The organism is Arthrobacter sp. NPDC058288, from assembly GCF_042880995.1.
In the GTDB taxonomy this organism is placed as follows: domain Bacteria; phylum Actinomycetota; class Actinomycetes; order Actinomycetales; family Micrococcaceae; genus Arthrobacter.
Window position 1 is genome coordinate 1 of the sequence record NZ_JBHVYH010000013.1, and the last position, 55787, is coordinate 55787.

Annotated in this window: 52 protein-coding genes and 2 pseudogenes (1 of these 54 running past the window's edge); 23 read left to right on the forward strand and 31 right to left on the reverse strand. The window is 66.4% G+C overall.

Going from position 1 to position 55787, the window contains the following annotated elements:
• A partial coding sequence (locus ACFVWT_RS21870) for a winged helix DNA-binding domain-containing protein (RefSeq protein ID WP_390251630.1) occupies positions 1–1278 on the reverse strand: 1278 nt, incomplete at its 3' end.
• A 115-nt stretch (positions 1279–1393) separates the two neighbouring features.
• The gene (locus ACFVWT_RS21875) at positions 1394–2206 is read right to left on the reverse strand and encodes a DeoR/GlpR family DNA-binding transcription regulator (protein ID WP_390251632.1); all 813 of its coding nucleotides are present in this window, start codon (positions 2204–2206) and stop codon (positions 1394–1396) included.
• A 90-nt stretch (positions 2207–2296) separates the two neighbouring features.
• On the opposite strand from ACFVWT_RS21875, the gene ACFVWT_RS21880 reads away from it, so the two are divergent.
• From ACFVWT_RS21880 to ACFVWT_RS21900, 5 genes and pseudogenes are all read left to right on the forward strand, one after another.
• On the forward strand, positions 2297–2944 hold the full coding sequence (locus ACFVWT_RS21880) for a bifunctional 4-hydroxy-2-oxoglutarate aldolase/2-dehydro-3-deoxy-phosphogluconate aldolase (protein WP_390251634.1): 648 nt from the start codon (positions 2297–2299) through the stop codon (positions 2942–2944).
• A 56-nt stretch (positions 2945–3000) separates the two neighbouring features.
• Positions 3001–4296, forward strand: coding sequence for an MFS transporter (locus ACFVWT_RS21885; RefSeq protein WP_390251636.1), 1296 nt, complete (start codon positions 3001–3003; stop codon positions 4294–4296).
• 45 nt (positions 4297–4341) lie between these two features.
• Positions 4342–4929 carry an AAA family ATPase gene (locus tag ACFVWT_RS21890; protein WP_390251638.1) on the forward strand — a complete coding sequence of 196 codons (588 nt, stop codon included), beginning with the start codon at positions 4342–4344 and terminating at the stop codon, positions 4927–4929.
• Positions 4930–5146: 217 nt separating this feature from the next.
• Positions 5147–5608 (forward strand): annotated as a pseudogene (locus tag ACFVWT_RS21895) (NADPH-dependent FMN reductase); the annotation flags it as partial.
• 103 nt (positions 5609–5711) lie between these two features.
• Complete coding sequence (locus ACFVWT_RS21900) at positions 5712–6317, forward strand: DUF1992 domain-containing protein (RefSeq protein WP_390251640.1); 606 nt, start codon at positions 5712–5714, stop codon at positions 6315–6317.
• A gap of 33 nt (positions 6318–6350) precedes the next feature.
• Here ACFVWT_RS21900 and ACFVWT_RS21905 read toward each other — a convergent pair whose 3' ends face one another.
• The 3 genes from ACFVWT_RS21905 to ACFVWT_RS21915 all read right to left on the reverse strand — a co-directional run bounded on the left by ACFVWT_RS21905 (position 6351) and on the right by ACFVWT_RS21915 (position 7545).
• Positions 6351–6992, reverse strand: coding sequence for an NADPH-dependent F420 reductase (locus tag ACFVWT_RS21905; RefSeq protein WP_390251642.1), 642 nt, complete (start codon positions 6990–6992; stop codon positions 6351–6353).
• Positions 6993–7062: 70 nt separating this feature from the next.
• Positions 7063–7377: a DUF6221 family protein gene (locus tag ACFVWT_RS21910; protein ID WP_390251644.1), complete on the reverse strand. Its 315-nt coding sequence runs from the start codon at positions 7375–7377 to the stop codon at positions 7063–7065.
• 6 nt (positions 7378–7383) lie between these two features.
• Entirely contained in the window at positions 7384–7545 is a 162-nt protein-coding gene (locus tag ACFVWT_RS21915) for a hypothetical protein (RefSeq protein WP_390251646.1), read from the reverse strand.
• A gap of 163 nt (positions 7546–7708) precedes the next feature.
• Between ACFVWT_RS21915 and ACFVWT_RS21920 the strand changes: the two genes are divergently transcribed.
• The gene (locus ACFVWT_RS21920; RefSeq protein WP_390251648.1) at positions 7709–8086 is read left to right on the forward strand and encodes a hypothetical protein; all 378 of its coding nucleotides are present in this window, start codon (positions 7709–7711) and stop codon (positions 8084–8086) included.
• A gap of 119 nt (positions 8087–8205) precedes the next feature.
• On the opposite strand, the gene ACFVWT_RS21925 is transcribed toward ACFVWT_RS21920, so the two are convergent.
• The 4 genes from ACFVWT_RS21925 to ACFVWT_RS21940 form a co-directional block, all read right to left on the reverse strand.
• Positions 8206–8490, reverse strand: coding sequence for a DUF1540 domain-containing protein (locus tag ACFVWT_RS21925; RefSeq protein WP_390251650.1), 285 nt, complete (start codon positions 8488–8490; stop codon positions 8206–8208).
• Between the two features lie 268 nt (positions 8491–8758).
• Positions 8759–10090, reverse strand: coding sequence for an ammonium transporter (locus ACFVWT_RS21930; RefSeq protein WP_390251652.1), 1332 nt, complete (start codon positions 10088–10090; stop codon positions 8759–8761).
• A gap of 369 nt (positions 10091–10459) precedes the next feature.
• Positions 10460–11863: a GntP family permease gene (locus tag ACFVWT_RS21935; RefSeq protein WP_390251654.1), complete on the reverse strand. Its 1404-nt coding sequence runs from the start codon at positions 11861–11863 to the stop codon at positions 10460–10462.
• Between the two features lie 57 nt (positions 11864–11920).
• Entirely contained in the window at positions 11921–12466 is a 546-nt protein-coding gene (locus tag ACFVWT_RS21940; protein ID WP_390251656.1) for a gluconokinase, read from the reverse strand.
• 191 nt (positions 12467–12657) lie between these two features.
• Here ACFVWT_RS21940 and ACFVWT_RS21945 point away from each other — a divergent pair, with 191 nt between their 5' ends.
• On the forward strand, positions 12658–13392 hold the full coding sequence (locus tag ACFVWT_RS21945; protein WP_390251658.1) for a FadR/GntR family transcriptional regulator: 735 nt from the start codon (positions 12658–12660) through the stop codon (positions 13390–13392).
• A gap of 1 nt (position 13393) precedes the next feature.
• On the opposite strand, the gene ACFVWT_RS21950 is transcribed toward ACFVWT_RS21945, so the two are convergent.
• The 7 genes from ACFVWT_RS21950 to ACFVWT_RS21980 all read right to left on the reverse strand — a co-directional run bounded on the left by ACFVWT_RS21950 (position 13394) and on the right by ACFVWT_RS21980 (position 22143).
• On the reverse strand, positions 13394–15559 hold the full coding sequence (locus ACFVWT_RS21950; RefSeq protein WP_390251660.1) for a transglycosylase domain-containing protein: 2166 nt from the start codon (positions 15557–15559) through the stop codon (positions 13394–13396).
• 94 nt (positions 15560–15653) lie between these two features.
• The gene (locus ACFVWT_RS21955; protein ID WP_390251662.1) at positions 15654–16475 is read right to left on the reverse strand and encodes an HpcH/HpaI aldolase/citrate lyase family protein; all 822 of its coding nucleotides are present in this window, start codon (positions 16473–16475) and stop codon (positions 15654–15656) included.
• Positions 16460–17245: a 2-oxo-hept-4-ene-1,7-dioate hydratase gene (gene hpaH, locus ACFVWT_RS21960; RefSeq protein ID WP_390251665.1), complete on the reverse strand. Its 786-nt coding sequence runs from the start codon at positions 17243–17245 to the stop codon at positions 16460–16462. Before hpaH ends, ACFVWT_RS21955 begins: the two co-directional genes overlap by 16 nt.
• Before the next feature lie 2 nt (positions 17246–17247).
• Positions 17248–18351 (reverse strand): 3,4-dihydroxyphenylacetate 2,3-dioxygenase, encoded by a 1104-nt coding sequence (gene hpaD / locus ACFVWT_RS21965; RefSeq protein ID WP_390251667.1) that lies wholly within the window; start codon positions 18349–18351, stop codon positions 17248–17250.
• Positions 18352–18400: 49 nt separating this feature from the next.
• Complete coding sequence (hpaE, locus tag ACFVWT_RS21970; RefSeq protein ID WP_390251669.1) at positions 18401–19912, reverse strand: 5-carboxymethyl-2-hydroxymuconate semialdehyde dehydrogenase; 1512 nt, start codon at positions 19910–19912, stop codon at positions 18401–18403.
• A gap of 9 nt (positions 19913–19921) precedes the next feature.
• Positions 19922–20614 carry a GntR family transcriptional regulator gene (locus tag ACFVWT_RS21975; RefSeq protein WP_390251672.1) on the reverse strand — a complete coding sequence of 231 codons (693 nt, stop codon included), beginning with the start codon at positions 20612–20614 and terminating at the stop codon, positions 19922–19924.
• The gene (locus ACFVWT_RS21980; RefSeq protein WP_390251674.1) at positions 20611–22143 is read right to left on the reverse strand and encodes a fumarylacetoacetate hydrolase family protein; all 1533 of its coding nucleotides are present in this window, start codon (positions 22141–22143) and stop codon (positions 20611–20613) included. Before ACFVWT_RS21980 ends, ACFVWT_RS21975 begins: the two co-directional genes overlap by 4 nt.
• 223 nt (positions 22144–22366) lie before the next feature.
• Here ACFVWT_RS21980 and ACFVWT_RS21985 point away from each other — a divergent pair, with 223 nt between their 5' ends.
• On the forward strand, positions 22367–24283 hold the full coding sequence (locus ACFVWT_RS21985; RefSeq protein WP_390251676.1) for an FAD-binding monooxygenase: 1917 nt from the start codon (positions 22367–22369) through the stop codon (positions 24281–24283).
• Between the two features lie 116 nt (positions 24284–24399).
• Here ACFVWT_RS21985 and ACFVWT_RS21990 read toward each other — a convergent pair whose 3' ends face one another.
• From ACFVWT_RS21990 to ACFVWT_RS22005, 4 genes are all read right to left on the reverse strand, one after another.
• The gene (locus tag ACFVWT_RS21990; protein ID WP_390251678.1) at positions 24400–25257 is read right to left on the reverse strand and encodes a prephenate dehydratase; all 858 of its coding nucleotides are present in this window, start codon (positions 25255–25257) and stop codon (positions 24400–24402) included.
• Positions 25258–25381: 124 nt separating this feature from the next.
• On the reverse strand, positions 25382–26098 hold the full coding sequence (locus tag ACFVWT_RS21995; protein WP_390251680.1) for a GntR family transcriptional regulator: 717 nt from the start codon (positions 26096–26098) through the stop codon (positions 25382–25384).
• A gap of 4 nt (positions 26099–26102) precedes the next feature.
• Complete coding sequence (locus tag ACFVWT_RS22000; protein ID WP_390251682.1) at positions 26103–26630, reverse strand: PTS glucose transporter subunit IIA; 528 nt, start codon at positions 26628–26630, stop codon at positions 26103–26105.
• Complete coding sequence (locus ACFVWT_RS22005) at positions 26627–26857, reverse strand: glucose PTS transporter subunit EIIB (RefSeq protein WP_011693340.1); 231 nt, start codon at positions 26855–26857, stop codon at positions 26627–26629. Before ACFVWT_RS22005 ends, ACFVWT_RS22000 begins: the two co-directional genes overlap by 4 nt.
• Before the next feature lie 185 nt (positions 26858–27042).
• On the opposite strand from ACFVWT_RS22005, the gene ACFVWT_RS22010 reads away from it, so the two are divergent.
• Genes ACFVWT_RS22010 through nagB form a run of 3 tightly spaced genes read left to right on the forward strand, consistent with a single transcriptional unit; the run spans position 27043 to position 30401 of the window.
• Positions 27043–28317, forward strand: coding sequence for a PTS transporter subunit EIIC (locus tag ACFVWT_RS22010; RefSeq protein ID WP_390251684.1), 1275 nt, complete (start codon positions 27043–27045; stop codon positions 28315–28317).
• Positions 28307–29611 carry an N-acetylglucosamine-6-phosphate deacetylase gene (locus ACFVWT_RS22015; RefSeq protein ID WP_390251686.1) on the forward strand — a complete coding sequence of 435 codons (1305 nt, stop codon included), beginning with the start codon at positions 28307–28309 and terminating at the stop codon, positions 29609–29611. The genes ACFVWT_RS22010 and ACFVWT_RS22015 overlap by 11 nt, the downstream gene beginning before the upstream one ends.
• Entirely contained in the window at positions 29592–30401 is an 810-nt protein-coding gene (nagB, locus tag ACFVWT_RS22020; RefSeq protein WP_390251688.1) for a glucosamine-6-phosphate deaminase, read from the forward strand. The genes ACFVWT_RS22015 and nagB overlap by 20 nt, the downstream gene beginning before the upstream one ends.
• 67 nt (positions 30402–30468) lie before the next feature.
• Here the strand turns inward: nagB and ACFVWT_RS22025 are convergent, their stop codons facing one another.
• Positions 30469–31878, reverse strand: a complete 1410-nt coding sequence (locus ACFVWT_RS22025) for an aldehyde dehydrogenase family protein (protein WP_390251690.1) — start codon at positions 31876–31878, stop codon at positions 30469–30471.
• Between the two features lie 321 nt (positions 31879–32199).
• On the opposite strand from ACFVWT_RS22025, the gene ACFVWT_RS22030 reads away from it, so the two are divergent.
• A complete protein-coding gene (locus ACFVWT_RS22030) occupies positions 32200–33675 on the forward strand; it encodes an APC family permease (RefSeq protein ID WP_390251692.1) in 1476 nt (491 codons plus the stop codon).
• A 45-nt stretch (positions 33676–33720) separates the two neighbouring features.
• On the opposite strand, the gene ACFVWT_RS22035 is transcribed toward ACFVWT_RS22030, so the two are convergent.
• Complete coding sequence (locus tag ACFVWT_RS22035) at positions 33721–34359, reverse strand: DUF305 domain-containing protein (RefSeq protein WP_390251694.1); 639 nt, start codon at positions 34357–34359, stop codon at positions 33721–33723.
• A gap of 129 nt (positions 34360–34488) precedes the next feature.
• Positions 34489–34959: a hypothetical protein gene (locus ACFVWT_RS22040; RefSeq protein ID WP_390251696.1), complete on the reverse strand. Its 471-nt coding sequence runs from the start codon at positions 34957–34959 to the stop codon at positions 34489–34491.
• 446 nt (positions 34960–35405) lie between these two features.
• On the opposite strand from ACFVWT_RS22040, the gene ACFVWT_RS22045 reads away from it, so the two are divergent.
• Positions 35406–37880 (forward strand): heavy metal translocating P-type ATPase, encoded by a 2475-nt coding sequence (locus ACFVWT_RS22045; RefSeq protein WP_390251698.1) that lies wholly within the window; start codon positions 35406–35408, stop codon positions 37878–37880.
• On the opposite strand, the gene ACFVWT_RS22050 is transcribed toward ACFVWT_RS22045, so the two are convergent.
• Positions 37877–38533 (reverse strand): AmiS/UreI family transporter, encoded by a 657-nt coding sequence (locus ACFVWT_RS22050; protein ID WP_390251700.1) that lies wholly within the window; start codon positions 38531–38533, stop codon positions 37877–37879. The genes ACFVWT_RS22045 and ACFVWT_RS22050 overlap by 4 nt on opposite strands.
• A 203-nt stretch (positions 38534–38736) precedes the next feature.
• Here ACFVWT_RS22050 and gdhA point away from each other — a divergent pair, with 203 nt between their 5' ends.
• Entirely contained in the window at positions 38737–40074 is a 1338-nt protein-coding gene (gene gdhA, locus ACFVWT_RS22055; protein ID WP_390251702.1) for an NADP-specific glutamate dehydrogenase, read from the forward strand.
• 7 nt (positions 40075–40081) lie between these two features.
• Here gdhA and ACFVWT_RS22060 read toward each other — a convergent pair whose 3' ends face one another.
• Together ACFVWT_RS22060 and ACFVWT_RS22065 are read right to left on the reverse strand one after the other, a co-directional pair.
• The gene (locus ACFVWT_RS22060) at positions 40082–41041 is read right to left on the reverse strand and encodes a helix-turn-helix domain-containing protein (protein WP_390251704.1); all 960 of its coding nucleotides are present in this window, start codon (positions 41039–41041) and stop codon (positions 40082–40084) included.
• A 128-nt stretch (positions 41042–41169) separates the two neighbouring features.
• Positions 41170–41766, reverse strand: a complete 597-nt coding sequence (locus ACFVWT_RS22065) for a TetR/AcrR family transcriptional regulator (RefSeq protein ID WP_390251706.1) — start codon at positions 41764–41766, stop codon at positions 41170–41172.
• 126 nt (positions 41767–41892) lie between these two features.
• Between ACFVWT_RS22065 and ACFVWT_RS22070 the strand changes: the two genes are divergently transcribed.
• Both ACFVWT_RS22070 and ACFVWT_RS22075 read left to right on the forward strand, forming a co-directional pair.
• Positions 41893–43818, forward strand: coding sequence for a primary-amine oxidase (locus tag ACFVWT_RS22070; protein ID WP_390251708.1), 1926 nt, complete (start codon positions 41893–41895; stop codon positions 43816–43818).
• Between the two features lie 9 nt (positions 43819–43827).
• A complete protein-coding gene (locus ACFVWT_RS22075) occupies positions 43828–44331 on the forward strand; it encodes a hypothetical protein (RefSeq protein ID WP_390251710.1) in 504 nt (167 codons plus the stop codon).
• On the opposite strand, the pseudogene ACFVWT_RS22080 reads toward ACFVWT_RS22075, so the two are convergent.
• Positions 44315–44761: pseudogene (locus ACFVWT_RS22080) on the reverse strand (SRPBCC family protein). The gene ACFVWT_RS22075 and the pseudogene ACFVWT_RS22080 sit on opposite strands and share 17 nt — an antisense overlap.
• A 96-nt stretch (positions 44762–44857) precedes the next feature.
• Positions 44858–46186 (reverse strand): MFS transporter, encoded by a 1329-nt coding sequence (locus ACFVWT_RS22085; protein WP_390251712.1) that lies wholly within the window; start codon positions 46184–46186, stop codon positions 44858–44860.
• A gap of 152 nt (positions 46187–46338) precedes the next feature.
• Here ACFVWT_RS22085 and ACFVWT_RS22090 point away from each other — a divergent pair, with 152 nt between their 5' ends.
• From ACFVWT_RS22090 to ACFVWT_RS22100, 3 genes are all read left to right on the forward strand, one after another.
• A complete protein-coding gene (locus tag ACFVWT_RS22090) occupies positions 46339–47175 on the forward strand; it encodes a shikimate dehydrogenase family protein (protein ID WP_390251714.1) in 837 nt (278 codons plus the stop codon).
• A 125-nt stretch (positions 47176–47300) separates the two neighbouring features.
• Positions 47301–48098 (forward strand): IclR family transcriptional regulator C-terminal domain-containing protein, encoded by a 798-nt coding sequence (locus ACFVWT_RS22095; RefSeq protein ID WP_390251718.1) that lies wholly within the window; start codon positions 47301–47303, stop codon positions 48096–48098.
• Between the two features lies 1 nt (position 48099).
• Positions 48100–49032, forward strand: a complete 933-nt coding sequence (locus ACFVWT_RS22100) for a threonine/serine dehydratase (RefSeq protein WP_390251720.1) — start codon at positions 48100–48102, stop codon at positions 49030–49032.
• Positions 49033–49097: 65 nt separating this feature from the next.
• Here the strand turns inward: ACFVWT_RS22100 and ACFVWT_RS22105 are convergent, their stop codons facing one another.
• Complete coding sequence (locus tag ACFVWT_RS22105; protein ID WP_390251722.1) at positions 49098–50465, reverse strand: LssY C-terminal domain-containing protein; 1368 nt, start codon at positions 50463–50465, stop codon at positions 49098–49100.
• Positions 50466–50556: 91 nt separating this feature from the next.
• On the reverse strand, positions 50557–51030 hold the full coding sequence (locus ACFVWT_RS22110) for a sensor histidine kinase (RefSeq protein ID WP_390251724.1): 474 nt from the start codon (positions 51028–51030) through the stop codon (positions 50557–50559).
• Between the two features lie 314 nt (positions 51031–51344).
• Between ACFVWT_RS22110 and ACFVWT_RS22115 the strand changes: the two genes are divergently transcribed.
• From ACFVWT_RS22115 to ACFVWT_RS22125, 3 genes are read left to right on the forward strand one after another with little or no spacing between them, the layout of a single operon-like run.
• Positions 51345–52181, forward strand: coding sequence for a response regulator transcription factor (locus ACFVWT_RS22115; protein WP_390251726.1), 837 nt, complete (start codon positions 51345–51347; stop codon positions 52179–52181).
• A gap of 42 nt (positions 52182–52223) precedes the next feature.
• Complete coding sequence (locus ACFVWT_RS22120; protein WP_390251728.1) at positions 52224–54065, forward strand: sensor histidine kinase; 1842 nt, start codon at positions 52224–52226, stop codon at positions 54063–54065.
• A complete protein-coding gene (locus ACFVWT_RS22125) occupies positions 54062–54718 on the forward strand; it encodes a response regulator (RefSeq protein ID WP_390251730.1) in 657 nt (218 codons plus the stop codon). Before ACFVWT_RS22120 ends, ACFVWT_RS22125 begins: the two co-directional genes overlap by 4 nt.
• A gap of 70 nt (positions 54719–54788) precedes the next feature.
• Here ACFVWT_RS22125 and ACFVWT_RS22130 read toward each other — a convergent pair whose 3' ends face one another.
• Positions 54789–55283 carry a hypothetical protein gene (locus ACFVWT_RS22130; RefSeq protein WP_390251732.1) on the reverse strand — a complete coding sequence of 165 codons (495 nt, stop codon included), beginning with the start codon at positions 55281–55283 and terminating at the stop codon, positions 54789–54791.
• 199 nt (positions 55284–55482) lie between these two features.
• On the opposite strand from ACFVWT_RS22130, the gene ACFVWT_RS22135 reads away from it, so the two are divergent.
• On the forward strand, positions 55483–55787 hold the 5' portion of the coding sequence (locus tag ACFVWT_RS22135; protein WP_390251734.1) for a type 1 glutamine amidotransferase domain-containing protein. The gene runs 262 nt beyond the window's last position; only the first 305 of its 567 coding nucleotides appear in the window; its start codon is at positions 55483–55485; its stop codon lies off the right edge, out of view.

Consider the following 55787-nt stretch of genomic DNA (forward strand, 5'->3'; position numbering starts at 1 on the left):
GCATCTGCGCATAAGGGTCACCGGGCGGGAGCAGCCGCACCCCCTTCGGCGCCGGCGCGGACCGCAGCGCGTCGAGATCCTCGGTGAGGATCCAGTGCCGAACGCGACGTCCACCGACGACGCGCCTCGCAGCGTCGCGACCTGCGCAGCCTCACCCTGTAGCGACACCCTGTCCCGTTCCGGCAACGAGCCGAACGTCGTGATGGTGAGGGCCAGCTTCCGGCCGCTCTTGCGTGACCGCCATGTGCCGGTGATTTTGCCGTCTGCGAGGACCGTTCCCGGTTGGCCGACCATCCTCCACACTTCCCGGTGGTACTTCCTGTCGACGATCGTTTCGCGGTCGCGCATCTGCGCATAAGGGTCACCGGGCGGGAGCAGCCGCACCCCCTTCGGCGCCGGCGCGGACCGCAGCGCGTCGAGATCCTCGGTGAGGATCCAGGACGCGCCGCCGAACTCGACCTGGGTCAGCTCGTCCCCGACCAGGTTCCACCAGGGGTCGGTATCACCGGCATGGATCCCCGCCCACGAGGCGAAGCCGCCGCGCGTCGAGGGTCCATAGCAGCGCAGGTAGCGGCGAAGCAGTTCGGCGCGAGCGAGTTCGGGGTCGATGTCCGGGATCGGATGGCCAAGCCACTCGTCGACCAGGACGAACGGGGCTTTGCTCCCCACTCGTGGCGCCAGGCAGACCACCCGCTGCAATGTGAGGATACGCACGCAGAAATGTACGACGCCTTCACCGAGCGGCTGCCCCGGGGCGTAGGGACCCTCTTCCTCCCAGATGTCGCGTTGCCGCTTCGGCAGCCTGCGGGCAATCCGCGTGGCGATCTCCGCGCCCAACTCGTTGATGGCGAGCCCCCGCCCGGATAGCACGTCATGGGTTTCCGCGCCGGCCAGCTCCACCGTCTCGCTCAGGCTCATACCCAGCTTGTCCAACGCCGGCTCCACGCCGACAACCAGACGGCGCATCGCTTCCTCGGCCGGCGGGAGGACTCCGGTGGTGAATACCGGCGCGTCCGTGGCCGGGAAGTAGAACGGTGATCCGCGCATGCACCAGGTCTGCAGCAGGCTCTTCTCCTTGGCGACGGCGTCGGCCACCTGTTCCTGTGTCAGGTTTCGCACCCTGGCGTGCAGGGCAAGGAGGGCCGACCCGGGCGGGCTGTTCTGAATCCCGCACTTGCCGGCCGCGTCCAGCAGACCGCCTTCGCCCAACCGTTCGTCGAGATGATGGGCGGCCAGGCGGAACGCGATGACGTCGCCCTTCGAAACCCTGTCAGCCACTGGCACATAGTATCGCCGCCGCCGGCCGCCGGGGGAGGTTCATTGCCGCAGCAGGGCGCTGACTACGGTGCGTCGGCTCGTGAGCGCCGCAGGCTTGAGGGGCAGGCCGTCACGACTAGGCCGTGGCCGCCTTGCCCAACGCCGCAACGTGCACGGCGACGCCAAGATCCCGGATGTTCTCCTGCATTTCCCGGGGGAGCTGATCGTCGGTGACCACTGCGTCCAGCTTCTCGAGCGGAGCAACGTTGAACTTGGAGACGGTACCGAACTTAGTGCTGTCCGCCAGCAGGAAGCATGACGACGACGCCTCCAGTGCCGCCAGCTTAACTTCCACCTTGTCCATGGAAGGCGTGGTGACGCCGCGGGACATGTTCCAGGTGCCGGTGCTGAGGAAAAAGAGGTCGATGTTGATGGACTTGATGGTGTCCGCGGCGATGCGTCCGCAGCTGGACGCGCTGGACGGATCCACCACTCCGCCGGTGTGGATCGTCTCGACGTTCGGGTAGGCGAACAGGCTGGTGACAACGTAGAAGTCGTTGGTCACCACGGTGACGTTCTTGAGTCCGCCGAGATAAGGCACCACGGACTGGCACGTGGTGCCGGCATCGAGGAACACCACCATATCGTCCTCGACGTACTCCGCGGCGAGCTCCGCGATTGCCTGCTTGCGGGGGAGTTCCAGCTGGGCCCTGAATTCACGTTCCCGCGGCGGCTCCTGGCTGGTCCAGTCCGCGAGACGCACGCCGCCTTGGACGGAGACCACTTGGCCCAGGTCCTCCAGGGCGGTGATGTCCCGGCGGACGGTCATGTGGGAGACGTTCATGTAGTCGGTGAGGCTGCGGATGCTCAGGACACCCTCGCGCCTCAGCAGCCGAAGGATCTCCTGGTGGCGCTGCTCGGGGATCAGTGGTCGGGCTGTGGGACTCACGGGGGCTCCTTCGGGACGTGGACGTAACAAGCTTAACAACTTTTCACAGACTGTTCTCATTTGTGAATATTTGGGCTAATCTCTTAATTGATGTTAAACAAATTTGAGACCCTAGAGACCATCATCCGAACCGGTGCCTTGTTGATCGCCCGGCTGGATTCTGCCGATGAGGCCTACCGCGTTGCCGAGGCTGCCATCGACGGCGGAATCCGCGCCGTCGAGGTCCCGTTGACCGTTCCCGGTGCGCTCGGAGTCATTGAACGCCTCTCCGACAAATACGGTGACCAGGGAATTGTGGTGGGAGCCGGCACCGTGCTCGACGCCGAAGCAGCCTATGCTTCGGTGTCGGCAGGGGCGCGGCTGCTGGTCAGCCCGCAATTGAATCCCGCCATGATTGCCACCGCCAACCGGTACCAGGCCGTGACGGCCAGCGGTGCCTTCACCCCCACCGAAGTGCTCAACACACTTGAGGCCGGGGCTGACATCGTCAAGCTCTTCCCTGCCGAACTCGGCGGACCGGCTTATGTCAAGACAATCCTGGCACCACTGCCGCAGGCGCCCATCATGCCGTCCGGAGGTGTCACTCCGGCGAACGTCAGCGCATGGTTCGCTGCAGGAGTGACGGCAGTCGGCGTCGGCAGCTTTGTCACAAAAGCCGCCCAGAAAGACGGCGACTACAAGCTCGTATCCCAGGCAGCCCGAACGTTCCTCGCAGCCATAGACGCCGCCCGCCCCTAGGGCCCGATGCCCCGGACCGACAGCAAATGTCGCCAGAACACAAAGGAGTGAACTGCATGAGCCAAGCTTCAGCAGAAATCGATACGTCCCAGGACAAGCCGTTGAAGAGCGTGCGGATCAGGTGGTACCTGATTGCCCTGCTCGTCATTGGCGGGATTATCAACTATCTTGACCGCAACAACCTCAGCATCGCCAACACCACCATTGCCAAGGAATTTGGCCTCAACACCCTTCAGATGGGCCTGCTGCTTTCCGCGTTCTCCTGGCCCTACGCCATCGCGAACCTTCCCGCTGGTTACCTGGTGGACCGGTTCGGACCCAAGCGCATGTTCGCGTGGGCGGCGGGCCTTTGGTCCATCGTGTCCATGCTGTCCGCGTTGGCCAACTCCTTCGGGTTCCTGTACGCAGCCCGAGTTGCCCTGGGCATAGCCGAGTCACCGTTCTTCACGTCCGGGCTCAAGGTGGCCGACAAATGGTTCAACAAGACAGAGCGTGCACTCCCTGTATCAATCGTTAACACCGGATCACAGATCGCCAACGCGATTGCTCCGCCGCTGCTGACGTTCCTGATGCTCACCATGAGCTGGCGGGGGATGTTCGTCGTCATCGGTGCCTTGGGCATCGTCATTGCCCTGGTCTGGCTCCGGATCTACCGCGATCCGACGATGAAGGAGCAGTTCATCATTAAGGGTGCGGAGTTTGAGGAACAGCAGAAGCCGAAGGAAAAGCAGGCCGGCTGGGGCGAACTCCTCAAGCAGAAGAACACCTGGTTCATGGTCCTCGGCGCGTTCGGCATCTTTTACACCGTGTGGGTTTACCTCACATGGCTGCCCAGCTACCTTCAGACCGCGCGCGGCTTCAGCCTGAGCCAGATTGGATGGCTCGCGGGGTTGCCCTTCCTGTGCGGTGTCGTCGGCGTCCTGGCCGGAGGTATTCTGTCCGGCAAGCTCATCAAACGAGGAGTCCATACCGTCACGGCCCGCAAGATCCCCATCGTGGGCGGCGCGCTTGTGGCCGCTGCTGCGGTGCTTCCCGTGGCTTATGTCGAAAACACCGCGCTGGCCATCGTGCTGCTGTCGGTAGGCTACTTCGCAGCCCAGGTCCCCATCGGCGTGCTGTGGACCTTGGCCTCGGACATCGCGGAGTCCAACCAGGTGGCATCCCTGGGGGCCATCCAGAACTTCGGCGGCTTCCTCGGCGCTGCCGTAGCGCCGATCGTGACCGGATTTATCCTCAATGAGACAGGCGGCAACTATACGCTGGTGTTCCTGATCGGCGGCGTGCTGCTGATCGTCGGTGCCCTGTCCTACGGCATCTTTGTCAAGGACCGCCGCGCGGTCACCGCGGCGTAGCCGCGGCCAGGGCACAAGTTCTACGGTTCAAGGAAGAACAGGCAGTTGACTACCACCATCCCCAAAGTGTTCTTTGTGATTGGCCCGGCAGGCTCTGGAAAATCCAGTGTCAGCCTGCTCATCGCCCAGCGATTCGGGGCGGCGTACATCGACAAGGACACGGCCACCATCCGGTTCACCGAGCTGCTGCTCAAACTCAACAACTCGGATCCCAACGAGCGGGACAACAACGAGTTCTACCAGGGCACCATCATGCCGCTCGAGTACGCGTCCATCCTGGACCTCACCCGTGACAACCTGATGGCCGGGAACTCCGTCGTCCTGGACGCGCCGTTCGGGAAGTTTTTCCCGGATGACGACTATCTGTCCAAGGTCCGAGTCCAGCACCGGTGGCCGGAGGCGGAGCTGGTAGTGGTACATGTCAGGCTGGCCGGCGAAGCGCTCCGTCAGCGCCTGGTTGCCCGTGGCTACCCGCGGGACGAATGGAAGCTCGCCAACTGGGAAACATTCTGGGCCGGTGCGCAGGCAAATTCCTGCCAATGGAAGGAAGCCCGCCACCTGGACTTCGACAACAGCGCTGCGGCTGCGGACATCACCGACTTCGCAGCTGCGCTGGATTCCGGCGCCGCGTAAGGCACGACGCCGTAAAGGGAGAGGACGACGGCGGGAGGCCCCGCCGTCGTCCGCTTCGCGCTGCCATGACTACCGGCCGGTGTGGCCAGTCGACGCCGTCAGCTGCAAAGGCGGCCCGCCGGCGGGCCCGCGCCTCTGGCCCGCACCCGACATCTGTGCTGGACTGTTGTGGGTACCGCGCCTGCTTCGGGCGCCGCCCAGCAGTCGGCCAGCCGGCTCAGACCGGCCCAAAGAAGGGATCTGTCGCACGGCAACGTTCAAGATCGGCTACTTGGACGGCATCCTGTTCGTGTCCCCTGAATACAACCGCTCCATCCCCGGCGCACTCAAGAACGCCATCGACTGGGGATCGCGCCCTTGGGGAACCAACTCGTTCGCCCGCAAACCCACCGGCATCATCGGTGCTTCGCCCGGCAGTATCGGCACCGCTGTGATGCAGTCCTCCATGCGCGCCGTCCTCAGTTTCCTGGACGCGCCCCAGCTCAACGCCCCCGAGGCCTACCTGAAGTTCAATCCCGCCGATTTCGCCGACGACGGAACGGTCACCAACCAGGGCACCGCGGACTTCCTGCGCCACTACATGGAGGAGTACGGCGCGTTCGTGCAACGGGTGCTCGCCGCCAACGCCCCCGGCCACATCGGCGACCCCACACCCGACTCGGCCAAGCTCTCGCGCTAGCTGGCGCCCGGGCAATGATCACGGTCCCGCACGCCTTATTGAAACTCCCTCAGGGCCTCTGAATACTGGAAGGCAGGTTATTCAGGATCGGGGCGGTGTGGACATGACCAGCGAAGGAAACGGGGGTGCGTTCAGGCGCCGGGTGGAACGTGCCGCCGAGCTTCGCGCCGTCCGTGCAACCGGAATGTCGGCCCAGGAGGAGGCCGAGCTCGCTGCTGCCGAGGAAAAGGAACGGGAAAAGCGGCGGAAAGTCGATGACGCAAGGAGGGTTGAATACCTGATCCGGGACGCCATGGCCCAAGGGAAGTTCGACAACCTTAAGTACGCCGGCAAACCCATCCCGGGGCTGGGCGAAGGTTACGATCCCGACTGGTGGGTCAAGGGCCTCATCCAGCGCGAGAACATTACCGGCATGGCCCCGAAAGCCATTCTCCTGCGGACCGAGGACGCCGGGCTGGACGCCAGGCTCGATGCCCAGTACTCGGAAAAGCAGGTCCGCGACATCCTGCAGGACTTCAATAAGCGCGTGATCGACGCCCGCCGCCAGCTCCAGGGCGGTCCGCCTGTCATCACCAGCACCCGGGACGTGGATGCCGAGGTGGACCGCTGGCGCGAACGCCGTGCAGCCGTTGCCGCTGCGGCGCCGCCGCCACCGGAGCCTGAAGTGAAGCGCTCCTGGTGGCGGCGGATCTGGAACGGTGAAACCTGACGGTCAACCGCGAGCCGACGTCACTCGTAAAGGTCAGACGGTGCGCGGGGCCCGGGCCAGGTTCTCCGTGAGCTCTGCGGCAGTCTGGCGAACGACGTACGCGGGGCGGTCGCGCTCAACCCGCCAGCTTTCGGCCAGGGGACCGACGTTGACGGTGTCGAAGCCAAACTCGTCGTAGATCCGGGTCACGAGTTCGGCAGCCTCGGGGTAGTCGCTGGCCGTGGCAAGGGCGCGCCGGCCTTCGGTGCCGGCCGGCATTCCGTCACTGGTGATCTCTTTCGCCATGATGTGGTTGAAGCCCTTGGCCACCTTGGAGGTGGGGAGGTGCTTCTGCAGCAGCCCGGAGGTCGTCTCCTGGCCGCTGTCCAGTTCAGGGAAGCGCCCGTCCCGCTCCCAGTAGTAGTTGTTCGTGTCAATCACGATCTTGCCTTCCAGCGGCTGCACCGGAAGGTCCCCGATGCTCTTGAGCGGCACGGTGACGACGGCGAAATCGCCCGCCGCGGCCGCCTCCGCCGCAGTTGCGGCCCGCGCCCGCGGTCCCAGCTCCGCCACGAGGGCCGTCAGCGTTTCCGGGCCGCGCGAATTGCTGATGACCACCTCGTAGCCGAGTTCCGCGGCCTTGCGGGCAATCTGGCTGCCAATGTGTCCTGCACCGATGATTCCGATTGTTGTCATATCCGGGCCAACACTAACCCGGCACGGGATATTTCGGGGCTCGCCACAATTTGTAGCGTCTGGCACAAAGTTAGCGCCAGTCCTCTTCGAAATCCGGGTGATCTGCGTAGGGCAGCGCCAGTGCCTTCAGCGAACGCGTGGTCCATTCAATGGCCTCGGGAATCCATCGGGATTCCTCCTCGAACGGGTCGCTGACCATGGTGGCCAGGGCCGTCTGCCGGGCCGATTCGACGACCCGGATAACCCTCTTCTTCGCCTCGCACTCAAGCAAGAGCCGGTGCTCGTACCATTTTGCTGACTCGGAAACCGTGCGGTCGCTGAGAAGCTTGAGGGCCGCCGCCTCATCTTCCCTGATGCGCTCGGACAGGAACTCGACGATGTCCACAATCGTTCAGCCGCCGGCCGCCCCGTCCGTGAGGTCGGCGACTGTGACGTCACCGCCTTCGGCGGGGTCCTGGGAATGTACCCGGATGTCCCGGGGATCAGCGTTTTCGTCGCCCTCGGCCGGAGCTTCACTGTGGACACGCTCCGACACTCGCGGGTTTTCGCTCATGTCCGCTCCTTTGCTTGCTTTGTGCCGTGATCTCAAACTCCCGCTACTCATCATCTAGCTCCCGGAGCCATAGGGCTGTCAAGGACCTTTCCGCCCCTGCCGCCGCCACTGCAGTAGAGGACAATAAGTCCCATCGAAGGACGGCCAGCGAAGGAGCAGGACAGTGTCAGAGACGAACGGACCACGGCGCGCAGCGCAGCAGATGCAGGAAGCGGCCCGGTACCTGGCCCGTGCCGCCAGGAACCTGGACGCTCCCTCGGACAGCCACGAAATCCTCCGCAGCCTGACGGACACGCAGGGCTCCATCGCCCAGGCCATCCGCGAACTGGCCGCATGGCACCGGGCGGCGGCAGCAGGAACGCACTATTCCCGCCCGCACAATGAAAGCGCCCGCGGCGTGATGACGGCGGTGGCCGAGTTGGACATCGCGGCGCAGGAAGCCGACGCCCTGCAGGAAACCCTCAACCGGGCGCACGGCGGCAGCAGCGTGGTGAACTGGCTGGAAGAACCCGACCGTGAGGCACCGGGCCGCGACACCTGAGCGGCGGCTCCGCCACAGCTTGCACCGGAGTTCGCCGGCCGGCCGCTCACGCAAGCGGACGACGGCGGGAAGTCCCGCCGTCGTCCGCTGCTTTCGGTTCTGGGCCGCCGGGTGCGCCGCTACGCGTGCGCGTAGGTGAGGCAGTCGGCATTGTCCGCGCCGGGTCCCACATGGACCTCGGGCGCCTTGCACATCAGGTGGTCGTTATGGGCGCATTCCGAGCGCTGGCACGCTCCGACGTCGGCCAGGACCTTGGGCAGGCCGCCGTGGGTGCCGGTGTCGATGAAGGTGGCGCAGGATGCGTGGTCTTCGGTCCCGCCCACCGTGATGGCGGCGGCGCTGCAATGCGAATGGTCGTTGAAGGAACAGTTGGAAACACTGCAGTCTGCGACGTGCGTTGTCATAGGAAGATCCTCCGTGGTTCGGCTGCCCGGGCGGGCGGCTCCCTGCGTCCACGGTAGGCCTGTTCGGCCCGATCAAAAAGACCCAAACGCATGACCTAATTGCGGGACCTGCGGGCGCTTAGGCATTACGGCCTATGGTCCGGCGACGCGCCGCTCCCTAGAATTGAGGTAGGGCCGACGGCACGACTCCCGGCACGTCCGGGGGGCCTTCCCACAACCGCCGCCGGCCCCTCAACAGGGAGCACCAGGCCGCACCAGGCAAAGGCAGCTACACGAGGCTGTCTTCCTTTTCGTGCGGCTGGCCTCGCTGTGCCGTGGCCGTTTCCGGGGCCGGCACGGTCGCGTAGTGGTGGAAAGGGTTGAACCGGCTGCGGGACAGCTCGCCGAACGCGTAGGCGGTCTCGGCGTGCTCGGACAGGTCCACGCCCACGCTTTCGGCTTCCTCGCTGACGCGGAAACCCAGCGTCTTGTGGATGGCGAGGCCCAGGACGGTGGTCACCAGTCCGGACAGCAGCACCGTCACCAGGACGGCAACGGTCTGGGCCACCAGCTGGTGAAGTCCGCCGCCGTAGAAGAGGCCGCCGCCCTCGCCGTCCACCGGCAGTGCAATGAAGCCAAGGGCCAGCGTGCCGATGAGGCCGCCGCCGAGGTGGACGCCCACAACGTCGAGCGAGTCGTCAAGGCCGAACCGGTACTTCAGGTCCACGAAGATGGCGCAGAGGGCGCCCGCGGCGAGCCCCAGGCCGATGGCTGCAACCGGGCTGATGTTGGCGCAGGACGGCGTGATGGCCACCAGGCCGGCCACTACGCCGGACGCGGCGCCCAGCGAGGTGGGGTGTCCGTGGCGGATCTTTTCGGTGACGAGCCAGCTCAGCATGGCCGCGGCAGGGGCCACGAGGGTGTTGATCCAGATCAGCCCGGCCTGCTCCGCCGTGGTGGCTGCCCCGCCGTTGAAACCGAACCAGCCGAACCAGAGGATGGCGGCTCCGAGCATGATGAAGGGGATGTTGTGCGGGCGGTGGTTGGGGTCCTTGCCGAACCCCTGGCGCTTGCCCACGATGACGGCCAGGACAAGTGCTGCCACGCCGGAGCTGATTTCCACCACGGTGCCGCCGGCGAAGTCGATGACCTGCCCGAACACGGAGGTGATGGCTCCGTTGGCGCCCAGCAGTCCGCCGCCCCAGACCATGTAGGCCAGCGGGCAGTACACCAGGGTGATCCAGATGGGCACAAAGAGCGCCCAGGAGCTGAACTTGGCGCGGTCGGCGATGGCGCCGCTGATGAGGGCAACGGTGACCATGGCGAACGTGCCCGCGTAGGCTGCCTTGATGAGGTCCGGGGAGCCGATGAGGTTGGTGAGCCCGAAGTTGGCGAACGGGTTGCCGAAGAAGCCCAGCACGCCTTCCCCGCTGCTCATGGAATAGCCCCACAGCACCCAGATGACGCCGACGATGCCCGCCGAGATGAAGCTCATCATGATCATGTTGAGCGCCGCCTTGGCCCGGGTCATGCCGCCGTAAAAGAGGCCGAGGCCGGGCGTCATGATCAGCACAAGGGCCGTCGACACCAGCACCCAGACGTTTTCCGCAGTGATTTGCACCTGCGTGTCCCTTCTCATCAAGTCTTCCGTACGGGACCTCGAGTGATTCCGGGCCACGCCCCCGCTCAATGTTTCACGTTCCGTGTTTCCGATAATCGGGCGCTACGTTGCAGGAAAGTTACAGGAACGGAGCCTGCGTGAAGATCACGTGACCGCCATGTTTCGGACATGTTAACGGAAGGCCCTGGGCGGGGTGGTTGGGGGTTTTTGGCGAGGCACGTTTCGGCGAGATGACCGGCTGCTCACCACGGGCGGATGGGCCGTTGGTCAATGGGCCGGGCCGGCGTTAAACAGAGAACGACGGCGGGACGTCCCGCCGTCGTTCTCTGTTGCGTTACCGGGGTGACCCGGATGCGATATAGCGGCCGGCTAACCGGCCAGGCCGGCCACGCCGAAAATGGCGGCAGCGATCGCGAAGCCCATGACGCCGATCAGCGTTTCCATGACGGTCCAGGTCTTCAGGGTGGTCTTGACGTCCATGCCGAAGAATCGGCCCACCAGCCAGAAGCCGGAGTCGTTGACGTGCGAGACCACCACGGAACCGGCGGCCACGGCGATGACCAGGGCGGCCACCTGCATGCCGTTCATGCCCGCGAGGGCCACTGCGGGAGCGATCAGCCCGGCGGTGGTGGTCAGTGCCACCGTCGCGGAACCCTGCGCGATGCGCAGGATGGCCGAGATCAGGAAGCCGGCCAGCAGCAGGGGGATGCCGACGTCGCCCAGGACGCCGGCCAGGGCGGTGCCGATGCCGGAGGTGCGCAGCACGCCGCCGAACATGCCGCCGGCGCCGGTGATCAGGATGACGGAGCAGACCGGGCCGAGGGAGGATTCGAGCAGCTTCTCCAGGGTGGCGCCGCGGGAGCCGCGCAGCCTGCCCAGGACGAACATGGCCACCAGTACCGCGATCAGCAGTGCCACCGGCGTTTCACCGAGGGTGCGCAGGATCTGGTACCAGGCCTCGGTCTTTGCCGAGGCCGGAAGGACGCCGGAGGACGCCAGCGTGCTGAGGCCGGTGTTGAGGAAGATGAGGACCAGCGGAAGGAGCAGGACGCCCACCACCGTGCGGAAGCGCGGCGGGTTCTCTTCGGCGGCGGTGTCGGCGTGGCCGAGCAGTTCCGGGACCGGGAGGACCAGCTTCTTGCCCGTCCACAGGCCGAACAGGTAGGCCGTGATGTACCAGGTGGGGATTGCGGTGATGAGGCCGGCGATCAGGACCAGCCCGATGTTGGCGTCGAAGAAGGTTGCCGCGGAGACCGGGCCCGGGTGCGGGGGCAGGAAGATGTGCATTACCGAGAAGGCACCTGCGGCCGGCAGGCCGTAGCGCAGCACGCCGCCGCCAAGCCGGTGCGCCACCGCGAAGACTACGGGCAGCATGACCACCAGTCCCGCGTCGAAGAAGATGGGGAAGCCGAAGATCAGCGAGGCGAGGCCCAGCGCGAAGGGGGCGCGCTTCTCACCGAAGATGTTGATGAGGTAGTCGGCAAGCGCCTTCGCGCCGCCGCTGGTCTCAACGATGCGGCCGAGCATGGCACCCAGGCCAACCAGCAGGGCCACCGTGCCCAGCGTGCTGCCGAACCCGTTGACCAGCACCGGAACCACCTTGTCCGCCGGGATGCCGGTGGCGAAGGCGGTTGCCAGGCTGATGAGGATCAGGGCCAGCAACGCGTGCATGCGCAGCTTGATGATGAGGAACAGCAGCACCAGGATGGCGGCGCCGGCAATCAGCAGCAGGGGACCTGCGCCGAGGGTTTGAGTCCATCCTTCGATGGTCATGGTTCTCCTTTGAAACAGATGTGTTGGGGGGGGTGGAGCTATGGGGGGATTAGGGGGTCAGGAACCGCTGGGAGCGTTGTCCGCCGGCAGGTGAAGGGCGGACTTGATGGCCTGGACCAGGTCCTCGGGGGTGCGGGTGATGGCCAGCCGAAGGCTTCCGGCGGCGAGCTCCTCCGGCGTCAGCGGTTCCAGTGTGGCCAGCTGGCTGGGCAGGAGCGTCACGGGCATGAAGTGGCCCTCGCGTCCGCGCATGCGCTCGCCGAGCAGGGCGGGGTCGCCGTCGAGGTGGATGAAGACCACGGTGCCATCTGCTTCCGAGAGCAGCTGGCGGTAGCTGTGCTTGAGGGCGGAGCAGGTCAGGACCGTGCTCTTGCCTTCCGCGGCCTGGGCGGTCATCCAGTCGCGGATGGACCGCAGCCACGGCCAGCGGTCCTCGTCCTGCAGCGGGGTGCCGGCGTTCATCTTGGCGATGTTGGACTCGGGGTGGAACTGGTCCGCCTCGGCCATATCCCAGCCGAGGTCCCGGGAGAGGGCTCCGGCGATGGTGGATTTGCCGGCTCCGGCGACACCCATGACTACCAAATGCATGGCAGGAAACTTCATTGTTCTACCTCCGTAGAAGACATCGTTGGCTTCGGAATGAAGCTCAGGCCAGCAGCGGACGCTGGATAGGAAAATAAGATAGCACCATTCATCGTGATTAGTAGCATCTTTATGTAATACAGGTCATACCTTTGCCACTTTTTGGCCTAAACTGGAGGCCAGGCGCCACGGCGCAGAGGGAGGCTACAAAGATGTCGACGGCGACAGACGACCACGCGGACGCAAACGACGGGGACGCGGCCGTTCCGGCCCTGCACCTGCGGGTACTGGACGCCCTCGGCGAAGCCATTGTTTCCGGTGAGCTGGCCCCGGGCCGCCGGCTGACCCTGGACGACCTTCAGCAGCAGTACAAGATTTCCCGCACGCTGGCCCGGGACACCATGCGCGTCCTGGAATCGATGAATCTGGTGTACTCCCGCCGACGGGTGGGCATCGTGGTGCAGGACCCCGAACTCTGGAACGTCTTTGACCCCAAGCTGGTGCGGTGGCGGCTGGCATCCAGCCGCCGTGCCGAGCAGTACAGCAGCCTCACGGAACTCCGGATCGCCGTCGAACCCATTGCTGCGGCCGGTGCTGCGCGCCGTGCGGGCGCAGCGGAACGCCGCCAGCTGACGGCGCTGGCCGCGGAACTGAGACGGCTTGGCGAAGCCGGCGAGCTGGAGGCATTCCTCAAGGCGGACATCGCCTTCCACAGCCTGCTCCTGCACAGCAGCGGGAACGAAATGTTCAAGGCCCTGGATGGAATGGTGGCCGAAGTCCTGTCCAGCCGGACTAAACAGGGACTGATGCCCTTCAAGCCGCGTCCCGAAGCGCTGGCGGCCCACGAGGCCGTGGCGGCGGCGGTTGCCGGGGGCGATGCCGGCACGGCGGAGGCCGCCATGCACCACATCCTCGATGAGGTCCGCACCGCGATGGGGCTGCCGTAGCCTAGCGGGAGGGCGCCGGCGTCGGGTTGCTCATGGACGGCGGTGGTGGCGGGAAGGGATTGGCCGGATACAGCCCGGCCACCTCCATCATGTAGTTGGCCCACTGCGGACCGGCGAGCATGTAACCGTCCACAGACTTGTAGAAGTTGCCGTTGATGGTGACGTTCTGGCCCGCCCGTTGTTGGCCCTCCAGGGTGTCTCCAAAGAAGGACGCGGTGGCCAGGCCCGAGGTGTAGCCCGCCACCCAGGTGGCGCCGTTGTTGTTCGATGTTCCCGTTTTGGCCGCCACCGGCACCTTGCTCTGGACCTTCGGGTTGATGTAGACGCCCGAGCCCATTTTCAGTACGTCCTGGAGCACCGCGTTGACGCCGCGGGCCACCTCGGGCTTAACGGCGTTGCGGCATTGGGAGGATTCGGCCGGCAGGTGCCGGCCTGCCGGGTCGCTCACGTCCGCCATGGCGATCGGGGTGCAGTATCGGCCGTCATTGGCGAACGTGGCAAAGGCATTGGCCAGGTGAAGGGGAGCCACGCCGATGGCGCCCAGCAGGTTGCCGAGCTGGTGCATGTTGATCTGGGCGCCGTCCAGCCCGCTGTGGAGGCCCACCGCATCCACCATCTTCTGGATTCCGCAGAAGTCCAGCTGCGTGGCTTCGGCGAAAGTTGCCGTGTTGATGGAGTTGTACAGGCCGTAGTTGACCGGCATGGGCCGGTAGTAGCCGGGGTCGTTGTTCTGGAGATCGTCGGCCGCGCCCTCGGCTCTCTGGGCCGTGCTGTAGGCGCCCAGCACCTTTCCACAGCTGGACCGCCACGGGAAGCCGAGAGGATAGGTCCGACGCGACGCGTCGACCACCGCGTTCAGGGGTTTGCCCTCGTTCAGCCATTCAGCGAAGGTGAAGGGCTTCATGGTGGATCCGGGCTGGAACCCGCCGGCCCCGTTGAGGTCATTGCCGTTGGCGTCCCTGGAATCGACGTTGAAGTTCAGCTGGGTATCGAATTTCCCTTCCGCCGGAAGGAAGACCGTGTTCTGAGCCATGGCCAGGATCCTGCCGGACCCGGGCTGTATGGTCACCAGGGCAGCGCCCCATTTGTCCGGATTCGCTCCTGCGGTGGCGTCCACCTGGGCCTGGGCTGCGGCCTGTAGCCTGCTGTCCAACGTGGTGACGATGGTCAGGCCGCCGCGGTACAGCAGCCTCTCCCTGTCGTTGATGTCCGCTCCGTAGGCCGGGTTGTTAAGGATCAGGTGCGACACATAGTCACAGAAGTACGGTGCGATCACGGCGGCTGCGCAGCCCTGCCGGCCCGGGGTGATCTTCAGCTCCGCCCCGGCGGCCACGGCGGCATCGTGCTCGGCCTGGGTGATTTTGCCCTGCTCCAGCATGTTGCCCAGGACCTGGTTGCGGCGTTGCAGCGAGTTCTCCGGATGCACTGCAGGGTCGTAGAAGCTGGGGCTGTTCACCAGCCCGGCAAGAAGCGCCGCCTGCGGCAGGGTCAGGTCCTTGGCGGAAACACTGAAGAAGTGCCGCGCGGCGGCCTCGATTCCGTAGGCATCCCGGTTGAAGAACACAATGTTCAGGTAGCCTTCGAGGATTTGGTCCTTGGTGTATTTCTTCTCCAGTTCAATGGCGAGCTTCATCTCCCGAATCTTGTCGCCAACGCTCTTTTGGCCGCTGAGAATGACCTGCTCGCCTTGATCCGCCGAAAGATACGACTCGTTGATGACGTTGGTGACGTACTGCTGCGTCAGCGTGGATGCGCCCTGACGGCCGCCCTGGGTGACATTGAATGTCAGCGCGCGGAGGATGCCCTGGGGGTCAACGCCGCCATGTTCGTAGAAGCGGCTGTCCTCGATCGCGACGATCGCGTCCTTGATGAACGGCGACATCTGGTCGAGGGTGACGCGCACCCGGTTTTCCGCGTAGAAGGTGGCGATGGGCTGGCCGTCTGCGGTCACCATTTTGGTGGCCTGCGACGGGGGATCGACCGTGAGGTCACCGGGCAGGCTGTTGAAGAACGTGATCGAAGTGCTGACCGTCATGCCGGCCGCCGCGACGCTGGGTGCCACCAGGCTGGCGGCCAGGACGCCGCAGACGGCGCTCACGGCAATAAACCCGATCAGCCTTCCCAGGGCTGCGGCCAGACGGTAACCCCATCGCTTCTTCGGCGTCATTTTTCCAGCTATCACGCGTGCCAGTGCTTCAAGGCTACGCCGGGCCGCCGCCCGCCGGACAGAGTCCTACAGCCCTACTGCCGGAAGGGGCCGCTCAATAGCTGGCCGGGGTTTGGGGCGGCTTAACCACCGGCTCCGGAGGGATGTATTCGGCAGCGAGTGCCTCGGAGCCGCGGGCAAGGATGGCGACGTCGGCGCCCACCAGTACAAACGCGGCGCCGGCCGCCAGGTAGCTGCGGGCGGTGGCGGGGTTGAAAGCGTTCACGCCGGCCGGTTTGCCGGCCGCCTTGGCGGCAGCAATGCAATGTTCGACGGCGGCACGCACCTCGGGGTGTTCCTGCTGTCCCAGCACGCCCATGGAGGCGGCGAGGTCGGAGGGCCCCAGGAAGATGCCGTCCACGCCGTCGACCGCCAGGATGTTTTCCACTGCCGCGACGGCGGCTTCCGATTCGATCTGGACGGTGACACTGACGGTTTCGCTGGCGCGTGCGAGGTAGTCCGGGATGCGGTTCCAGCGCGAGGCGCGGGCCAGGGCTGAGCCCACCCCCCGGACGCCGTGCGGCGGGTAGCGGGTGGCACCCACCGCGGCTTCGGCCTCGGCGGCGGAGTTCACCATGGGGACCAGCAGGTTCTGGACGCCGAGGTCCAGGTACTGCTTGATCAGCACGGTGTCGTTGACCGGCGGCCGGACCATCGCCTGGACCGGGTAGCCGCGGACGGCCTGGAGCTGGGCCAGGATGGATTCGAGGCCGTTGGGGCTGTGCTCGGCGTCAATCAGCAGCCAGTCCAGCCCGGCCCCTGCGCACAACTCTGCAACCAGCGGGCTGCCGGAGCAGACCCACATGCCCGTCAGCGGGCGGTCCGATGCGGCAAGGGCGTCGCGGAACGTGGCGTCAGGGTCTACTCGAAGCGGCATGTGACGCTCCCCAGGGGTCCGTAGTCGGCGTGGACGGTGTCGCCCTTGTATACCCAGAGCGGGCGGGTGAAGGAGCCGGCCAGGATGATGTCCCCGGCCTTCATGCCGTCACCGTGGGCGGCGATCTTGTTGGCCAGCCAGTGCACTCCGTTGGCGGGGTGGTCCAGGACCCCCGCCGCCACGCCCGTTTCTTCAACGGTCTGGTTCTTGTAGAGGATGGCCGAGACCCAGCGGAGGTCCACGGCGTCGGGCTTCACCGGACGGCCGCCCACCACCATGGCGCCCATCGCGGCGTTGTCCGCGATGGTGTCCACGATGGTCCGGCCCTCCATTTCGATCCGGGAGTCCAGGATCTCGAGGGCCGGAACCACGTAGTCGGTGGCGTTCAGGACGTCGAAGATGGTGCAGCCGGGGCCTTTGAGCCCGTCTTTCAGGACGAACGCCAGCTCCACCTCCACCCGCGGATGCGTGTACCGGTCCCACTGCACCGAGCAGCCGGTTTCGAGGACCATGTCATCGAAAATGGCGCCGTAGTCCGGTTCGGTGATGCCGGTGGCGGCCTGCATCGCCTTGGATGTGAGCCCGATCTTGCGGCCCACGAGTTTCCGGCCGGCGTCCTCGTTGCGGTTCCGCCAGAGCTGCTGGACGGCGTAGGAGTCTTCCACCGTCATGTCCGGGTAGCGGGACGTCAGCCGCGGAACGGGCTTCCGGTTCCGGCCGGCTTCCAGCAGCTCGTCGGCGATGGCCTCGATCGTCTTGGCATCCAGCATGGCTAGACCTGGACCCCGAGCTTGAAGCCCGTCCGGTCGCCTTCGGGGGATCCGTCCTTGCGGGTGTAGGAGAAGCCGTCGGCACCCACGGTCACGGCCATCTCGCTCTTGTCCTCGCGTTCGATCACCGGCTGCGGGTTGCCGTCCAGGTCAAGGACGAGGGATGCTTCGGTGTACCAGGACGGGACCACGGGGTTGCCCCACCAGTCGCGGCGCTGGTTGTCGTGGACGTCCCAGGTGATGGTGGGGTTGTCCGGATCCCCGGTGTAGTAGTCCTGGGTGTAGATCTCGATGCGGTGGCCGTCCGGGTCCAGGATGTAGAGGTAGAAGGCGTTGGAGACGCCGTGCCGGCCGGGTCCGCGTTCGATCCGGTCGGAGATGCGCAGGGCGCCCATCTTGTCGCAGATCTGGATGATGTTGTGCTTCTCGTGGGTGGCGAACGCGACGTGGTGCATGCGCGGGCCGTTGCCGCCGGTCAGCGCAGTGTCGTGCACGGTCTGCTTGCGGTGCATCCACACCGCGTAGGAGACGCCGTCGGAGTCCTGGATGTCCTCGGAGACCCGGAAGCCGAGGTCCTCGAGGTACTTGCGGCCGCGGGGCACGTCCGGGGTGACCTGGTTGAAATGGTCCAGCCGGACCAGCTCGCCGGCGGAGTAGAGGTCGTAGCGCTGGGTGAGGCGCTCCACGTGCTCCACGTCGTAGAAGAATTCGTACGGGAAGCCGAGCGGATCCTCCACCCGCACGGAGTCGCCGATGCCCTTGGTGAAGCCCTCCTTGCGGCGTTCGGTGCGGCAGCCGAGCTCCTTGTAGTACGCCTCGGCGGCGTCCACCTCGGCGGGGGACTTCACCCGGTAGGCGAAGGCCGCGACGGCGGCGACGGGACCCTTGCGGAGCACCAGGTTGTGGTGGATGAACTCCTCGAGGGAGCGCAGGTAGATGTTGTTCTCGTCTTCCTCGGTGACATGCAGGCCCAGGAGGTCAACGTAGAACTCGCGGGATTTGGCGAGGTCCGTGACGACGATTTCCATGTACGCGCAGCGGACGATGTCAGGGGCCGGAACGGAGGGCTTGGGGATCACGTTGTGCTGTGAAACTTGGCTGTTCATGGTGTTCTCTCTTCGTTGAAAGGGGGCGGGTGGTCTTCGTGGGCCGGGACTAGGCGCCGAATTTGGGGGTGTGGACGGTGCCGAGGGTGATGTGCACGGCCTGCTGGTCGGTGTAGAAGTCGATGGAGCGGTAGCCGCCCTCGTGGCCCAGTCCGGAGGCCTTGACGCCGCCGAACGGGGTGCGGAGGTCGCGGACGTTGTGGCTGTTCAGCCAGACCATGCCGGCCTCGACGTTCTGGGAGAAGTTGTGCGCACGGGTGAGGTTCTGCGTCCAGATGTAGGCCGCCAGGCCGTACTTGGTGTTGTTCGCCAGGGCCAGGGCTTCGTCGTCGTTCTCGAACGGGGTGATGGCGACGACGGGGCCGAAGATTTCCTCCTGGAAGATCCGCGCGTCGGGGGCGACGTCGGCGAACACGGTGGGGGCGATGTAGTTGCCTTCCGGGAGGCCTTCGGGACGGCCGCCGCCAGCCAGCAGCCGGCCTTCGGACTTGCCGATCTCCACGTAGGAAGCCACCTTGGCGAAGTGCTCCGGGTGGACCAGGGCGCCCACCTGGGTCTTGGGGTCGTGCGGATCGCCGACGACGATATTCTTGGCGCGGGCGGCGTACTTTTCGCAGAACTCGTCGTAGATGGCGCGTTCGACGAGGATCCGGGAGCCCGCGGTGCAGCGCTCGCCGTTGAGGGAGAAGACGCCGAACAGGGCGGAGTCGATCGCGGCGTCGAGGTCTGCGTCGGCGAAAACGACGCAGGGGGACTTGCCGCCGAGCTCCATGGAGAGGCCCTTGAGGTTGGTCGCGGCGTTGCGGAAGATGGTCTGGCCGGTGGTGGTTTCGCCGGTGAAGGAGATCAGCGGGACATCCGGATGCTTGACCAGGGCGTCGCCGGCTTCCTCGCCGAGGCCGTTGACCAGGTTGAACACACCGTCGGGAAGGCCTGCATCCTTGAAGATCGTGGCCCACAGCGAAGCTGACAGCGGAGTGAATTCGGCCGGCTTGAGGACCACGGTGTTGCCGGTGGCCAGGGCCGGAGCGAGCTTCCAGGACTCGAGCATGAACGGAGTGTTCCAGGGGGTGATGAGGCCGGCGACGCCGATCGGTTTGCGGTTCACGTAGTTGATCTGCGAGCCGGGGACCTTCATGGCATCGTCGAACTGGGCCACGATCAGGTCCGCGAAGAAGCGGAAGTTCTCCGCCGCCCGGAGGGCCTGGCCTTTCGCCTGGGTGATGGGGAGGCCGGTGTCGAAGGTCTCGAGTTCGGCGAGGCGCTCCTCCTGGGCTTCGACGGCGTCGGCGATCTTGTTCAGGATGCGGGCGCGTTCGCGCGGCTTCATCTTCGGCCACGGGCCGTTCACGAAGGCTTCGCGGGCGGCGGCGACGGCCAGGTCGATGTCCTCTTTCTGCCCGGCGGCGGCGGTGGCGTAGTTGGTGTTGGAGACCGGGTCCAGGACGTCGAAGGTCTTGCCGCCCACGGAGTCAACGAATTCACCGTTGATGTAGTGCTGGATGTGGGTGGGAAGGTCCTGCGGGACGTAGTGGGTGGTTTCTGCGGCAGTGAACGTCATTGTTTTTCCTTACTGCTGTGCGGTCTGTTGTTGAGTGGAGGTGGCTTGCGCCAGATAGGCGTCCAGGGTGGCACTGCGGTGCAGGCGGGCCGCCTTTTCTATCTCGTCGGCCGTGGCGCCGGTTTCGATGAGCCGGAGCAGGGCCTCGTGTTCGTCCACGGAGTCGCGGGCACGGCCCGGGACGAAGCGGAATGTGGAGGACCGCAGCGACGCGAGCCGGTTCCAGCCCCGGTGGACGAGGTCCAGAATGTGCGGGTTGGGGCAGTGCTCGAACAGGACGCTGTGGAAGTCCTGGTTCAGCCGGGTGAAGCGGACGGGGTCGAAGTGCTCGAGGCATTCGCGCATTTCGTCGTTAACTGCCCGGGCCCGCGCCACGTCCGCCGACCCGATGAGCGGAGCCGAGAGCGCCGTGGCGGCACCTTCGACGATGCTCAGGGTCTGCATCGTATAGAGATACTCGGTGGGGTCGATGCCGGACACGGTGGCGCCGACGTTCCGCTCGAACGTGACCAGGCCTTCGGCTTCGAGCCGACGGATGGCTTCGCGGACCGGCACCACACTGACGCCGAGGTCCTCGGCGATTTTCGCCAGCACCAGCCGGTAGCCGGGGGAGTACGTCCCGTCCACGATCCGTGCCTTGACGGCGGCATAAGCCTGCTCGGACTTGCTTCGGGGGCCTGCAGCCGTGGCCGTCCCAGTCATTGGTTTTGTCCGTTTCCCGTTGCTTCCCATTCCTCGTACTTGAGGCGCCATTCCGCGTTCAGCGGGTAGAGGCCGTCCACGCTGTGGCCTTGCTGGACCATCTCGGCGATGAAGGCTTCCTCGCGTTCCTGGGCGATGGAATCCTCCGCGAGTTCTTCGGCGAGGGCCGGGGGGATCACCAGGATGCCGTCCGAGTCGGCAACGATGATGTCCCCGGGCTGCACGGTGGTGCCGCCGCAGGCGATGGTGATGTCGGTGTCCCAGGGGATGTGCCGGCGGCCCAGCACCGCCGGGTGCGGGTTGGAATAGTAGGTGGGCATGTCCATGGCGGCCACCGCGGAGAAATCCCGGACACCGCCGTCGGTGATGACGGCCGCGGCGCCGCGGACCTGGGCGCGGAGGGCCAGGATGTCGCCGATGGTGCCGGTTCCCTTCTCGCCGCGGGCCTCCATCACCAGGATCTCGCCCTCGTTCACGGAATCGATGGCCTTCTTCTGGGCGTTGAAGCCGCCGCCGTGGGTTTTGAAGAGGTCCTCGCGGTTGGGCACGTAGCGCAGGGTCCGGGCCAGGCCCACGATCCGCTTCTCCGGGCGGGTGGAGGTGAGGCCGTCGATGCTGACGTTGTTCAGGCCGCGCTTGCGCAGTTGGGAGGACAGAGTGGCGGTGCAGACACTTTCCAGCTTGGCCTTCAGTGCGGCGGTCAGCACAGGGGCCGGCGACTCCGGCACCTGGGCCGGGAGCCCGGCGGCTTCCCGCGAACCGTACGCTTCCTCCCGCTGGAGATCATCGGTCCTGGGCCGGGCACCGAAGTCCGCGAACGGCGTCGTGCCTTCCTCCACGCGGGTGACCAGCCGGCCGGTGGACAGGCCGCCGTCGGCAGCGTCCGCCGTCGTACTGGCGCTGACTTCAACGGTGCTGACTTCAACCTCGACGACGTCTCCCGGCTTGGCGACCGACGCTCCGGCGGGCGTGCCGGTCAGGATGATGTCGCCCTCCTCCAGGGTGAGCAGCTGGGAAAGGTCCGCGACGAGCCGGGCGAACGGGAAAAGGAGGTCCCCGGTTGTGTCGTCCTGGACCAGTTCGCCGTTATGCCAGGTGCGGATGCGGAGTTTGGCGGGGTCCACGGCGTCGGCCGCGATCAGCCCCGGGCCCACGGGAGTGAAGCCGTCGCCGCCCTTGGAGCGGAGGTTGGAGCCCTTGTCCGCGTAGCGCAGGTCGTAGACGCCGAGGTCGTTGCTGGCGGTGACCCACTCGACATGGCTCCAGGCGTCCTCGATGCCCACACGGCGGGCCGGCTTGCCGATGATCAGGGCGATCTCGCCTTCGTAGCCGAGGAGTTCACATCCGGCCGGGCGTTCCACCGTTGACGGGGCTTCTGCAGAGCCGGTTGCCAGCGAGGAGGATGGCTTCAGGAAGTAGGAGGGCTGCTCCGGAGTGCGGCCGCGCTGGGCTGCCCGGCTGGGGTAGTTGATATGCACCGCGATGACCTTGCGGGCCGCGGCCAGGATGTGGTCGGTGACCTGTTCCAAGAGTTACTCCTCATCGAGTACGAAATCGTATACGATAACTATTGCCCAGGAGGCGAGGAACGTCAACCCTTATGTTTTAGGGAGTTTTCCGGGCTGCTTGTAACGCAGCTCATACCTGCGTACAGTTTTGCATGAGCATTAGATTTCTATTATCGAACACTTAGTTCTAATATCGAATACCTTCGACGGCGATACGCCGCCACACAATGAAGTGAGGACCCCCGTGCAATTCCATCATCACGGTTACGTATCCGGCGACCCGCGAGTCCAGCCGGCAGCAGGCGCAGGCATCAATCGGCCCACTGAGCTTCCTGACGAGGTGGACGTCCTGATTGTCGGCACCGGCCCTGCCGGAATGCTGGCCGCCGCCCAGTTGTCACAGTTCCCGGGGGTTACCACCCGCATCGTAGAGCGCCGTGCCGGCAGGCTGCCCATCGGCCAGGCGGACGGCATCCAGGCCAGGAGCGTGGAGACCTTCCAGGCCTTCGGCTTCGCCGAGCGGATCATCGCCGAGGCCTACCGCATCACCGAAATGGCGTTCTGGAAGCCGGACCCGGCGGACCACTCGCGCATCGTTCGGGGAGCCCGCGCGGTGGACGACGAGATGGGGATCAGTGAGTTCCCGCACCTCATCGTTAACCAGGCCCGCGTACTGGACTACTTCGCGGAATTCATGGCGAACTCGCCCACCCGCATGGCGCCCGATTATGGTTTTGAGTTCCGGAGCCTGGAAGTCACCCGTGAGGGGGAGTACCCGGTCACCGTGACCCTGCTGCACACGGCCGGCCCCGACCAAGGCAAGGAAAAGGTTGTCCGGGCCAAGTATGTGATTGGTGCAGACGGCGCGCGCAGCAAGGTGCGGGATGCGATCGGCTGCACCCTCTCCGGTGACGCCGCCAACCACGCCTGGGGCGTGATGGACGTCCTTGCCGTGACGGACTTCCCGGACATCCGCACCAAGTGCGCAATCCAGTCCGGATCGGGCGGCAGCATCCTGCACATTCCCCGCGAGGGCGGCTTCCTCTTCCGCATGTATGTTGACCTCGGTGAGGTGGACCCGAACGATAAGGGCGCCGTGCGCAACACCTCGATCGAGGAGATCATCCGCAAGGCGAATGAGATCCTCCACCCCTACACACTCGACGTCCGCGACGTCGCCTGGCACAGCGTGTACGAGGTGGGCCACCGCCTCACCGACCGGTTCGACGACGTCCTCCCGGACCAGCGGGGCACCCGGACACCCCGCGTGTTCATCACCGGAGATGCCTGCCACACGCACAGCGCCAAGGCCGGCCAGGGTATGAACGTTTCCATGCAGGACGGATTTAACCTCGCGTGGAAACTCGGCCACGTCCTCGAGGGCCGCAGCCCGGAAAGCCTGCTGACCACCTACTCGGACGAACGGCAGGTCATCGCCAAGAACCTCATCGACTTCGACAAAGAGTGGTCCACGATGATGGCGAAGAAGCCCGAGGAGTTCGAGAGCCCGTCGGAGCTCGAGGACTTCTACGTCAGCACCGCCGAGTTCCCGGCCGGCTTCATGACCCAGTACGCCCCGTCGATGCTCACCGGCACCGCCGAACACCAGGACCTGGCCGCCGGCTTCCCCATCGGCAAGCGCTTCAAGTCCGCGCCGGTCGTGCGGGTCTGCGATACCAACCCCCTGCAGCTCGGGCACCACGCCACAGCGGACGGACGGTGGCGCATCTACGTCTTCGCCGACGCCGCAGCTCCGGCAACGGGACAGGAGGGTGCCCCCTCGGCGGTGGCCGACTTCGCCGAGTGGATCGCGACGGCGTCGGACTCGCCGCTGGCCGCCACGCCGTCGGGCGCCGACCTCGACGCATGGTTCGACGTGAAGGTGATCTACCAGCAGCCCCACATGGACATCGATATCAACGCAGTTCCGGCGGTGTTCAAGCCGCAGGTTGGCCCGTTCCAGCTGACGGATTACGAGAAGGTGTACGCTACCGATCCGAAGGCTGACATCTTCGAGTTGCGCGGCCTCGACCGCGGCGGCGTGGTCGTGGTGGTGCGCCCGGACCAGTACGTGGCCAACGTCCTGCCCCTGGCTGCGACGGCGGAACTCGGCGCGTTCTTCGCACCCCTCCTGGCGACCGGACGGGCCGCGGCAGTCTAGCCCCGGGCCTGTTGCCCCGCACATGGGAGTTTTTGTCCAGATAATGGGTCCAAAAGGCTGCCGAAGTCCCGTTATCTGGACAAAAACTCCATCCGCGCAGGACCGAAGCCCGGGCCTCAGCCGGCGACGGCCTGCCCGGTCCGGTAGTCGGCGGCGGCGTAGACGCCCAGGATGCGCACTTCCGTGGTGAAGAAGTCCAGTTCCTCGAGGGCCAGCCGGACGGGCAGGTCCTCGGGGTGGCCTTCGACGTCGGCCATGAACATGGTGGCAGCAAACTCGTTGCCCACCATGTAGCTTTCCAGCCGGGTCATGTTCACGCCGTTCGTGGCGAACCCGCCGAGGGCCTTGAAGAGCGCTGAGGGCACGTTGCGGACCCGGAACAGGAAGCTGGTCACGGCCGGTCCCGGCAACGCCTCCCGGGTGGGCAGTTCCTTTTCCGGCGCCAGGACCACGAACCGGGTGGTGTTGGAGGGGTCGTCCTCCACCCGCGAGGCGAGCACCTCCAGGCCGTAGATCTCGGCCGCGAGCGGGGGAGCGAGGGACAGCTTGGCAGGATCGTTCCACTCGCTCACCTCCCGGGCGGAGCCTGCGGTGTCCCCGGCAATGACAGGCTTCAGGCCGGCGCTCCGGATGAGGCGCCGGCACTGGCCCAGGGCGTGGATGTGGCTGTGGACCTCGGTGGCGCCTTCGATGGTGCTGCCGGGGATGCCCAGCAGGTCGAAGTGGATGGGCAGGAAGAACTCGCCCACGATCTGGAGGCGGGACTGGGGGAGCAGGACGTGGATGTCCGCCACCCGGCCCGCTATCGAGTTCTCTATCGGAATCATGGCCAGGTCGGCTTCACCGCCGGATACCAGCTCGAAGGCGTCCTCGAAGCTGGCGCACGGGATGCTTTCCAGCTCCGGGAACATCTGGGCGCACGCAATATTGGAATTAGCGCCGGGTTCACCTTGGTACGCAATTTTCTGGGTCACGAACCGTATGGTTTCACGCCCTGGCGGCTCCCACCCAACTGGCTCGCATTTAACGTCGCCATTCGCGCGTTTGACGACATTAACTGCCAGTCAGTTGGGTAAGACGGGAATGCTGGTGCCTCCGTCAGAGCGCCAGCCGCATCGACACCTGGTACCGGTCCGAGCGGTACGTCGAGATGGAGTACTCGATGGGCGTGCCCGGGTCTTCCTGGCCGGTGAACGAGCGGCGCCTGAAAAGGAGGACGGGGGCGCCCGGCTCGATGTCCAGCAGGGCCGCGGTCTCCTCCGGGGCGGCGGCCGCCTCGACGGTCTGTTCGACATGCTGCACCGGATGCCCGGAAGCAGCGAGGACGCGGTAGAGCGAGCCCGTCAGGTCCTCGGAGAGCAGGTCGGGCAGGAGCAGGGGCGGCAGCCAGGATTCGTCCACGCTGACGGGTGCCCCGTTTGCGAGGCGCAGCCTGCGGACCTGGTAGGCCGCCTGCCCCGGTGGCAGCCCCAGGTGCTCGGACGCCGCGGCGGGCGGCTCCGCCGTCGCGGCCGTGATGACCCGGGTGCTGGGTTCGAAGCCGGCAGCGCGCATGTCCTCATTGAAGGAGGCCAGGTGCAGGGTTGAACGAACCAGCCCGTGCGACACAAAGGTCCCTTTACCCTTAATCCGTACCAGCGCCCCGTCCTGGACGAGGTCCGAGATCGCCCGCCGCACCGTAATGCGCGAAACCCCGAACTGCTCCTCCAGTTGGCGTTCCCCCAGCAATGCGTCCCCCGGCCGCAAGCTGGTGGCCACGAGGTCCTGGAGCTGCCTGCGCACCCAGACGTGTTTGAGTTCCCCCGCCGTATCCATAGCTCTATTGTCCGGGCAGGTTGAACAGGTGTCCGCCCGCTTCCACGCGCCCGCCGGAGGCCGGCAGTTCAACGGCGTCCGGTTTGCTGTCCAGAATCACCACGGGGCTGCACATGCTGAGGTTCTTGGAGCGGACAAACGTGACATCAACGCTGATCATCGGGTCTCCGGCCCGGACCTGGTCCCCCTTCTGGGCCAGCACGCTGAAGCCTTCGCCCTTAAGGCCCACCGTATCGATGCCGACGTGGACCAGTACTGCCGGTCCGGACGCGTGCTGGACGATATAAGCGTGCGGCATGACCTTGATGACCCGGCCGTCCAGGGGAGCGACGGCGGTGAGCACACCGGCGTCGTCGTCCGGGATGACCGCGGCGCCTCCGCCCACGAGTCCCTTGGCGAACACGGGGTCCGGCACTTCGCTCAGCGGGATGAGCCGGCCGGGCAGGGGCGAAGCCACGCTGATGGCGTCGGCCGGCGCCGTACCCGTATCCGCCGTGCCCATATCCGCGGTGCTCATGTCAGCCGTGCTCACATCAGATCCTGGATGTCTTCTGCCAGGCTCTCCGCTTCGGGGCCCACTACCACCTGCACCACCGAGCCGGCCATCATGACGCCGTGGGCGCCGGCGGCCTTGAGGGCCGCTTCGTCCACCTTTCCGGCGTCCACCACTTCGGTGCGCAGGCGGGTGATGCACCCTTCGATCTCTTCGACGTTGTCGGCGCCGCCCAGGGCGGCGAGGATGATTTCTGCTTTGGACATGTCCACTCCTGTTGGTCGTTTTCGCGGTGAGTCCGGCCGGCCCTGAAGCTTTTTTCCTGCCTGAGGTTGACAACTAAGCCCGGTGCACTTCACAGTGATGATTGTCACTGGTTATAACCAGTTAGCAAAACTCTACTGAATCCCGCATCCCCGCACAAGCACCCCTTTTCGAAACGAGGAACCTCATGTCCACGGAAAATCCGTCCGCTTCAGCCGGGGCCGGCCCGCTGGCCCCACCGGCCCCGGGCAAGGCCAAGGGCAGCGGTAAGGCGTTGCAGAACATGCAGCGCTTCGGCCGCAGCCTCATGCTCCCCATCGCCGCCCTTCCCGCGGCCGCGCTCCTCCTGCGCCTGGGCCAGGACGACCTGCTGGGCAGGTTCGAATCCCTGACCACCGTTGCCCAGGTGATCGGCGCGGCCGGCGGGGCCCTGTTCGAGAACCTCCCGCTGCTCTTCGCCGTCGGCATATCCTTCGGCTTCGCCAAGAAGGGCGACGGTTCCACGGCGCTGGCCGCCGTCGTCGGCTTCCTGGTCCTGACCAACGTCTTCAAAGTCATGGCACCCATGGTGCTGGGCGCCGCCCCGGAGGGCGGCAAGGATCCCGTCATCAACTACGGGGTGCTGGCCGGCATCGTGATGGGCCTGACCACGGCCTGGCTGTGGCAGAAGTTCCACCGGACCACCCTGCCGGACTGGCTCGGGTTCTTCGCCGGGCGGAGGCTGGTGCCGATCCTGACTTCGTTCGCGGCCATCGTGATCGGCGTGGTCATGGCGCTCCTCTACCCCTTCTTCAACACGGGCCTGACCGCCGTGGGCAACGCTGTTGCGGACAACACGGTGGTGGGCAGCGGCATCTACGGCACGCTCAACCGGCTGCTCATCCCGCTGGGCCTGCACCACATCCTGAACTCGATTGTCTGGTTCATCATCGGCGACTACAACGGCGCCCACGGCGACCTCAACCGCTTCTTCGCCGGAGACCCTTCCGCCGGTGTGTTCATGACCGGGTTCTTCCCCATCATGATGTTCGCCCTGCCGGCGGCCGCCCTCGCCATCTGGCACGAAGCCAAGCCCTCGCAGAAGAAGATCGTGGGCGGCGTCATGCTCTCCACCGGCCTCACCGCCTTCCTCACCGGCATCACCGAACCGCTGGAATTCTCCTTCATGTTCGTGGCCTGGCCGCTCTACCTCGTCCACGCCGTCCTGACCGGAACCTCCATGATGCTGGTCAACTTCCTGGGCATCCACCACGGGTTCGGGTTCTCGGCCGGGGCCATCGACTACCTGCTCAACTTCGGCATCGCGCAGAATCCGCTCTGGCTGGTCCCCATCGGGCTGGGCTACGCGGCCGTGTACTACGTGGTGTTCCGCTTCGTGATCCGGCGCTGGAACCTGCGCACCATGGGGCGCGAAGACGAAACCGACGAGAACGGTTCGATGGCCAAAGCCGATGCAAGCTGAACCCGGCCTGCGGGGGCTGACTCACCCCGGGGCGGGAGGCGGCGACGGCGGCGGCCTGGGACTGCGGGGGCGCCTCGTCACCGGCCGTCAAGGGGACGGAGTGATCGACGACGGCACGGTGGTGATCGGCGGGGGACGCATCGTGTGGTGCGGCCCGACGGCGGAGCTGCCCGCCGGCGTCGACGTCGAAACAACACAGGTTCCCCTCATCCTGCCCGGACTCGTGGACGTGCACTGCCACGGCTCAGTGGGGCACACCTTCTCCGCGGATGCGGACGGCGCCCGCCGGGCGGCAGGTTTTCATGCCGGGCAGGGTACGACGTCGGTGCTCGCCTCGCTCGTTTCGGCGCCGTCCGGTGTGCTGCTTGAGCAGATCGTGGTGTTGCGGGAGCTGGTGCAGGACGGCACGCTGGCCGGACTGCACCTGGAAGGGCCGTTCATCGCCAGGAGCATGTGCGGAGCGCAGGACCCCGCGGCCATCATCGACGGTGACCCGGCGCTCCTGCGGCAGTGGCTCGAGGCGGGGCGGGGAACGGTGCGTTCGATCACGCTTGCGCCCGAAACGCCGCACTTTGCCGAACTGGTGGCCCTGTGCCGGGAGTACCGGGTGGTCCCGTCCCTTGGCCACACCGATGCCACGGCGGCCCGGACGCGGGAAGCGCTCGGGGGAGGGGACGGTGCCGGCGTGCCCGACGCCGGCCCCTGGTCCGCCACCCACCTGTTCAACCGGATGCCGGCGCTGGGCCACCGGGCGCCGGGGCCCATTCCGGTCCTGCTGCAGGAAGCCCGGCAGTCACCGGACCGGATGGTCGTGGAGCTGGTAGCCGACGGGGTGCACCTGGATCCGGAGATTGTCCGCATGGTCTTCAACCTGGTGGGACCGGGCTCGATAGCACTGATTACGGATGCCATGGCGGCGGCCGGAATGTCCGATGGCCACTACACGCTGGGCAGCCTGGACGTGCTGGTCCAGGACCGGGTGGCGCGGCTGGTTCCCGCGGCGGATGATGCCCGTCCCGGGGCGATTGCCGGGGCGACCAGCCTGCTGCTGGAAAACGTCCGCCGCTGCGTCGGGTGGGGCGTGCCGCTGGCCGACGCCGTCGCCGCGGCGTCGGCCACTCCTGCCCGACTGATGGGCCTGGACCAGCCAGGCGCCGCGCAGGTCGGATCCATCATTGCCGGGTACCGCGCCGACGTATTGGCCACCACCGAAGAACTCGAACTGCTGCAGGCCTACCGGGCCGGCGCACCACTAACGGAGGAAAGGAAAACGAGTGCAGATCATTCTGTGTGAGTCCACGGAGCATGTAGGAAGCAGGGCCGCCGACATCATCGACGCCAGGGTCCGGCAGGGCCCGGCCGTCCTGGGGCTGGCGACGGGAGGTTCGCCGAAATCCACGTACCAGGAACTCATCCGGCGGCACCGCGAGGAACAGCTGAGCTTCAGCCGGGTCACCGCGTTCACCCTGGATGAATACGCCGGGCTGCCGCCGGAGCACGAACAGAGCTACCACTCCACCATCCGGCGCGAATTCACCGACCACGTGGACCTGCCGCCGGAACAGCTCATCACCCCGCAGGGGACTGCGCCGGACCTCGTCGCCGAAGCCGAGCGCTACGACGCCGCCATCTCGGCCGCCGGCGGTGTGGACATCCAGATCCTCGGCATCGGAGCCAACGGCCACATCGGGTTCAACGAGCCCACCTCGTCGCTGGCCTCCCGCACCAGGGTGAAGACCCTGGCCGGAGCCACCCGTGCCGACAACGCCCGGTTCTTCCCGGACGGAGACGTTCCCCGGCTGTGCCTGACCCAGGGGCTGGGGACCATCCGCGAGGCCAGGCTGGCGGTCCTGGTGGCCATGGGGGAGAACAAAGCCGGGGCGGTCCAGGCCATGGTGGAAGGGCCGGTCAGCGCACACTGCCCGGCCTCGGTGCTGCAAATGCACCGCCGGGCGGTTGTCATCCTGGACCCCGCGGCCGCGTCCCGCCTGAGCCTGCTGGACTACTACCGCGACGCCCAGGAGTTCAACGACCAACTGGGCCAGACGCCCACCCGGCCGTGGCTGCAGCAGCCGGCAGTCTAGGAGTTTTTGTCCAGGTAGCGGGCGCAAAACGGGGCTCAAGTCCCTCTAAGTGGACAAAAACTCCTTCCTAGCCGTTGATGACCTGGGGGACCCCGAGGGCTTTCAGGCCTTCCACGCCGAACTCCAGGCCGTAGCCGGACTGCTTGGCGCCGCCGAACGGAACGCGGGGGTCCACGGCTCCGTGCTTGTTGATCCAGACCGTGCCGGCCTCGAGCCGGGTGGCCACGGCGCGCGCGGTGGCGGGGTCGGCGGACCAGACCGAGGCGCCCAGCCCGACGTCGAGCGCGTTCGCCATGGTGACCGCCTCATCCACGGTGCCGTACCGGATGATGGGCAGGGCCGGGCCGAACTGTTCCTCGGCCACCAGCGGGTTGCTGTTGTCGATGTCCGCCACGAGGGTGGCGGGGTAGAAATGGCCGGGCTGGTCCGGGTCCGGGTTGCCGCCGAGCAGGATCCGGGCGCCGGAGCCGCGGGCGGCTTCGACGAGGCGGGCCACGATGTCGTACTGCTGCCTGTTCTGCAGCGGGCCCAGGACGTTGTTTTCATCGAGGCCGTTGCCCATGGGCATCGCGGCGGCGAAGGCGGTGAGCTCCTCGCACACGGCTTCATACAGCGAATCATGGACGTACAGGCGCTTCAGCGCAGCACAGGTCTGGCCGGTGTTGATGAAGGCACCCCAGAAGAGGCCCTCGGCAATGGCCTTGGGATCGGCGTCGGGCAGCACGATTCCGGCGTCGTTCCCGCCGAGCTCCAAGGTGAGGCGCTTCACGGTGTCCGCGGAGGACCTGATGATCGCCTTGCCGGTGGCGGTGGAGCCGGTGAACATGACCTTGCCGACCGCGGGGTGCTCCGCCAGCCGGGCACCGACGTCGCGGCCGCCGGAAACGACCGTGAGGAGGCCTTCGGGGAGCTCCTCGTTGAGGACCCTGGCCAGCGCCAGGACGGACAGCGGCGTGTATTCGGAGGGCTTGACCACCACGGCGTTGCCCATGCGCAGGGCCGGCGCAACCTGCCAGACGGTGATCATCATGGGCCAGTTCCACGGGCCGATCGCGCCCACGACGCCGATGGGCCGGTAGTGCAGCTCCGCCCGGGTTTCGCCGTCGTCCACTACGGTTTCCGGTTCCGGCGGCGTGCCTGCGGCAACGCGCAGCCACGCGGCGCAGGCGCCCACCTCGAAGCGGGCGTTGGGTCCGTTGAGCGGTTTGCCTTGCTCCCGGGAGAGCAGCCGGGCGAGTTCTTCGGCGGAACGTTCGACGGCGTCGGCTGCCTTGAGGAGCGCGGCACTCCGGGCGTCGTGGCCCAGGGCGGCCCACGCAGGCTGGGCGGCTGACGCGGCGGCGATTGCCGCCTCGAGGTCCTGGACGCTGTGGACCGGTGCCTCGCCTACGGGTTCCCCGGTGGCGGGGTCCAGGATGGTCCGTGTTTCGCCGGCATCCGGGGTGATCGAGGCCAGCAGGGCATCGTAGGTTTCCATGGGGTACTCCACTTCGAGTAGGTCAGAGAACGCGGCCGGAACGGCCCGGAAGCGCTGCCTTAAGCGTGCTCCGGTAGGCGCCGCGGGTCTTGTGTATCCGCGAAGAACTGTTGTGCGGGAGCGAACATCAAGGGCACCCCGGCGCGTCATTGCGCTCAGGAACAACAACTGATCGCTGCACGACAAGCCGGGTCCGGCGGCAGGTGCCATGCTGGATTTCACGGTGCAGATCACGGGCACCTTTGCCCCCGCCCGGCACCTTTCCCACAAATTTCGCCCCGGCTCTTTTCCCCAGCACTCATGACCGTTAAGAAGGATCCAATGAGTATTTCGAACCCCGAATCCCGGACCGCAGAACCCGGTTCCCGCCAGGAACACTCCACCGCCCTGCGTGCAGGCAGCATCGGAGTCCTGGGCATCCTGTTCTTTGTCCTTTCCGCGCAGGCGCCCCTGACCGGCATCGTGGGAGCGGCACCGCTCGCGGCCGCACTCGGCAACGGAGCCGGCGCCCCGGGCGCCTACCTCGTGGTCGGCATTGTCATCGTCATCTTCGCCGTGGGCTTTGTGGCCATGAGCCGCAAGGTCCAGACCAACGGTGCCTTCTACGCCTACGTGACCGCAGCGTTCGGACGGAAGGTCGGCGCCGGTGCCGCATGGCTGGCCCTGCTGGCATATAGCACGGTGCAGGCGGCGATGTACGGGCTATACGGAGCGGCTTTCTCCGGCCTGCTGGCATCAGCCGGGATAACCGTTCCCTGGTGGCTGCCGGCCCTGGTCACCATGGCCGGCGTCCAGGTCCTCGGTTCCATGAACATCGAACTGGGCGCCCGCGTCCTGGCCGTACTGGTGGGCCTGGAGGTGGCGATCCTCCTGATGTTCGGATTCGCCGTGCTGTTCAAAGGCGGCGGCCCGGAAGGGTTGAACATCGCCGCATCATTCGCACCCGAAGCCATCGCCAGCGGAGCCCCCGGCGTGGCCATCATGTTCGCGGTGGCGTCCATGTTCGGCTTCGAATCCACGGCAATCTACTCCGCGGAAGCCAAGGACCCGCACAAGACGGTTGCACGGGCCACCTACCTGTCCGTGGGCATCATCGCCGTCTTCTTCTCCTTCATCACGTGGATGCTGGTCAGTTTCTACGGGCCGTCCCACGTGGTGGATGCCGCGGGCGCCGCCCTGGAATCCGGGGATGCCACATCGTTCGTGATCGGCCCCATCGTCGAAATGTTCGGACCCTGGGCCGGCATCACCGCCGGAGTCCTGCTGGTGACCTCGCTGCTGGCAGGCATCATTGCCTTCCACAACGGCATCAACCGTTACCTGCACTCGCTGGCCCTGCGCGGCTCCATGCCGGCAGTCATAGCCCGGACGAACAGGCACCGCGCCCCGGCTGCGGCGGCCTGGATCCAGACTGTAGTGGCTGCCCTGCTGGTGGCGCCGTTCGCCCTGCTGGGGCTGGACCCGGTGCTGACGCTGTTTTCGTGGTTCAGCGGCCTCGCCGTCGCGGCACTCCTGGTGCTGTACATGCTGTCCTCCCTCTCCGTGGTCGCCTATTTCCGCCGGGAAAAGGTGCCCGGCCAGCAATGGCAGACGTTGATCGCTCCGGTCCTCGCTTCCGCACTGCTGGCGTGGGTGCTCTACCTGGTGGTCAGCAACTTCACGTCCCTCATCGGTGGCAGCACCGAAACGGCCGTGGGCCTGCTGGTGGCTGTTCCCGCATTGTTCCTCGCCGGCGTGCTGGTGGAGATCCGGGTGGAGCGCCAGGTCCGGGCATCAGCGCCCGCGTTGGTCGGGTAGTCAGGTGGCGCCGGCCCGTGGCGGGCCGGCGCCGGCGGACAACGGTCAGAGGGTGGCCAACAGGTCCTGCATTTCCTTGATTTCCGCTTCCTGCGCCGTCACGATGTTTTTGCCGAGTTTGATTGCGTCGGCGTTCTTTCCCTGGGATGTTTCGGTCTTGGCCATCATCACGGCGCCCTGGTGGTGGGCGATCATCTGCTTCAGGAAGAGCTTGGCCGCTTCGGTGCCTTGGGCCGCTTCGAGCTGTTTGAGGTCATCCTCGCCCATCATGCCGTCCATGGTGTGGCCTGCGCCCATGGTCGTCGATTCGTTCCAGCCCTTAAGCCAGCCGGTCATCGTTTCGATCTCGGGTGCCTGGGCCGCCTTGATCCTGGTGGCCAGGCCGGTCACTGCAGCCGGGATGTCCTTCTTCTGGAGCATCATCTCGCTCATTTCCACGGCTTGTTCGTGGTGGGGAATCATTCCCTGCGCGAACATGGCGTCGGCGGCGTTGTGTTCGGCCGCGGCGGCAGGTGTGCTGCTGGACATCATTCCTGGGCCGTGGTCCATGCCCGGCATGGAGCTTCCTGTGGAGGCAGGGCTGGAGGTGGCGGCCGATCCGGAGGAACCGGTTGAGCATCCGGCGAGGGCCAGTGCCGCGGCAATGGCGGCGGCGGAAAGGGGCAGGAACTTCTTGTTCATCATGGGTATTCAGTCCTTCAAGACAGCGGGCGCGGAAGCGCCGCGGGAGTGTGTGCATCGGTGACGCGCATGACTCAGGGCAGAGTCAGGAGGGGGCGGGCGCCGGTCAGGTCACGGCTCCTGGCCCCCGTTTTACGTCCTGCTGATGCAGAGCTCGCCCGGTGATGGACTGCCCGGAAGGTAGGACCACCTGGCGCTGATCGTGGCGAGGGTCCCTGTGTTGGTGTCCCGGGCGATGACTCCGGTCCCTGGCAGCGGGGCGGCCAGGGAGCCCGTCTTCGCTGACGGGGTGCAGGATGCGGTCATGGGCTGCATGCCGGTGCAGGCGCCTGAGTCCGTGCACTGCACTGACCGGGTATCTGTCTGGCCCTTCGCCCCGGGCATATCCGGGGCAGCGGACGGTCCGGAAACATGTTCCACGGTGTGGCCGGCATGGGATGAGCCGTGCTGGGCGTTGACAGCGGCGCCCGCCGTGGCCGGAGAGTGCGCGGCATGGGTGGCCGTCATGACATGCATGCCGAAAATCCCGGCGATCAGGGCCAGGACGGCCGCGAAAAGGCCCGCGCGGCGAAGGAACACGATCGCGGCAGCATGTGCGCTCATGATGATCCTCCTTCCCGTATCGGGCTTTCCGTTCACGGCCTGTCGTGTTCAAGGCTACCGGCCCCGTGGCCGGGCACTGACCGGTACAACGATCCTGCACCGGATTCTGTTTCATGCCCCGGCATGCGTCGGTGATCAGGCCGGGATCTTCGGCCCTAGCGGCGAAATTCACACGGGGAACACACTGAGGGCACCACGTGAAGAACCTGGCGGAGGGCGGCACTCATGGACGGCGTTGGAGGATCCAGGAGCCGGCCGGTCACCTTGACGTATACCCCCTGGGGGTATAATTTTGAGGTAACCGGAAGACGACGTCGCGGGCGAAAGCCCCCACGCAGTGAAGGTCCGACAGTGGTGGATTCGCCCCGCTGTCCTCGTCGGACAACCCCTGCGAAAGGACGCACACCATGACCACTGAACCGCACCCATCCGGAGGAGAAGCGACCGTGTCTCTGAGGAGTACCGTCGTCGAAGTCCGGGGCTTGCACTGGGCTACCTCCAAAGCGGTGGTGGAACGCGTGCTGCTAAAGCGGCCCGGCGTTGTAGCCGTCGACGCGAACCCGGTCGCCCAGACAGCCACCGTGAGCTTTGATCCGTCCGTAACGTCGGTGGAGCAGATTTCCGGGTGGATCCGGGACTGCGGATACCACTGCCGGGGCGAATCGGTTCCCGACCACGTCTGCTATCCGATGGACGAAACCGTGCACGCGCCCGCGATGACGCATGGCGCCGCCACGAAGGCGGGCGCCGGCCACCCGCCGTCCGGGCATATTCATCCCGGGCAGGCCCAGCCGCCGGCGGACAGCCATGACGGCCACGGCCCGGGCGGACACGGTGAGGCGGCCCGGACTCCTCAGGACATGATGGGCCACGGCGGACACCATGCCGGCATGTCGATGGACGACATGGTCAAGGACATGCGCAACCGGTTCCTGGTCGCTGCCGTCCTGTCCGTTGGCGTGACGCTGTGGTCCCCGATGGGCCGGGACATGTTCGGCTTCACCGCTCCGACGCCGTTCGGGCTCCGTGACGACGTGATGGCCTTGATCCTGTCGCTGCCGGTCATCTTCTACTCGGCCTGGATCTTCTTCGACGGCGCCTACCGGGCGTTGAAGGCCCGCACCCTGGACATGATGGTCCTGGTCGCGATCGCGGTCGGCACCGGCTGGCTCTACAGTGTCTGGGTCACCCTCACCGGCGGCGGTGAAGTATTCTACGAAGCCGCCACGGTCCTTGCCGCTTTCGTGCTGCTGGGCCACTGGTTCGAGATGCGCGCACGCGGCGGGGCGAACGAGGCCATCCGTACGCTGCTCGAGCTTGCCCCGCCGGTCGCGGTCGTCATCCGCGACGGCGACACGGTCGAGATCCCCACCTCGGACGTTCAGACCGGGGACCTGCTGCTGATCCGGCCCGGGTCCAAGATCCCTGTTGACGGAGAGGTCGAGGACGGCCAGTCGGAGGTCGATGAGTCCATGGTTACGGGGGAAAGCCTTCCGGTGGCCAAGGCGGTCGGCTCCGGAGTGATCGGCGCGTCCATCAACACCACCGGCACCATGCGCGTCCGGGCCACCAAGGTCGGAGCCGACACCGCCCTGGCGCAGATCGTGGCCCTCGTCCAGGAAGCCCAGAACTCCAAGGCCCCGGGCCAGCGGCTGGCCGACAGGGCCGCGTTCTGGCTGGTCCTGGTCGCCCTCATCGGCGGGACCGTGACGTTCGCCGCCTGGCTGGCCCTCGGCGCCGGCGTCCAGGCGGCCCTGCTGTTCGCCATCACCGTTGTTGTGATCACGTGCCCCGACGCGCTGGGTCTCGCCACGCCGACCGCCATCATGGTGGGCACCGGACTCGGCGCCAAACGCGGCGTCCTGTTCAAGAACGCCACCGCCCTGGAAGTCTCAGCCCGGATCGACACGGTCGTGATGGACAAGACCGGCACCCTGACCAAGGGCGAACCGGAAGTGACCGACGTCGTCGTCGACGGAATAAGCGAAAACGAACTTCTGGCGCTGGCCGCCGCCGTGGAACAGGAATCCGAACACCCGCTCGCTGCGGCCGTGGTCCGGCACGCCCGGGAGCGCGGCGTCACCGCCCTTACGGCCTCGGATTTCCTGAACGTTCCAGGCCACGGGGCCGGCGCATCCGTGGACGGGCACCGGGTGCTCGTCGGCAACCGCAAGCTCATGGCCGACGAAGGCATCGGCCTGGGGCCGCTGGCTGCGGTGCGCGATAACCTTGCCGCCACGGGACGGACCGCCGTGCTCGTCGCCGTGGATGGAAGGGCTGCGGCGGTGATCGCTTTGGCGGACGCTGCGAGGGAAACCGCTGCGGCGGCAGTAGCGGCCCTGCATGAGGCCGGGATTGAAGTGGTCATGCTCACCGGGGACAATGAAGCGACCGCCCGAAGGATTGCCGGCCAGCTGGGTATCGACACCGTCATCGCCGAAGTGCTCCCCGGAGACAAATCAGCGAAGATCGCCGACCTTCAACAGGCGGGCAAGAAGGTCGCCATGGTCGGCGACGGCGTCAACGACGCCCCGGCCCTCGCCCAGGCCGACCTCGGCATTGCGATCGGCGCCGGCACCGACGTGGCCATCGAAACAGCCGACCTCGTGCTCATGCGCTCGGACCCGCTGGATGTGCCGATCGCCCTGCGGATCGGCAAGGGAACCCTCCGCAAAATGCGCCAGAACCTGGGCTGGGCCGTGGGGTACAACGCCATAGCACTTCCCATCGCAGCAGGGGTCTTCGCCTTCGCGGGGATCGTCCTCAGCCCTGAGATCGCGGCCCTGTCAATGTCCGGGTCCAGCTTCCTGGTCGCCGTCAACGCCCTCCTGCTCAAGAGGCTCCGGCTTCCGCGGCCGGAAACACCCGAGGCCACTGCCGAGCACGCTGACCGGCCGCTGGCCCCTGCCGGGAACCGCTAGCCCCCAGCCCCCAAGACATCGAAAGAGCCGACGACGGCGGCGCTCCGGCGCCCGCGCCGGGCCAGGCCGCCGGCCAGCAGCAGAAGCACCGTCAGGGCGCCGGCTGCGGCGGCTGCCGCAGCCGCTGCTTCGGGGCTGGCGGGCCAGCGGCCAGTGATGCCCATGAATGCCGGAACTGTTGCCGATGCCTGGCTGGTGAGGACCAGCGACCACCCGATGAGTGGCGTGAGGCGATGGAACCCCAGCGCCAACTGAAGGAAGAACAGCAACCACAAGTAGCTCCAGCACAGCCAGAGGACGGCCAGCAGCGGATCCTCTCCGGACCAGGCCGCGGCGAGCAGGAGCCCGCACAGGGTCACCATCCCGCAGAACCAGCCGAGTCCCCTGGACCCCAGCCCCAGCAGGAAATCAACACCAACGTACAAGTACGTCAGCCCGAACAGGAACATCCCGGACACCTCCAGCAGCAGGTTCGGCCCGACGGCGGCGGTGCCCGGACTGGCGGTGCCCAAATAGCTGATACCCAGGACAAGCTGGATGCTGCCGATGACCAGGCTGATCACGGCGGCGTCCCTGCGGGGGAGCAGCTTCAGTGCCGCGAGTCCGTTGATCAGGAGCGCGGCCCCGGAGAGAAGCAGGCAGATTTGCGCCATCAGACGGCCCTCCGGCACCGAAATCTTGCGCACACTTTTTTCGTTTCGTGGAATTGATATGTCACATTACGGAGATTAGTGCCTGACTATTCTGCGGGCTACTGAGAGCCGGTCGCAATCCGTTAGCTTGGAAAGGAAGCGCGCCGGACTGCCAGAATTTCCCTGCTGCCGTCCCGCGCGGCCGCGAGGTTAAGGAGAAATTCATGGATGCACGGCTCGAGGCCATCAGGGACACCGTCCTGGCCAGGAACCCGGGCGAAGCCGAGTTCCACCAGGCGGTGGTGGAGGTGTTCGAAAGCCTGGGCCCCGTCCACGACCGGCACCCTGAGTTCCTTGAAGCCGCCATCCTGGAAAGGCTCTGCGAGCCCGAACGGCAGATCATCTTCCGGGTCCCGTGGACCGACGACTCCGGCCGAGTGCAGATCAACCGCGGCTTCCGGGTGGAGTTCAACTCGGCCCTCGGCCCCTATAAGGGCGGCCTGCGTTTCCACCCGTCCGTCTATCTGGGCATCGTGAAGTTCCTCGGCTTCGAGCAGATCTTCAAGAACGCACTCACCGGCATGCCCATCGGCGGCGGCAAGGGCGGCTCGGACTTCGACCCCCGCGGACGCAGCGATGCCGAAGTGATGCGGTTCTGCCAGTCCTTCATGACCGAGCTGTACCGCCACATCGGCGAATACACGGACGTTCCGGCCGGCGACATCGGCGTCGGCGGGCGCGAAATCGGCTACCTCTTCGGCCAGTACAAGCGCATTACGAACCGCTACGAATCGGGCGTCCTAACCGGCAAAGGCATCTCCTGGGGTGGCTCGCTGGTCCGTCCCGAGGCCACCGGCTTCGGCACGGTGATCTTCACCGAGGAAATGCTGAAGACCCGCGGAATGTCCTTCGACGGGCAGCGCGTGGTGGTTTCCGGTTCCGGGAACGTGGCCATCAACGCCGTCGCCAAGGCCCAGTCGCTCGGCGCCACGGTGGTGGCCTGCTCCGACTCTTCCGGCTACATCGTGGACGAGGCGGGCATCGACGTCGGGCTTCTCCGCCAGGTCAAGGAAACGGAACGCGGACGCCTGAAAGACTACGCGCTGCGCCGTTCCGGCGTGGCCTATGTGGAGGCCGGTTCGGTCTGGGACGTCGACGCGACGGTGGCGCTGCCGTGCGCCACGCAGAATGAGCTCGACGGCGATGCTGCCGCGAGGCTGGTCCGCAACGGCCTGATCGCCATTGGCGAAGGCGCCAACATGCCGTCCACCCGCGAAGCCGTAGCGGTCTTCCAGGAAGCCGGCGTGCTGTTCGGACCGGGCAAGGCTGCCAACGCTGGCGGTGTGGCCACGTCCGCGCTGGAGATGCAGCAGAACGCGAGCCGTGACTCCTGGTCCTTCGAGCACACGGAACAGCGGCTCACGGACATCATGGTGGGGATCCACCACCGCTGCGCCTCGACGGCCGACGAATACGGGGAGCCCGGCAACTACGTGCTGGGCGCCAACATCGGCGGTTTCGTCAAGGTGGCCGACGCCATGCTTGCGCAGGGGCTGATCTAGGGGCCGGTCAGGCGCCGCGGCGCCAGTCGCTGGGGGATTCGCCGTAGGCGTCCCGGAACGTGCGGCTGAAATGCGCCGCGTCCAGGAACCCCCAGCGGGCGGCGACCGCGCCCACGGAGGTGCCGTGGTGCAGCGGATCCCTCAGGTCGCGGCGGATGCGTTCCAGGCGCTGGCTCCGGATCCAGCTGGCCACAGTTGCGCCCGACTCGTGGAAAATGTTGTGCAGGTGCCGGGTGGAAATGAAGTGCGCTGCCGCAATGCTGGCCGGCGAAAGCTGCGGATCGGCGAGGTTGGCCTCGATGTATTCCCGCACCGACGTGGCCAGCAGCAGCTGGGGCTTCATGCTGTCCCGGGCCATGTCCAGTTCCGAGTGAAGCATGGTTGACACGAGGTCCAGGGCGTTGGCGGCAAGCCGCGAGCCGCTGGGTCCGCTGAGGGCCTCGAGGCTCTCCGCCAGCTGGGCAATAAACGGGCCCACGATGCCGGTCAGCCCGTGCCCGCCCGCCAGCCGGACCGCGGAAAGCTGGCCCACGTAATCCGGGGGCAGGGACAGGGAGTCGTGCGGAAACATGACCACCATGACCCGGGCCTGCTCTTCGAACGCCAGGGTGTACGGACGGTTGGTGTCGTAAATGGCGAGGTCACCCGGGCGCAGCACTGCCTCGCGGTTGTCCTGGATGAGCAGCCCGGTACCCTCCAGCTGGAGGTTCAGCTTGAAATAGCGTTGGCCCGGCCGGGCCACCAGTGCAGGCGTGCGGTGGACGCTGTGGCCGGAGGCGGAGACCTCCACGATGCACAGCCGGTCCAGGGCCCTGGAACGCATCCGGCCGCGGAAGGTGTCGGGATGATCCGTCTCGGCGGCCAGCGGCACGAACGACTCCGCCACGAGGTGCCGCCAGTGGTCGAACGAGGTGGCCACGCTGGAGGTGAGTTCCTGGCCCGCGGGGCGGGCTGTAGTTGCAGACATGGATGTTCCTGACGCCGGATAGCCCTCTGAAAGTTGCTCCCCCAGACTGTGTCCTGCGACACAGTCATTTCAGGTTAGCGGCGATGGCGGTCGTTGTCATCTTTTTTCGCCCAGCGTCGAAAAAAGGATCAGGACCCTCCCTGAAGCAGGGCCAGGAATGCTTCCAGCTGGTCGCCCAGCGCCAGGTCCGTCTCGTTGTCCGGGGCAAGCGCGGCGGCTATCTGTGCGCCCAGCAGCATGTTCAGCAGATGGCCGGCAACTGCTGAATCGTCGACGGCGGCACCCACATCCCCCTGCGCCCTGGCCTCGGCCAGATATCCGAGGATCGCAGCGTGCCACTGCTCCATGGACTCGCGGTGGATGGCGGCTTTTTCCGGATCATTGATGGCCTTCTGCCAGAACGGGACCACGATCCGCGCTTCGTTGATGCGCTCTGAGTCCAGCGGCAGCACCTCCACGCAAAAGGCCCGGAGCGCCGGAATCCCCGCCTTGCCCGCAGTGACCTCCCGGATGCGCTCGTTGGTCCGATTGAACACGTGCCGGAACGCAAACGTCAGCAGCGTGTCCTTCGTGGGGAAGTAGGGCTTCAGCGCGCCATTGGCAAAGCCGGCCTCAAGGGCGATCTCCCGCATCGTGGCGCCCTCGATGCCCAGCCTGGCAATGATCCGCCAGGTCGCATCCACCAGCTCCAGCCGCCGTTCATCATGGTCAACAATCTTTGGCACTCTGGTGATCCCCCGGAACTTTTTTGTATCGAACCCTTGTGATCCATCTTACGGACCGCTTATTCTCTACAACTATAGAAAATAAAAATTCCGACCCCAACACGGTCCCGGACAAAGGCAGCGCTCATGACACTCGCACCAACTGACACGGCCGCCCCGTACCGCCTGGCCACCGGTGCTGAAATCACCGAAGTCCAGGGCATTCTCCGCGCCGGGGGACTCCTTGGTCCGGAAAAGCGCATCGCCTACCTCGGCCTGCTGGACCCGGCCCGGGGGAGCGCCAAGGACTCCGAGAACCGGCGCTTCCGCGTGTTTATCCACGATGTTTCCGGCGGCCGTCCCCTCGATGCGACGGTCTCTGTCACGCGCGGCGAGGTGACCTCCGCCGTCGAACTGGACACCGCCGTCGCCGGCGAACTGCCCGTACTGGAAGAGGAATTCGAGGTGGTCGAGGAACTCCTGGCCTCCGACGAACGGTGGCTGAAGGCCCTGGCGGACCGAAACCTGGACGTCAGCAAAGTCCGCGTTGCTCCGTTGTCCGCCGGGGTCTTCGAATACCCGGAGGAGAAGGGCCGGCGTATCCTCCGCGGGCTGGCCTTCGTGCAGGACTTCCCCGAGGACAGTGCCTGGGCGCATCCCGTCGACGGCCTGGTGGCCTATGTCGACGTCGTCAACAAGGAAGTCACGCAGGTCCTGGACACCGGCGTCGTCCCGATCCCGGCCGAGCACGGCAACTACACCGACCCCGGGCTCACCGGGCCGCTCCGCACCTCGCAAAAGCCGCTCCACATCACCCAGCCGGAGGGTCCCAGCTTCACAGTTACGGCCGGCAACCACGTCGAGTGGGAAAAGTGGAGCGTCGACGTCGGCTTCGATGTCCGCGAAGGTGTGGTGCTGCACAACCTCGCCTTCCAGGACGGCGCCCGCAAGCGGCCTATCATCAACCGTGCCTCCATCGCCGAGATGGTGGTTCCTTATGGAGACCCGTCGCCGATCCGGTCCTGGCAGAACTACTTCGACACCGGCGAATACCTGGTGGGCCAATACGCCAACTCGCTGGAACTGGGCTGCGACTGCCTCGGGGAGATCACCTACCTCAGCCCCGTGATCAGCGACGCGTTCGGCAACCCCCGCGAAATCCGCAATGGCATCTGCATGCACGAGGAGGACTGGGGCATCCTGGCCAAGCACAGCGACCTCTGGACGGGCATCAACTACACCCGCCGCAACCGCCGCCTGGTCATCTCCTTCTTCACCACCATCGGCAACTACGACTACGGCTTCTACTGGTACCTGTACCTGGACGGCACCATCGAATTCGAGGCCAAGGCCACCGGCGTCGTCTTCACCAGCGCCTTCCCCGAAGGCGGCTCCGCCAATATCTCCCAGCTCGCGCCCGGGCTCGGCGCTCCGTTCCACCAGCACCTCTTCAGTGCCCGCCTGGACATGGCGATCGACGGCTTCAGCAACCGGGTGGAGGAGGAGGACGTCGTCCGGCAGCCCATGGGGGAGGGCAACGAACGCGGCAACGCCTTCTCCCGGAAGCGGACCGTCCTGGCCCGGGAGTCCGAAGCCGTCCGGGAAGCCGACGCGCGCAGTGGCCGGACCTGGATCATCTCCAACCCGGAATCACATAACCGGCTGGGCGAACCGGTGGGCTACAAGCTGCATGCCCAGGGCCAGCCCACGCTCCTGGCGGATCCGGATTCCTCCATTGCCCGCAGGGCGGCGTTCGCCACCAAGGACCTGTGGGTGACCCGGTTCGCGGAGGACGAGCGGTACCCCACGGGCGACTTCGTGAACCAGCACTCCGGGGGAGCGGGACTGCCGGCCTACATCGCCCAGGACCGGGAGATCGACGGCCAGGACATCGTGGTGTGGCACACCTTCGGGCTGACCCACTTCCCCCGGATCGAGGACTGGCCCATCATGCCGGTTGACACGGTCGGCTTCAAGCTCCGGCCCGAAGGGTTCTTTGACCGCAGCCCCGTGCTGGATGTGCCGGCCAACCCGAACACCACGCCCGCCGCCGGCGGACACTGCCACGGCTAGGCAGGCGCCATGACCGCCCTGCTGGAATGGCGCCGCGCCGCTGGCTCCATGCTGAGTCCCCGGCCTGTGCTGCACATGCGCGCCGTTGCCGTGGCGACCATCGCGTCCTGCGTGGTGCACCTCTGGCTCGTTGCGGGGAACCATCACGGGATCTGGCTGAACCTGCTGATGCTGGCCATGGCGGGGGTGTGCCTTCCGTGCGCGGTCCACATCTGGCGCGACGGCAGGGCCGGCTCCCTGCGGCAGGTGATGGCGTGCGGGCTGGCGATGGCCGCCCTGCACGCCGCCCTGCTGCTGGGGGCCGGGCCCGGTGCCGGGGCGGCCGTCCACAGCCACGGCGTCTCCGGGATGCCGGCCGCGGAAGCCGGGGTTTCCGCGGCCGCGGGGATGCTCGCCATCATCGCCATGGAAATCATCACGGCGCTACTCGCCGCGACGCTGCTGGCCAGGCTCCGCGGCGCCCGCGGACGGGCTCGCCCATCCCTGCCGCAGCCCCTTAGCGCTCGGCCATGAGCTTGAGGTTTTCCAGCGTCTGCTGCCGGGCGCGTTCCTGTAGGTGCTCGATCACCACGTGGTCGGCGAACTTGCCGATCGCGCTGCCCGGCACGTTGTATTCGATCTCCAGCGAGACGAGCGTCCCGGCGCCCGCTGGTTCGTAGTCCCAGGTCTGCCAGCCTTTGAGCGGCCCCTCGAATTCAATCCGCACGTGCTTCCCGCCGGCGGGAGTCGGCTGGTTCTCCACAACGTGCGTGGTCACCGGAAACGGAACGCCGGCCATCAGGTAACTGTGCTAAACCACGGTGCCGGCCCCTCCGTCGCCCGTTACTTTCTTGGCCTCTCCGAGGTTGACCCACCAGGAGGCCCAGTGCTGCGGATCTGTCGCGATCTCCGTGACTCTCTCCACGGGTGCATCGATTGTAGTGTTCAGCTTGATGTGGCCCATCGGAACTCCTCTTGTGGCAAATGGCAACCGCGGTGTTGTTCCCCCGGCATCCAGCCAACCATCGGGCGGCGTAGGGCCGCAGAGGACAAGGTCCCGTCAGTGGACCGAATTGCCCAGTTCGCGGAGCGGGGTCTTGCTGGTCTCGCGGGCCCAGAAGGCGCCGGCGACGGCCAGGAGCGAGGACGCGGCCACGATCCAGGCGGCAGGTCCCCAGTTTGCCTTGTCCGCGCCCACGAGTGCGGTGCCGAGCAGCGGGGTGAAGCCGGCGCACAGGATGCCGATCTGCAGGCCGATGGCCATGCCCGAGTAGCGGACCTTCACGTTGAACAGCTCCGAGAACCAGGCCGGGTAGATGGCGTTGGACATGGCGTAGGTGCCGGCCGTGATCAGGGTGCTGGTCAGGAAAATCATGGGGACGTTGCCGGTGGAGATCACGGAGAAGTAAACGAAGATCATCGCGCCTGAACCGAGGACGCCGGCCATGAAGATCGGGCGGCGTCCGTACTTGTCGGAGAGCCAGGCCATGAGGGGCTGGGTTGCCACGGCCAGGATGTTGCCGGTGATGCTGACCCAGAGCATGGTTGAGGCGGGGACGCCGACGGACACTGCGTACGCCAGGCCGAAGGACTGCATAAAGGTGTTGGTGACGGTCTCGAAGGACATCAGGGCCACCTGGAAGAACTGGGCAGGGTGGGTCTTGAACATCTTGGCAAAGGGCAGTTTTACCAGCTCGCCGTGATCATGCTTTTCCTCGAACACCTCGGGTTCCTCCAGCGAACGGCGGACCAGGTACGCGACGATCAACACGATCAAAGACAGCCAGAACGGGATGCGCCAGCCCCAGGCCAGGCGGTCGGCTTCACTCATGGCAGCCACGGGGAGGAACGCCAGGGAGGCCAGGACGATGCCGGCGGAGATGCCGCTCATCGCAAAGCTGGCGAAGAAGCCGCGGCGGCCTTCCGGGGCTTCCTCAGTGGACAGCGCCGAGGCGCCGGCGGTTTCGGCCCCTGCGGAGAGGCCCTGCATGAGGCGCAGCAGCACCAGCAGGGCAGGGGCCCAGTAGCCGGCGGTGTTGAAGTCGGGCAGCACGCCGATGAGGAACGTGGCCGAACCCATCAGCACCAGCGTCAGCACCAGCGTGTTCTTGCGGCCGATCTTGTCGCCCAGGTGGCCGAAGACCACCGCGCCGAAGGGGCGTGCCACGTACGCCACACCGAAAGTGGCGAAGGAAGCGATCAGGGCGACGGTGGGGTCACCTGCCGGAAAGAAGATCTTCGAAAAGACCAGCGACGCAGCGGTGGCGTAAATGAAGAAGTCGTAGTACTCAAGGGCTCCGCCGAGAAACGCGGCGAGGGCTGCCTTCCTGGCCCGTTTGAGCTGGCGCTGCTCGGCTCCGATGCTTGCGCCTGTAGCTGTGTTTGTCATGGTGCTGGCCCTTCCGCGCTGAAAGACGGTTATTACTGGTCAATTTGTGCGCATTCCGAACAGCTGTGCGGTATGCGATTATAGAAATCGTAGCGCAGAGTGAGGTGCCTCACAACACCCCCGGCTCGGTCTCCAAAGCGAAAGGTGCCCCCATGGAAAACCACTCCCCGGCCCACCGGCTGTTCCTCATCGGTTCGGAAGCCTCGGCCGCCATGTCGCCCGGGCTCTGGGGCCCGGTCCTGGAACAGTTGGGCAGCAGCTGGACCTACGAGGCGTGGGACGTCCCGGCCGGACAGGACATGTCCGGCGTCCGCGCCTCGATGCTGGAGTCCGACGTCGTGGCCGCAAACGTGACGATGCCCCACAAACAGTGGGCGGCGGCGACGGCTGACACCGTCACCGAACAGGTCCGGGTCAGCGGAGCGTCCAACCTGCTGGTCCGCCAGGGCCGCCGCCTGAGTGCGCACAACACGGACATCACCGCCGTCGCCGAACTCCTGGGCGGCCGGCACCAGCGGCACGCCCTGATGCTGGGGGCGGGCGGCGCCGCCCGCGCAGCACTGGTCGCCCTGGCGGGCCTGGCGGAGCGTGTCACCGTGACGGACAAGGATCCGCGGGCATCGCAGCAGCTTTTGGACCTCGCCGCCAACCTGGGCATGGAGGCCACGGCCGTCACCTGGACTGAAGCCCGTGAGCATGCGCCGGGCGCTTCCCTGATCGTCAACGCGACGCCCCTCGGCAAAAGCCGTGCCGATGCTCCGGCATGGGGGCCTGCGGCGCTCTCGCCGGACGCCTTCGTCTATGACTTCGTCTATGCGGGCCACACGACTGCCACTATCGCCGCCGCGAGGGCGCAGGGTCTTCCATGCGCCGACGGCTGGGACCACCTGCGGGCCCAGGCGGCGGCCATGATCCCCGTCCTGGGACTGAAGCCGGAGACTGCAGCCCTCCTGGGCCGCGCCCTCACGGACATCCGGGCGGGGAACTGAACGCCGGCTGAAGCCCGGCTGACCCCGTGGAATCCGCCGCGCTGTATCCGGATATGATCGGAATAAGCCTGCGGCCAAGCGTCTGCAGATGCCGACATTGAGCTTCAGGGAGGGCAAACGATTCCATGGCGGAGCAACCCGAATACTTCGTGAAGTCGGTGGAAAAGGCGTTTGACGTGCTGCGCTCCTTCGCTCCCGACGAGCCCCGCCTGACCGTCTCGCAGGTCGCCGCAAAGTCGGACATGACCCGGGCCTCCGCCCGGAGGTTCCTGCTGACGCTGACTGACCTGGGCTACCTTCGCGCCGACGGACCGTATTTCGAACTGACGCCCCGTTCGCTGGACATCGGACAGTCCTTCCTGGCAAACCTGGCACTCCCGCGCATCGCCGAGCGGCACCTCAAATCCCTCGCCGCGGAGCTCAACGAAACAACATCCTTGTGCATTCTCGACGGCACCGACATCGTCTACGTCGCCTGCGTTCCGTCGCCCCGGCTCCTGAGTGTCTCCATCAGCGTGGGCACCCGGTTTCCCGCGTGGGCAACCTCCATGGGGCGCGTTCTGCTGGGTGGATTGTCCGGCGCGGAACTGAAATCGTACTTTGAGTCCGTCCAGCTGCAGCGGTTCACCGAGCGCTCGATCGGAAGCCTCGACCAGCTCCAGGCCGAGGTGGACCAGGCACGGACCAAGGGATGGTCCATGGTCTCGCAGGAACTGGAAGAGGGCCTCCGCGGTGTGGCTGTTCCGGTCTGGCGGGGCCACGAGGTGGTCGCCGCAGTCAACGTGTCCCTCCAGACGCACCGGGCGCCGGCGGAGGCCATCGAAAAAACGGTGGTGCCGCTATTGCAGGACGCCGCGCGGCAGATCGGCCACGACTACGGCGGCCGGGCGGCCACGCCGCTCACGACTGCAACCAAGGGATGACATGATCACACGCCACGACGTCGATGAAGCCGCCGGCAGGATTGCCGGGCTGGTGCGCCGCACTCCGGTGATCGAAGCGGACCCGGAGAGCTTCCCCGGGAAGGTCTGGCTCAAGTGCGAGTTCATGCAGCACACCGGTACGTTCAAGGCCCGGGGTGCGTTCAACCGTGTGCTGGCCTGCCGCGAGCGGGGCGAGCTCAAAGAGGACATCGGAATTGTCGTCGCCTCCGGCGGGAATGCCGGCCTCGCCAACGCCTATGCCGCAGCGCAGGCAGGCGTTCCGGCCACGGTCTTTGTCCCCGAGACCGCCCCGGCCATGAAGGTGAAGAAACTCCGGGAATCCGGGGCTTCCGTCATCCAGCGCGGCGCCGAATACGCCGTCGCCTACGACGCTGCCATCGCGTACGCTTCCGAGACCGGAGCCGTGTACTGCCACGCCTACGACCAACCTGAAATTGCCGCCGGTGCCGGCACAGTCGGCTCGGAGCTCCTGGAACAGCTGGGCGGCGTGGATACTGTGCTGGTGGCCGTGGGCGGCGGGGGCCTGATGGCCGGCGTCGCAGCCGCGGTCGAAGGCTTTGCCAAAGTGGTGGGGGTGGAGCCGGCAACAGCCCCTACCCTGCACGCCGCGCTGAAGGCCGGCGAGCCGGTGGATGTGGCCGTCTCGGGCATCGCCGCCGACTCGCTGGGGGCGCGCCGGATCGGACAGATCGGCTTCGATGTGGCGGTACGGACGGGCGTGGTAGGCGTGCTGGTGTCCGACGACGAGATTGTCGCCGCACGCTCGCGGCTGTGGGCCGACTACCGGATGGTGGTGGAGCACGGCGCGGCTGCTGCCTTTGCCGCCCTGACCTCCGGGGCCTATGTCCCGGCGGAGGGCGAGCGGGTGGCCGTGATCCTGTGCGGAGCGAACACGGACCCGTCCACGGTCTGAGCGTCGGCCGGATAGCCGCGGCGGCCTGACAGCCGGACCGGCCGCCGGTCAGGCCTCGGCGCCGGTCAGATCGCCGCGTGGCCTCCCGGCCGGGCCGCGATCCGTTTTGGTTCCTTGCGGTCGCGCCTTGCGTAGATGCGGGACCGCTGGCTGGACAGGGCCAGGATCAGCAGGATGTCCAGGGTGAGGCCGGGCAGGTTGGTCTGCAGGGTTATCCCGGGGCCGCCGTTGGCCACGTCAACCACCTGCAGGCCGATCGCCGCGGTACTCACGGCCATGGTGAGCGTGCGCGCCCAGTTCCGTCCCAGGAAAACGAACCAGGCGAGAAGCAGTTCCGCGACGGCAAAGAGGACCACGACGGCCGCGCCAAGGTAAAGCGCCAGCTGCGCCTGGTCCATGGTCAGGCCCGTCCCGGCGCCGCCGGAACCGGTGCCGGGTTGAAGGAGCGGCTCCAGGTGCGCGGCCGGGAAGAGAATGATGGACAGGGCCAGCGCTGCCGCGGCCAGTGCACGGCCGGCGACGAGGAGCGCCCCGAGGATGGTGGGGGCGGGCCGCCTGTTCCTGCTATCGCTCGCGAGCCGCGGCACGGCAAGTCCGGGCACCGGCGTTGCGCGCAGGTCAACGACAGGCAGGTCGCCGTCGGTGGCAATTTCATCGCCCCCGCCGTTGCGGCTGTGGTAGCCCGTGGAGAAGTCACGGATCACCCGGACGGTGGCTGCTGGATCGGCGTCGGAAATGGACGCCACGATGTGGTCCCGCTCATCGTCCGTGTGTTCGTCGATCTTGTGCGTGATCTGGAGGGTGAACAGCGAGAAGCCGACGCTGCGGTCATAGGTGCCGGCAGCCAGCCAGTCAGCGGCCACGCCACCGGGCAGCAGCCAGCCGGGCGGGCACCGCCAGAAGCGGACGTGGTGGCGCTTGCCCGGGTTTCCGTTCACCTCCTGCTGGTAGGCGAAGTCCTGTTGCCGGCCGAACAGGAAGAGCGGGCTGACCGGGGCCTCGAGGTAGCTGCGGCGCAGCACGGTGGAGGTGACGATCCGCCAGCTGCTGGCGAGGGTTACGTCGTCGGCGATGGTCCAGCCGGCCCGGCGCATCACGTGGTGCAGCTGGGCTTCGGAGCCGAGCAAGGCAACGTTCACCGGATCGCCGAGGAGGCCGTCGCTGGTGCGGGCGCGCCCGATGAAGTAATCGGGCACGTAGAGGCGGGTCAGGATCGAGTGGAGCCTGGGCAGCACGAGGTAGGCGAGCATGGCCCAGAAGATGAACATGAACCAGATCTGGCCCCAGCCCCACTGGAAGCTGAGCTCAAGGAGAAGATAGGTCAGCCAGGCGGCGGCGACACCACCGACCAGGAAGAAAATCCGGTCCCATGCGGTATCGACTGCTGAGCGGGTAACGTCCGCGGCAGGCACCCTCACCGCAGGCCTGGTCATGGGCAAAATAATACTGGAGCCGGTGGCTTGTTCCGTGGGCGCAGCGGCCCGGGCTGAGATGCATGGTGTTTCCCCCCGTGAGGCATGGCGGTCAGTCCAATGGAAGGGTGACCGTGATGCAGGTGCCCTTGCCGGGCGCGGTGTCTATGGTTGCGGTGCCGCCGGCTTCGTGGACTGCGATGGACATCAGCAGCAGCCCGAACCCCTGCGGCCGGTTGCCGCAGCTTTCAGTGCGGTCGAAGCCGGTGCCGTTGTCAGCCACGGTCAGCCGGATGCCGTGGTGCACCGCAGCGAGCCGGACGGTCAACTGGGTGGCGGCGGCGAATTTGAACGCGTTGCTCAGCGCTTCCTGGGCAGCGTGGTAAAGCAGCCCGGCACTGCCGGCCGGTATCTCGATGCCGTGGTGCGGCGTCTCCCACCGGACGGTGGTTCCCTGCTCCCGGAGCGGGGTGGCGAGCCGGTCGATGCAGCCGGCGAGCCCGAGTGCATGAAAATCCACCGGGGCCTGATCGGTAATGACGCCGTGGATCGCGGCGACTTCATTGACAGCTGGAGCCTTTTCCATGGCCAGTCCTGCTTCCTTGCAGCCTGTGATGCTTCCTTCTCACGGGTGCTGGGTTCCCGCCTGGATGTACGACTCAAGGGTGAACCGGCGGAATCATGAATGACGCGACTTTGACGCAATTTTGGCTCAAGTTCATAGGGATTCCTGTGGTCATCTCAAGAGATGCACAAGATTTGATTCCATCGCGATGCCGGATGTCGCGGCATGTGTAGGCTCATCACCAACCCCATAAGTCCAGATAGTGGAAATACCCATCCGTGGGGATTCTGCCGACGAATATGAGGGTGACTGACCGAAAGACTATGGGGGCATAGATGGAAGAACGCGGTATTGCCGTTGTTGTAGAGGATGACGACGACGTCAGGAATTCCCTCAGGGAAGTGCTGCTGCAATCCGGGTTCTCCGTGTACGCGACATCTTCGGGGTTTGAGGGGGTTGAAGCGGTCCGCCGGTACAACCCTGTGGTGGTCACCATGGACCTGGGGCTTCCGGACTTTGACGGCCTTGAGGCCTCCCGGCGCATCCGCACGTTCAGCGACGCCTACCTCGTCATCGTGACCGGCCGGGTGGACGAGGCCGACGCCATCATGGGTTTCGAAGCAGGGGCGGATGACTTCCTGACCAAGCCCTTCCGGCCGCGCGAGCTCCGCGCGAGGATCGCCGCCATGCTTCGCCGGCCCAGGCAGCCTGCCGAGGCGCCCATGGTGGCCGCCGGTGACCTGCGCGGAACCACTAACGCGCCTGCCGCGTCAACGCGTCCGGCCGGCCTGGTGCCAGCCGAACAGTGGCAGGGAGACCGTGGGGAGTCCGAGCTGGCCGAGTTCGAGCACAACGGGCTCACGCTCAGCGAGGGGACCAGGACCGCGGAGTTCGAAGGGCTGCGGGTTGAACTGACCCGGACGCAGTTCGACCTCCTCCTTGTCCTCCTGGAGAACGGACGCCTGGTCCAGACGAAGGCCGACCTGGTCCGCCGCCTGAGGAACGAACCCTACGACACCGGCTCCTACGTGAGCACCGCCGAAGAGCGCGCCGTCGAAGTCCACATGGGTAACCTGCGGAAACGGCTGCGGGACGATTCGCGCGCCCCCAGGTGGGTCGAAACCGTGCGGGGAATTGGTTACCGGCTGGCGCCGCAGATGGCTGCCGAATGACCTGACGGGCGCCTATTCTTAAGCTTGGCGGAGGGATGCACCATGACTCCCAAGCAACTGGTTCTGGTAATGGCTGCCACCGTGGGCGTCCTGGCCCTGGTGCTGATCTCGATCGACTGGGCACCGGCCGCCCTGCAGGATCCCGCCAGGACACTGGGTGTCCTCAACCCCCAGGGGGTCATCCGCTGGGGTGAGAACCCGGACAGGGCACCCTTCTCCATATTTGAACTCTCCCTGTTCATCGCCGTGGGGCTCGCCTTTGTCCTGGCCGGGGTGACAGCGTGGCAGACCCGGCCCAGCCGCAATCCCGGCCTGCTTCTGGTGCTCGCGGGGCTGTTGTGGCTGGCTGCGGGAGTGCGGCGGTCCAGTGACCCGGTGCTGTTCACGGCCGGTGTGGCGCTGACGCTCATGTACCAGCCACCGTTGCTGCAGCTTGCACTGAGCTTCCCCTCGGGAGTCCTGCGCTCGCGGGTGGAACGCGCGGCTGTCGTTTTCTTCTTTGCCGCCTGGGCGGTCATCGCAGTGGCGAGCTGGGCCTTCTTCGATCCGCGGCTGCACATCGCCGCGGGGGAGTCCACCTCCGGCAACCTGCTCCTGCTGTGGGACAGTCCGGAGCTGACCAGCGCCATCGGGGATGCCGCCCGCATTGTCCAGGTGGGCATAGGCGCGGCGATCGTAGCCGTGCTGGTTTCCCGCTGGCGCTCCGGTTCGCCGGCGTACAGGGCGGCGTTCCTGCCGCTGTGGCTGGCAGTGATCATCAAGACCGCCTCCACAGTCTGGGTGTCGCTCGCCGTGGTTCAGCTGACCGGCTCCCTCTCCAACGAGGCACTGCTCTGGCAGTATCCGGCGACGGCGATCGTCCCCTTCGCCGTCCTGTTGGGGCTGTGGCGCTACCGGTTCGCCCGCGGCGCCCTGAGCGAGCTGATGGTGGAAATCGGTATGGCGCCTGTCAGCGACCGGCTCATCCGCGCCCTGCGCAGGTCGGTCAGGGACCCCACCCTCAGCCTGTGGCGGTGGTCGCCCGCGCTGTCCGGATTCGTGGACGACGACGGCGTCCCCCGGGCGGTTCCGGAGGACGGATCCGGACGGGCCGCCATGGTGCTGGAGCGCAACGGCACACCCGTGGGGGCGCTGGTTTTCGACGAGGCCCTCCGGGACCAGCCGCAACTGATGGCCGCCGTGCGGAGCGCCACTTCCCTGGCCCTGGACAACCAGAACATGGAGCAGCAGCTGAGGGACCAGCTGATCGAGGTCCGGCGCTCCCGGGAACGGATTGTCACGGCCGGGGACGCCCGGCGTCGTGAGCTCGAGCGGGACCTTCACGACGGTGCGCAGCAGCGCCTCGTTGCCGTATCCATGGAGCTGGCAAGGGCGCGGCGGGCCGCGAGCCCGGCGGAGATGAAGGAACTGGTGGACCACGCCAGCGACGAGCTCGCCGTCGCCCTGGCTGAACTTCGTGAGCTGGCCAGGGGCGTCTACCCGCCGTCGTTGCGGGAAATGGGGCTGGACGGCTCGCTGACGGCGCTCGCCGAGCGCTCGGCGCTCCCCGTCGATCTGGACGTTGACCTGCCGCAGCGGCCCCCGCCCCAGGTGGAACTCGCGGCGTATTTCATCTGCGCGGAGGCCGTGACCAATGCGGCCAAGCACGCCCGCGCCTCCAACCTGCAAATCGGCGTCAAAGGCACCGACGCCGGACTCAGGCTCCACGTGACGGACAACGGGATCGGCGGGGCAAGCCCCGGAGCCGACGGCGGCCTGCTGGGTCTCGCCGACCGGGCGGCCGCCCTGGGCGGCTCACTGACCATCACCAGCCCCGACGGCCGCGGCACAACAGTTGCGGCATCCCTGCCGTTCTCGGCCGACCCGACGGAGGACCTGCCATGACACTGCGCGTCGCCATCGCGGACGACTCGGCGCTGCTCCGCCGCGGCCTGGCCGCGCTGCTCACCTCCGAAGGGCTGGAGGTGGCCTGCGAGGCTGCCGATGCCCCGGAGCTTCTGGCATGCGTTGCAGCTTTGGCGCCTGATGTCGCCGTGGTGGACATCCGGATGCCCCCCACTTTCACCACCGAAGGCATCCAGGCCGCAACGGCGATCCGGCGCGACCAGCCCGGAACGGGGGTTCTCTTGCTGTCCCAGTACGTGGAGACCGAAAACGCCATGCAGCTCCTGGGGAACGGAGCGAAAGGCCTGGGCTACCTCCTGAAGGAGCGGGTCTCGGACATCGACGAGTTCATCGACGCGCTGCACCGGGTGGCGGCCGGCGGCACCGCCGTCGACCCTGAACTGGTGGCACGCATGGTGGCCCGGCCGCATAACGGCCACCAGCGGGAGGACGAGCTCAGCAGCCGGGAGCGGGACGTCCTGGAGCTGATGGCCCAGGGGCGCACCAACCAGGCGATCGGGAAAACCTTGTTCCTGGGGGAGCGGACGGTGGAGGCACACATCCGCAGCATCTTCCTGAAGCTGGGCCTGCGCCCGGAACCCGAGGACCACCGCCGGGTCCTCGCCGTCCTCACGTACCTTCGCCAGCACTAGCAGTCCCGCAAACAGCAAACCGGCGGCCGTCCTTTCGGGACGGCCGCCGGTTCCGGTCAGCGGGATGCTGCTAGTTGGACATGGATGTGGTGCCGCTGCTCTTCCATCCTGTGAACGGCGACCAGACGCCACCGGCCCCCTCCTGGTGGCGGACCTTCTGGTACACCTCCTCATTGCCGATCTCCGTGTTGGGCAGGGTGCGGACGTTGTGGATGGTGACGATTCCGCTGTAATAGCCGACGGTGCGGCTGAAGCTCGAGTTGCCGAGGTGGTCGTCGCCGTTGGGCCAGTCGTCGCTTTCCCAGCGCTGCTGCTCGATGTAGACGGAACGGTCGTTGTAGCAGCGCACCTGGATCTGGTAGTCCACCAGCTTGGTGCCCGAGGAGTTGAAGCCGGCAAAGACCGGCTTCAGCGGCGTGACGGTGCAGGCGTAGTTGGTGGTGGCGGCCTGGGCGGGTGCGGCCAGGGCGACGCCGCCCGCAGCAAGCCCCAGCGTCATTGCTGAGACGAGTGCGACCTTGGCGCGGGAGTGACGGGACTTCGTTGTTCCGGCGGTGATGGACATTGTTGTTGCTCCTGTTGCGGTGATGGTGGTTTCGGCCAGGAATCCTTTCCTGATGCCGTGTTTCCATGGTGCGATCGGGGCACTGTCCGTGGCTTCCGTGCTAGCACTGTTTGTCCGGCACAGCATGATTGTCAGCTTGCTTATTATTTCCGGGGTTCCTAGTGTTAAACCCGTAAGGAATCCGGCACAAGGAGGACAGATGTCAGCGCACAATATTGCAGGCAAGAAGGTCGCGTTCCTGCTGACCGACGGCGTGGAGCAGGTGGAGTTGACCAGCCCCTGGAACGCTGTGAAGGAAGCCGGCGGTGAACCCACGCTGGTGGCGCCGAAGGCCGGGAAGCTGCAGGGTTACGACGGCACCGAAAAAGGCGAGACGTTCGACGTCGACATCACGGTGGCGGAAGCCAACGCCGCGGATTTCCACGCGCTGGTGATCCCCGGCGGAGTAGTCAACGCGGACCATCTTCGTGTGGACAAGGACGCCCAGGCCTTTGCCCGAGGCTT

What these genes read in the sequence shown, in the direction of transcription:
- ACFVWT_RS21880 (WP_390251634.1), top strand. Translation starts at nt 2,297, where the DNA reads ATGTTAAACAAATTTGAGACCCTAGAGACCATCATCCGAACCGGTGCC.
- ACFVWT_RS21885 (WP_390251636.1), top strand. Translation starts at nt 3,001, where the DNA reads ATGAGCCAAGCTTCAGCAGAAATCGATACGTCCCAGGACAAGCCGTTG.
- ACFVWT_RS21900 (WP_390251640.1), top strand. Translation starts at nt 5,712, where the DNA reads ATGACCAGCGAAGGAAACGGGGGTGCGTTCAGGCGCCGGGTGGAACGT.
- ACFVWT_RS21905 (WP_390251642.1), bottom strand. Translation starts at nt 6,992, where the DNA reads ATGACAACAATCGGAATCATCGGTGCAGGACACATTGGCAGCCAGATT.
- ACFVWT_RS21915 (WP_390251646.1), bottom strand. Translation starts at nt 7,545, where the DNA reads ATGAGCGAAAACCCGCGAGTGTCGGAGCGTGTCCACAGTGAAGCTCCG.
- ACFVWT_RS21925 (WP_390251650.1), bottom strand. Translation starts at nt 8,490, where the DNA reads ATGACAACGCACGTCGCAGACTGCAGTGTTTCCAACTGTTCCTTCAAC.
- ACFVWT_RS21935 (WP_390251654.1), bottom strand. Translation starts at nt 11,863, where the DNA reads ATGACCATCGAAGGATGGACTCAAACCCTCGGCGCAGGTCCCCTGCTG.
- ACFVWT_RS21940 (WP_390251656.1), bottom strand. Translation starts at nt 12,466, where the DNA reads ATGAAGTTTCCTGCCATGCATTTGGTAGTCATGGGTGTCGCCGGAGCC.
- ACFVWT_RS21945 (WP_390251658.1), top strand. Translation starts at nt 12,658, where the DNA reads ATGTCGACGGCGACAGACGACCACGCGGACGCAAACGACGGGGACGCG.
- ACFVWT_RS21950 (WP_390251660.1), bottom strand. Translation starts at nt 15,559, where the DNA reads ATGACGCCGAAGAAGCGATGGGGTTACCGTCTGGCCGCAGCCCTGGGA.
- ACFVWT_RS21955 (WP_390251662.1), bottom strand. Translation starts at nt 16,475, where the DNA reads ATGCCGCTTCGAGTAGACCCTGACGCCACGTTCCGCGACGCCCTTGCC.
- hpaH (WP_390251665.1), bottom strand. Translation starts at nt 17,245, where the DNA reads ATGCTGGATGCCAAGACGATCGAGGCCATCGCCGACGAGCTGCTGGAA.
- hpaD (WP_390251667.1), bottom strand. Translation starts at nt 18,351, where the DNA reads ATGAACAGCCAAGTTTCACAGCACAACGTGATCCCCAAGCCCTCCGTT.
- hpaE (WP_390251669.1), bottom strand. Translation starts at nt 19,912, where the DNA reads ATGACGTTCACTGCCGCAGAAACCACCCACTACGTCCCGCAGGACCTT.
- ACFVWT_RS21975 (WP_390251672.1), bottom strand. Translation starts at nt 20,614, where the DNA reads ATGACTGGGACGGCCACGGCTGCAGGCCCCCGAAGCAAGTCCGAGCAG.
- ACFVWT_RS21995 (WP_390251680.1), bottom strand. Translation starts at nt 26,098, where the DNA reads ATGGATACGGCGGGGGAACTCAAACACGTCTGGGTGCGCAGGCAGCTC.
- ACFVWT_RS22005 (WP_011693340.1), bottom strand. Translation starts at nt 26,857, where the DNA reads ATGTCCAAAGCAGAAATCATCCTCGCCGCCCTGGGCGGCGCCGACAAC.
- ACFVWT_RS22010 (WP_390251684.1), top strand. Translation starts at nt 27,043, where the DNA reads ATGTCCACGGAAAATCCGTCCGCTTCAGCCGGGGCCGGCCCGCTGGCC.
- ACFVWT_RS22015 (WP_390251686.1), top strand. Translation starts at nt 28,307, where the DNA reads ATGCAAGCTGAACCCGGCCTGCGGGGGCTGACTCACCCCGGGGCGGGA.
- ACFVWT_RS22025 (WP_390251690.1), bottom strand. Translation starts at nt 31,878, where the DNA reads ATGGAAACCTACGATGCCCTGCTGGCCTCGATCACCCCGGATGCCGGC.
- ACFVWT_RS22030 (WP_390251692.1), top strand. Translation starts at nt 32,200, where the DNA reads ATGAGTATTTCGAACCCCGAATCCCGGACCGCAGAACCCGGTTCCCGC.
- ACFVWT_RS22035 (WP_390251694.1), bottom strand. Translation starts at nt 34,359, where the DNA reads ATGATGAACAAGAAGTTCCTGCCCCTTTCCGCCGCCGCCATTGCCGCG.
- ACFVWT_RS22040 (WP_390251696.1), bottom strand. Translation starts at nt 34,959, where the DNA reads ATGAGCGCACATGCTGCCGCGATCGTGTTCCTTCGCCGCGCGGGCCTT.
- ACFVWT_RS22050 (WP_390251700.1), bottom strand. Translation starts at nt 38,533, where the DNA reads ATGGCGCAAATCTGCCTGCTTCTCTCCGGGGCCGCGCTCCTGATCAAC.
- gdhA (WP_390251702.1), top strand. Translation starts at nt 38,737, where the DNA reads ATGGATGCACGGCTCGAGGCCATCAGGGACACCGTCCTGGCCAGGAAC.
- ACFVWT_RS22060 (WP_390251704.1), bottom strand. Translation starts at nt 41,041, where the DNA reads ATGTCTGCAACTACAGCCCGCCCCGCGGGCCAGGAACTCACCTCCAGC.
- ACFVWT_RS22070 (WP_390251708.1), top strand. Translation starts at nt 41,893, where the DNA reads ATGACACTCGCACCAACTGACACGGCCGCCCCGTACCGCCTGGCCACC.
- ACFVWT_RS22075 (WP_390251710.1), top strand. Translation starts at nt 43,828, where the DNA reads ATGACCGCCCTGCTGGAATGGCGCCGCGCCGCTGGCTCCATGCTGAGT.
- ACFVWT_RS22085 (WP_390251712.1), bottom strand. Translation starts at nt 46,186, where the DNA reads ATGACAAACACAGCTACAGGCGCAAGCATCGGAGCCGAGCAGCGCCAG.
- ACFVWT_RS22090 (WP_390251714.1), top strand. Translation starts at nt 46,339, where the DNA reads ATGGAAAACCACTCCCCGGCCCACCGGCTGTTCCTCATCGGTTCGGAA.
- ACFVWT_RS22095 (WP_390251718.1), top strand. Translation starts at nt 47,301, where the DNA reads ATGGCGGAGCAACCCGAATACTTCGTGAAGTCGGTGGAAAAGGCGTTT.
- ACFVWT_RS22100 (WP_390251720.1), top strand. Translation starts at nt 48,100, where the DNA reads ATGATCACACGCCACGACGTCGATGAAGCCGCCGGCAGGATTGCCGGG.
- ACFVWT_RS22105 (WP_390251722.1), bottom strand. Translation starts at nt 50,465, where the DNA reads ATGACCAGGCCTGCGGTGAGGGTGCCTGCCGCGGACGTTACCCGCTCA.
- ACFVWT_RS22110 (WP_390251724.1), bottom strand. Translation starts at nt 51,030, where the DNA reads ATGGAAAAGGCTCCAGCTGTCAATGAAGTCGCCGCGATCCACGGCGTC.
- ACFVWT_RS22115 (WP_390251726.1), top strand. Translation starts at nt 51,345, where the DNA reads ATGGAAGAACGCGGTATTGCCGTTGTTGTAGAGGATGACGACGACGTC.
- ACFVWT_RS22120 (WP_390251728.1), top strand. Translation starts at nt 52,224, where the DNA reads ATGACTCCCAAGCAACTGGTTCTGGTAATGGCTGCCACCGTGGGCGTC.
- ACFVWT_RS22125 (WP_390251730.1), top strand. Translation starts at nt 54,062, where the DNA reads ATGACACTGCGCGTCGCCATCGCGGACGACTCGGCGCTGCTCCGCCGC.
- ACFVWT_RS22130 (WP_390251732.1), bottom strand. Translation starts at nt 55,283, where the DNA reads ATGTCCATCACCGCCGGAACAACGAAGTCCCGTCACTCCCGCGCCAAG.